The 57,671-nt window shown below is 53.5% G+C and carries 50 protein-coding genes (2 of these 50 cut by a window edge); 17 read left to right on the top strand and 33 right to left on the bottom strand.

Annotated elements, in window-relative coordinates; all coding sequences use genetic code 11:
• Nucleotides 1–341: the 3' portion of a class 1 fructose-bisphosphatase gene (locus Q8W24_RS06280; RefSeq protein WP_303432129.1), read on the top strand. Its footprint begins 628 nt before the window's first position; 341 of the gene's 969 nt are visible here — the last part of the coding sequence; its start codon lies off the left edge, out of view; it ends in the stop codon at nucleotides 339–341.
• Between the two features lie 29 nt (nucleotides 342–370).
• On the opposite strand, the gene Q8W24_RS06285 is transcribed toward Q8W24_RS06280, so the two are convergent.
• From Q8W24_RS06285 to Q8W24_RS06295, 3 genes are read right to left on the bottom strand one after another with little or no spacing between them, the layout of a single operon-like run.
• On the bottom strand, nucleotides 371–2,278 hold the full coding sequence (locus Q8W24_RS06285; RefSeq protein ID WP_305474761.1) for a response regulator: 1,908 nt from the start codon (nucleotides 2,276–2,278) through the stop codon (nucleotides 371–373).
• Complete coding sequence (locus Q8W24_RS06290; RefSeq protein ID WP_305474763.1) at nucleotides 2,275–3,177, bottom strand: hypothetical protein; 903 nt, start codon at nucleotides 3,175–3,177, stop codon at nucleotides 2,275–2,277. The genes Q8W24_RS06285 and Q8W24_RS06290 overlap by 4 nt, the downstream gene beginning before the upstream one ends.
• An 18-nt stretch (nucleotides 3,178–3,195) precedes the next feature.
• The gene (locus tag Q8W24_RS06295; RefSeq protein ID WP_303432134.1) at nucleotides 3,196–5,436 is read right to left on the bottom strand and encodes a TonB-dependent siderophore receptor; all 2,241 of its coding nucleotides are present in this window, start codon (nucleotides 5,434–5,436) and stop codon (nucleotides 3,196–3,198) included.
• Nucleotides 5,437–5,591: 155 nt separating this feature from the next.
• On the opposite strand from Q8W24_RS06295, the gene ppa reads away from it, so the two are divergent.
• Nucleotides 5,592–6,125, top strand: coding sequence for an inorganic diphosphatase (gene ppa / locus Q8W24_RS06300; protein WP_303432135.1), 534 nt, complete (start codon nucleotides 5,592–5,594; stop codon nucleotides 6,123–6,125).
• A gap of 86 nt (nucleotides 6,126–6,211) precedes the next feature.
• Here the strand turns inward: ppa and Q8W24_RS06305 are convergent, their stop codons facing one another.
• Nucleotides 6,212–6,676, bottom strand: a complete 465-nt coding sequence (locus Q8W24_RS06305; protein WP_303432137.1) for a PAS domain-containing protein — start codon at nucleotides 6,674–6,676, stop codon at nucleotides 6,212–6,214.
• A 223-nt stretch (nucleotides 6,677–6,899) separates the two neighbouring features.
• On the opposite strand from Q8W24_RS06305, the gene Q8W24_RS06310 reads away from it, so the two are divergent.
• The 3 genes from Q8W24_RS06310 to Q8W24_RS06320 are packed head-to-tail and all read left to right on the top strand — an operon-like array spanning nucleotide 6,900 to nucleotide 10,881.
• Nucleotides 6,900–7,823: a MerR family transcriptional regulator gene (locus Q8W24_RS06310; protein WP_303432138.1), complete on the top strand. Its 924-nt coding sequence runs from the start codon at nucleotides 6,900–6,902 to the stop codon at nucleotides 7,821–7,823.
• The gene (locus Q8W24_RS06315; RefSeq protein ID WP_305474765.1) at nucleotides 7,820–8,836 is read left to right on the top strand and encodes a class I SAM-dependent methyltransferase; all 1,017 of its coding nucleotides are present in this window, start codon (nucleotides 7,820–7,822) and stop codon (nucleotides 8,834–8,836) included. Before Q8W24_RS06310 ends, Q8W24_RS06315 begins: the two co-directional genes overlap by 4 nt.
• A 35-nt stretch (nucleotides 8,837–8,871) precedes the next feature.
• A complete protein-coding gene (locus tag Q8W24_RS06320) occupies nucleotides 8,872–10,881 on the top strand; it encodes a TonB-dependent siderophore receptor (RefSeq protein WP_305474767.1) in 2,010 nt (669 codons plus the stop codon).
• 113 nt (nucleotides 10,882–10,994) lie between these two features.
• On the opposite strand, the gene speD is transcribed toward Q8W24_RS06320, so the two are convergent.
• Both speD and Q8W24_RS06330 read right to left on the bottom strand, forming a co-directional pair.
• Complete coding sequence (speD, locus tag Q8W24_RS06325; RefSeq protein ID WP_303432143.1) at nucleotides 10,995–11,789, bottom strand: adenosylmethionine decarboxylase; 795 nt, start codon at nucleotides 11,787–11,789, stop codon at nucleotides 10,995–10,997.
• Between the two features lie 78 nt (nucleotides 11,790–11,867).
• Nucleotides 11,868–12,287 carry an OsmC family protein gene (locus Q8W24_RS06330; protein WP_303432145.1) on the bottom strand — a complete coding sequence of 140 codons (420 nt, stop codon included), beginning with the start codon at nucleotides 12,285–12,287 and terminating at the stop codon, nucleotides 11,868–11,870.
• A gap of 389 nt (nucleotides 12,288–12,676) precedes the next feature.
• On the opposite strand from Q8W24_RS06330, the gene crp reads away from it, so the two are divergent.
• Nucleotides 12,677–13,315, top strand: coding sequence for a cAMP-activated global transcriptional regulator CRP (crp, locus tag Q8W24_RS06335; RefSeq protein WP_303432147.1), 639 nt, complete (start codon nucleotides 12,677–12,679; stop codon nucleotides 13,313–13,315).
• A gap of 119 nt (nucleotides 13,316–13,434) precedes the next feature.
• Here crp and trpC read toward each other — a convergent pair whose 3' ends face one another.
• The 5 genes from trpC to Q8W24_RS06360 form a co-directional block, all read right to left on the bottom strand.
• On the bottom strand, nucleotides 13,435–14,241 hold the full coding sequence (gene trpC / locus Q8W24_RS06340) for an indole-3-glycerol phosphate synthase TrpC (RefSeq protein ID WP_303432149.1): 807 nt from the start codon (nucleotides 14,239–14,241) through the stop codon (nucleotides 13,435–13,437).
• A gap of 29 nt (nucleotides 14,242–14,270) precedes the next feature.
• Nucleotides 14,271–15,317, bottom strand: a complete 1,047-nt coding sequence (gene trpD, locus Q8W24_RS06345) for an anthranilate phosphoribosyltransferase (RefSeq protein ID WP_305414514.1) — start codon at nucleotides 15,315–15,317, stop codon at nucleotides 14,271–14,273.
• 13 nt (nucleotides 15,318–15,330) lie between these two features.
• Entirely contained in the window at nucleotides 15,331–15,918 is a 588-nt protein-coding gene (locus Q8W24_RS06350; RefSeq protein WP_305474769.1) for an aminodeoxychorismate/anthranilate synthase component II, read from the bottom strand.
• Nucleotides 15,919–15,990: 72 nt separating this feature from the next.
• Nucleotides 15,991–17,475 carry an anthranilate synthase component I gene (gene trpE / locus Q8W24_RS06355; protein ID WP_303432153.1) on the bottom strand — a complete coding sequence of 495 codons (1,485 nt, stop codon included), beginning with the start codon at nucleotides 17,473–17,475 and terminating at the stop codon, nucleotides 15,991–15,993.
• 214 nt (nucleotides 17,476–17,689) lie between these two features.
• Nucleotides 17,690–18,367 carry an HAD family phosphatase gene (locus Q8W24_RS06360; protein ID WP_303432155.1) on the bottom strand — a complete coding sequence of 226 codons (678 nt, stop codon included), beginning with the start codon at nucleotides 18,365–18,367 and terminating at the stop codon, nucleotides 17,690–17,692.
• 457 nt (nucleotides 18,368–18,824) lie between these two features.
• On the opposite strand from Q8W24_RS06360, the gene Q8W24_RS06365 reads away from it, so the two are divergent.
• Complete coding sequence (locus Q8W24_RS06365; protein ID WP_303432156.1) at nucleotides 18,825–19,187, top strand: HPF/RaiA family ribosome-associated protein; 363 nt, start codon at nucleotides 18,825–18,827, stop codon at nucleotides 19,185–19,187.
• 248 nt (nucleotides 19,188–19,435) lie between these two features.
• Here Q8W24_RS06365 and Q8W24_RS06370 read toward each other — a convergent pair whose 3' ends face one another.
• On the bottom strand, nucleotides 19,436–21,244 hold the full coding sequence (locus tag Q8W24_RS06370; RefSeq protein WP_305474771.1) for an acyl-CoA dehydrogenase C-terminal domain-containing protein: 1,809 nt from the start codon (nucleotides 21,242–21,244) through the stop codon (nucleotides 19,436–19,438).
• 452 nt (nucleotides 21,245–21,696) lie between these two features.
• Between Q8W24_RS06370 and Q8W24_RS06375 the strand changes: the two genes are divergently transcribed.
• From Q8W24_RS06375 to Q8W24_RS06385, 3 genes are all read left to right on the top strand, one after another.
• Complete coding sequence (locus tag Q8W24_RS06375) at nucleotides 21,697–22,515, top strand: ComF family protein (RefSeq protein ID WP_305414511.1); 819 nt, start codon at nucleotides 21,697–21,699, stop codon at nucleotides 22,513–22,515.
• Nucleotides 22,516–22,545: 30 nt separating this feature from the next.
• Nucleotides 22,546–23,529 (top strand): serine/threonine protein kinase, encoded by a 984-nt coding sequence (locus Q8W24_RS06380; RefSeq protein WP_305474772.1) that lies wholly within the window; start codon nucleotides 22,546–22,548, stop codon nucleotides 23,527–23,529.
• 105 nt (nucleotides 23,530–23,634) lie between these two features.
• Complete coding sequence (locus Q8W24_RS06385; RefSeq protein ID WP_303432164.1) at nucleotides 23,635–24,132, top strand: outer membrane beta-barrel protein; 498 nt, start codon at nucleotides 23,635–23,637, stop codon at nucleotides 24,130–24,132.
• A 134-nt stretch (nucleotides 24,133–24,266) separates the two neighbouring features.
• Here the strand turns inward: Q8W24_RS06385 and Q8W24_RS06390 are convergent, their stop codons facing one another.
• The 3 genes from Q8W24_RS06390 to Q8W24_RS06400 are packed head-to-tail and all read right to left on the bottom strand — an operon-like array spanning nucleotide 24,267 to nucleotide 30,311.
• Complete coding sequence (locus Q8W24_RS06390) at nucleotides 24,267–25,628, bottom strand: DUF1329 domain-containing protein (protein ID WP_305451701.1); 1,362 nt, start codon at nucleotides 25,626–25,628, stop codon at nucleotides 24,267–24,269.
• 33 nt (nucleotides 25,629–25,661) lie between these two features.
• Nucleotides 25,662–27,536 (bottom strand): DUF1302 domain-containing protein, encoded by a 1,875-nt coding sequence (locus Q8W24_RS06395; protein ID WP_303432168.1) that lies wholly within the window; start codon nucleotides 27,534–27,536, stop codon nucleotides 25,662–25,664.
• 51 nt (nucleotides 27,537–27,587) lie between these two features.
• Complete coding sequence (locus tag Q8W24_RS06400; protein ID WP_303432171.1) at nucleotides 27,588–30,311, bottom strand: hypothetical protein; 2,724 nt, start codon at nucleotides 30,309–30,311, stop codon at nucleotides 27,588–27,590.
• A 425-nt stretch (nucleotides 30,312–30,736) separates the two neighbouring features.
• On the opposite strand from Q8W24_RS06400, the gene ppnN reads away from it, so the two are divergent.
• Nucleotides 30,737–32,119 (top strand): nucleotide 5'-monophosphate nucleosidase PpnN, encoded by a 1,383-nt coding sequence (gene ppnN, locus Q8W24_RS06405; RefSeq protein ID WP_303432172.1) that lies wholly within the window; start codon nucleotides 30,737–30,739, stop codon nucleotides 32,117–32,119.
• A gap of 22 nt (nucleotides 32,120–32,141) precedes the next feature.
• On the opposite strand, the gene Q8W24_RS06410 is transcribed toward ppnN, so the two are convergent.
• The 4 genes from Q8W24_RS06410 to Q8W24_RS06425 all read right to left on the bottom strand — a co-directional run bounded on the left by Q8W24_RS06410 (nucleotide 32,142) and on the right by Q8W24_RS06425 (nucleotide 38,560).
• Nucleotides 32,142–33,731, bottom strand: coding sequence for a hypothetical protein (locus Q8W24_RS06410; protein WP_305451704.1), 1,590 nt, complete (start codon nucleotides 33,729–33,731; stop codon nucleotides 32,142–32,144).
• Nucleotides 33,732–33,901: 170 nt separating this feature from the next.
• The gene (locus tag Q8W24_RS06415; RefSeq protein ID WP_303432175.1) at nucleotides 33,902–35,764 is read right to left on the bottom strand and encodes an alkaline phosphatase PhoX; all 1,863 of its coding nucleotides are present in this window, start codon (nucleotides 35,762–35,764) and stop codon (nucleotides 33,902–33,904) included.
• Nucleotides 35,765–36,129: 365 nt separating this feature from the next.
• On the bottom strand, nucleotides 36,130–37,641 hold the full coding sequence (locus Q8W24_RS06420) for a fumarate hydratase (protein ID WP_303432177.1): 1,512 nt from the start codon (nucleotides 37,639–37,641) through the stop codon (nucleotides 36,130–36,132).
• A 163-nt stretch (nucleotides 37,642–37,804) separates the two neighbouring features.
• Nucleotides 37,805–38,560: a hypothetical protein gene (locus Q8W24_RS06425; RefSeq protein ID WP_305474774.1), complete on the bottom strand. Its 756-nt coding sequence runs from the start codon at nucleotides 38,558–38,560 to the stop codon at nucleotides 37,805–37,807.
• Nucleotides 38,561–38,950: 390 nt separating this feature from the next.
• On the opposite strand from Q8W24_RS06425, the gene sodB reads away from it, so the two are divergent.
• On the top strand, nucleotides 38,951–39,535 hold the full coding sequence (gene sodB, locus Q8W24_RS06430; protein ID WP_303432180.1) for a superoxide dismutase [Fe]: 585 nt from the start codon (nucleotides 38,951–38,953) through the stop codon (nucleotides 39,533–39,535).
• Between the two features lie 138 nt (nucleotides 39,536–39,673).
• A complete protein-coding gene (locus Q8W24_RS06435; RefSeq protein WP_305474776.1) occupies nucleotides 39,674–40,282 on the top strand; it encodes a nucleoside triphosphate pyrophosphatase in 609 nt (202 codons plus the stop codon).
• Nucleotides 40,283–40,415: 133 nt separating this feature from the next.
• On the opposite strand, the gene gspD is transcribed toward Q8W24_RS06435, so the two are convergent.
• From gspD to Q8W24_RS06455, 4 genes are all read right to left on the bottom strand, one after another.
• Nucleotides 40,416–42,299, bottom strand: coding sequence for a type II secretion system secretin GspD (gspD, locus tag Q8W24_RS06440; protein WP_305474778.1), 1,884 nt, complete (start codon nucleotides 42,297–42,299; stop codon nucleotides 40,416–40,418).
• Nucleotides 42,300–42,303: 4 nt separating this feature from the next.
• On the bottom strand, nucleotides 42,304–43,167 hold the full coding sequence (locus tag Q8W24_RS06445) for a type II secretion system protein N (RefSeq protein ID WP_303432185.1): 864 nt from the start codon (nucleotides 43,165–43,167) through the stop codon (nucleotides 42,304–42,306).
• Between the two features lie 27 nt (nucleotides 43,168–43,194).
• Nucleotides 43,195–43,956, bottom strand: a complete 762-nt coding sequence (gspN, locus tag Q8W24_RS06450; protein WP_303432186.1) for a type II secretion system protein N — start codon at nucleotides 43,954–43,956, stop codon at nucleotides 43,195–43,197.
• 141 nt (nucleotides 43,957–44,097) lie between these two features.
• Nucleotides 44,098–44,436 (bottom strand): GIY-YIG nuclease family protein, encoded by a 339-nt coding sequence (locus tag Q8W24_RS06455; protein WP_305451707.1) that lies wholly within the window; start codon nucleotides 44,434–44,436, stop codon nucleotides 44,098–44,100.
• Between the two features lie 67 nt (nucleotides 44,437–44,503).
• Here Q8W24_RS06455 and Q8W24_RS06460 point away from each other — a divergent pair, with 67 nt between their 5' ends.
• The 4 genes from Q8W24_RS06460 (at nucleotide 44,504) to fdxA (ending at nucleotide 49,125) form a co-directional block, all read left to right on the top strand.
• A complete protein-coding gene (locus tag Q8W24_RS06460; RefSeq protein ID WP_303432190.1) occupies nucleotides 44,504–45,211 on the top strand; it encodes a hemolysin III family protein in 708 nt (235 codons plus the stop codon).
• Nucleotides 45,212–45,287: 76 nt separating this feature from the next.
• On the top strand, nucleotides 45,288–45,728 hold the full coding sequence (gene arfB / locus Q8W24_RS06465) for an alternative ribosome rescue aminoacyl-tRNA hydrolase ArfB (protein WP_303432192.1): 441 nt from the start codon (nucleotides 45,288–45,290) through the stop codon (nucleotides 45,726–45,728).
• A 279-nt stretch (nucleotides 45,729–46,007) separates the two neighbouring features.
• Nucleotides 46,008–48,602, top strand: coding sequence for a DNA mismatch repair protein MutS (mutS, locus tag Q8W24_RS06470; protein WP_305474780.1), 2,595 nt, complete (start codon nucleotides 46,008–46,010; stop codon nucleotides 48,600–48,602).
• Between the two features lie 199 nt (nucleotides 48,603–48,801).
• The gene (fdxA, locus tag Q8W24_RS06475; protein WP_303432195.1) at nucleotides 48,802–49,125 is read left to right on the top strand and encodes a ferredoxin FdxA; all 324 of its coding nucleotides are present in this window, start codon (nucleotides 48,802–48,804) and stop codon (nucleotides 49,123–49,125) included.
• Between the two features lie 144 nt (nucleotides 49,126–49,269).
• Here the strand turns inward: fdxA and rpoS are convergent, their stop codons facing one another.
• The 10 genes from rpoS to eno all read right to left on the bottom strand — a co-directional run.
• Complete coding sequence (gene rpoS, locus Q8W24_RS06480) at nucleotides 49,270–50,193, bottom strand: RNA polymerase sigma factor RpoS (RefSeq protein ID WP_303432197.1); 924 nt, start codon at nucleotides 50,191–50,193, stop codon at nucleotides 49,270–49,272.
• Nucleotides 50,194–50,282: 89 nt separating this feature from the next.
• Entirely contained in the window at nucleotides 50,283–51,197 is a 915-nt protein-coding gene (locus Q8W24_RS06485) for a peptidoglycan DD-metalloendopeptidase family protein (protein WP_305474782.1), read from the bottom strand.
• 142 nt (nucleotides 51,198–51,339) lie between these two features.
• Nucleotides 51,340–52,245, bottom strand: coding sequence for a DUF368 domain-containing protein (locus Q8W24_RS06490; protein ID WP_305474784.1), 906 nt, complete (start codon nucleotides 52,243–52,245; stop codon nucleotides 51,340–51,342).
• A gap of 27 nt (nucleotides 52,246–52,272) precedes the next feature.
• The gene (locus Q8W24_RS06495; protein WP_370693309.1) at nucleotides 52,273–52,908 is read right to left on the bottom strand and encodes a protein-L-isoaspartate(D-aspartate) O-methyltransferase; all 636 of its coding nucleotides are present in this window, start codon (nucleotides 52,906–52,908) and stop codon (nucleotides 52,273–52,275) included.
• A 43-nt stretch (nucleotides 52,909–52,951) separates the two neighbouring features.
• Entirely contained in the window at nucleotides 52,952–53,692 is a 741-nt protein-coding gene (surE, locus tag Q8W24_RS06500; protein ID WP_303432203.1) for a 5'/3'-nucleotidase SurE, read from the bottom strand.
• Nucleotides 53,689–54,780, bottom strand: a complete 1,092-nt coding sequence (gene truD / locus Q8W24_RS06505) for a tRNA pseudouridine(13) synthase TruD (protein WP_305474786.1) — start codon at nucleotides 54,778–54,780, stop codon at nucleotides 53,689–53,691. The genes surE and truD overlap by 4 nt, the downstream gene beginning before the upstream one ends.
• A gap of 103 nt (nucleotides 54,781–54,883) precedes the next feature.
• Nucleotides 54,884–55,363 carry a 2-C-methyl-D-erythritol 2,4-cyclodiphosphate synthase gene (ispF, locus tag Q8W24_RS06510; protein ID WP_303432206.1) on the bottom strand — a complete coding sequence of 160 codons (480 nt, stop codon included), beginning with the start codon at nucleotides 55,361–55,363 and terminating at the stop codon, nucleotides 54,884–54,886.
• Nucleotides 55,360–56,091, bottom strand: coding sequence for a 2-C-methyl-D-erythritol 4-phosphate cytidylyltransferase (gene ispD / locus Q8W24_RS06515; RefSeq protein WP_303432207.1), 732 nt, complete (start codon nucleotides 56,089–56,091; stop codon nucleotides 55,360–55,362). Before ispD ends, ispF begins: the two co-directional genes overlap by 4 nt.
• Nucleotides 56,088–56,381 (bottom strand): septum formation initiator family protein, encoded by a 294-nt coding sequence (locus tag Q8W24_RS06520; RefSeq protein WP_303432208.1) that lies wholly within the window; start codon nucleotides 56,379–56,381, stop codon nucleotides 56,088–56,090. Before Q8W24_RS06520 ends, ispD begins: the two co-directional genes overlap by 4 nt.
• 69 nt (nucleotides 56,382–56,450) lie before the next feature.
• Nucleotides 56,451–57,671, bottom strand: the 3' portion of a protein-coding gene (gene eno / locus Q8W24_RS06525) for a phosphopyruvate hydratase (RefSeq protein ID WP_303432209.1). It continues 72 nt past the right edge of the window; only the last 1,221 of its 1,293 coding nucleotides appear in the window; the start codon falls outside the window, past its right edge — the gene reads right to left on this strand; its stop codon occupies nucleotides 56,451–56,453.

A 57,671-nucleotide genomic window follows, 5' to 3' on the forward strand; every position in this document is an offset into this window, starting at 1 on the left:
AGCAATATGTTGATGACCTGCTGAAAGGTGAAACCGGCCCACTGGGCAAGCGTTACAACATGCGTTGGGTGGCGGCCATGGTGGCGGAGATTCACCGTATCCTGACCCGCGGTGGTATTTTCATGTACCCGTTTGATAACCGCGATCCTGGCAAGCCTGGCAAGCTCCGTCTGATGTACGAAGCCAACCCCATGAGCATGCTGATGGAACAGGCTGGTGGCCGCTGCAGCACTGCCAGTGACGCCATTATGTCGATTCAACCCGAGGGTATTCATCAACGCGTCCCGGTGGTTATGGGTTCTGCCGCTGAAGTCACGATCGTCGAGCAGTATCACCAGTAACACTGCCCGGATCTGCGTTATACCAGAGGTCAACCATCGATTGTGTTGGCCTCTGCGTCGGTTTGCTGTTGTCCCCATTTCATCAGGATAGCTTTCATCGCAGCCAATGAAACCGGCTTGCTCAGATAGTCGTTCATTCCAACACGAATACAGCGGCGGAATACCACTTCCGAGCCATTTGCCGTACAGGCAACAATCGGTGTTGTCACTCCCCTGGCCCGTAAACAACGAGTGGTCTCAAAACCATCCAGAACCGGCATCTGGCAATCCATCAGAATCAGGTCAAAATCCTGTTCTTCCACGCGCTGCAGACATTTTTCCCCGTCTTCTGCCACCACGACTTCCGTCTCCGGGAAAGCCTTGATAATCATCTTTTTAGCCACCCGATAGTTGATGTCATTATCTTCAACAATCAGAACGCTGAGTGCAGTACTGATCGGGCCAGCATCCTCAGGCTCAGCAGAAGCCACCGGCTTGACGGGCAGATTGACCATCACCCTGGTGCCGCCTCCATCGTTATCCTGAATCTGGATACTGCCACCCAGTATCTGACAGATATGTTGGGAAATCGTCAGCCCCAGGCCAGCACCACTGTGCTGGCGACTGAACGATGAATTAATCTGGGAAAAGGCCTCCATCACCTGCTGACGCTGGTCAGGCGGAATACCAATACCAGTGTCATGCACCTGAATACATAACCAGTGTTTCAGCGCTTGATGATGTATCGAGAGGAGCGCCACCACATACCCTTGCTCGGTAAACTTGATGGCATTATCAACAAGATGTCGCACGATTTGCCGTACTAACGAAGGGTCTATCTGAATCTTGTTTTGTAACAGCTCGTCGTCATATTCGACGACAAACGACAAACGCTTTTCCAGCGCCTGCAGGCTGAACTCGTGCGTCAGGGCATCCAGTGTTGCAGGCAGGGAATGCTCGGCAAATGCCACTGGCAAATTGTTTTTATCTGTATCCACCACCACCAGAACATCTTCCAACAGCTGCGTCAGATTGGTCAGTGACTGCTCGGCCGTCGACTTGTACTCGGCAAATTCATCCGGGCTGTTGTTCCGGTCAATCAGCTGCAACATTCCCACAGCACCATTCAGTGGCGTGCGTAATTCATGGCTCATCATCGCCAGAAATTCATTTTTGGCCTGACTGGCTTGCTGGCTTTTGTGTTGTTCCTGGCGCAGCTGTGCAGTATAGCGACGGTGCGCCTGTTGAGCCTGTTCCAGTGACGCCGCCAACTGGTTGACACTCTTTTGCAGATTACCGATCTCGGCGCCACTATCGACCACCAGACGTTGTTTGACCTCCCCTCGGGCCAAATGACCAATAAAAGAAACCAACCGCTCCAGCGGCGGGATAATCGTTGTCGAGATCCCCCCCGCCACCAGTATCGAAATCAGGATAAAGCCCAGTCCGGTAAACAGCGACTGGTACATAATGGCCCGCTGGCGCTGGCTCATGATCGTATTGGCCACCTGCATACGCACCTGACCAATCCGCGCAGGATTCACTGCTCTCCGGGCATCCAGTTCAGCGAAGCCATCCAGAGCTGGCATCTCAGGCACAATATCCCGAACCAGAATACGGATATCATCCGCCGGAATGTCGCCATAACGCTCGGACTGCTGAAAATAGAGCGTCTGGCCATTCACATCCAGTATCTCGACCACGACGATAAATGGCTGTTTGAGTACCGCGGCGACCACAGGGTCCAGTAACTGATAGTTACCCGAAAAAATCGGATACTCGGCACCAACGGCCAAATGATCCAGCGCAATACTCGACAGGCTATCGGTTTCACGCTGCACTTCTTTCCAGCGTTGCACCATGTGATAGCTGGTAATCAGCATTGCTGCCAGCACCACAGGAATGGTTGCCACCAGCAGGATTCTGAGACGGATCGACCAGCGTCGAACCGAAATCATGGTTGTTCCCGGTCTCGGAGACGGCTTACCATCTCTTGTTCATCCGGCAGCACCAGGTTCAGCGAGCGAGCGACTTGCCCGTTGTAGCGTACATTGAAATACGGGTTATAACCCGGCTCAGGCCAGTGGCCGGAGCGCAACCCTTGCTGAATAATCTCCACCAGACGGCGCACGATGTCATCAATATCACTATAAGTGGTCGCCAATGCTCCGGCACGAATATAAGCACTGGATGGCCCAATCAGTGGCCGGTTCTGGCGGTAGGCGGTAATAAGGATATTCTTGATATTGGCCGCACTGAACAATTCCGGGTCATAGATACCCACCAGCGCCTGATTATCTTGTAACAGGTCGACCAGGGCGCGATTCATGCTGGGATAGTCATTGATAAAATACGCACTGACACCGTGCTCGCGGAGAGCTTGAGGAGAACAGCATAAGGTCTGTAACCGTTCAGGACTGCTTGCCAGTAATCCAAGCGGTACTTTGCGGCCCATAATCTCGTGTGCGAGTGCTACCTGACGCATCAGCGGTGGTTCCAGATACAGCGCACTGGAGAGATAATTGGCATTGATGCTGTCTTCACGTGTGATCAGTGCTGCCACCACCGGCATATCGCCTGGCAACGGCAACGATGCCACCTGCTGTATCGCCACAGGGCCAACCAGCACGACCACATCAGCGCTGGCAACCGCAGTATTGATAGCCGGGTCCGTTAACAACAACACTGTCGAACGGGCGTCCGAACCGGTCGCCGTTTTTTCTGCCAACTCACTGACCAACCCAACAATCTTGTGAGTAATAAACAGTAATTCCAATGCATTGGCAGTACCACTCAGCCCGATCAACAAGGGGAGAGCCAATAATCTAAGCCATTGCCTGAAAGACCATGCATCCATGCAAGCATCCACTCCTTGTCAGAAATTAAGACCAACCTGTACATTGTACAGATTAGTGGTCGAGTACTGCTGATTCACGTACACCAGACTGCCGTCATCCACCAAATGCTGCAAGTGGAAACCCAGCCAGGGGTTAAAGCGACCAACCCGGTCAAATACCTTCATACTGATCTCGTAACGCCGATAACGGTTTCCGTGACGGCTGTACTTGCTGTTGTAGGCGTCGTACCAGAAATGAGAAGCCGTCAGACTCCAGTTCTGCGCTTTATGATGCCAGCTGGCCACCACACTGTCCTGGGCGCTGAGTCTGGTATCCACACGCTGCTGACGCCGCTCGCCTTCTTCGCCCTTGAGTTCAACATTAATATAGGCCGACGACAACCAGATCCAGTCGGTTGGCCGGATGCGCCAGTTAACCTGCAGTTCAGCACCGTCGATATCAATCTGGCTATCCGAGCCGATAGCCAGGCTCCGCAGCTGGATGGAGTCAGCAATCAAATGTGTCATATGCTCCTGGAACAACTTCAGATCGACTTCAATATCAGGGCCTGAAAAACGGCCATAGTAGCCAAGTTCCGTACTGATAATTCGTTCATGATCGAGATCCCGGGACTCCGGCCATTGATGTATAAAAAACGTCCCTTCCGAAATGCCCAGATAATTATCATCCAGGCCACTGATGGTTACATTATAGTTGGGATTTTGCTCCAGCAAATCGGGTGAGCGCACCGCCTCGGAATGAATCAGGCGAATTCCTTGTTGTGGCGCCAACAACAGGTTCAGGCCCACTCGAGGAGAAAAGGCGTCCTTGTTGGCGTCTTCACGCTCGTAGGTCCCCCCCATATTCACAATCAGGCGATCGGATTGACGCCACTCCAGATTACCGAAAAACCGGTAGGTATCGTTATTTACCTTGCCGCCGAAGTAGGTCTCGGAAGTTACTTGGTCGCGGCGCATACTGACACCCAGGACGGTACGCAGTGACCGGTTCCAGCGGCGGGTATCCTGAAATTCAATATCAAACCGCTCGTCGGTTATATTGGAGTCGGTATAACCGTTTACCTGCTGTGACAGATTGGAGAGGTCGCCACCCGTGTTAGCCACTATCTCCTGTAAATAGGCCAGGTCAGACTCACTGACATCCAGCGCATAACCCGCTGATGCCGCCAACGCTTCCAGCTGCTCTGCCGACGCCCCGGATGCAACCGCACTGACCACCGGAACACTCACCCCCTGCGAGGCCAGTTGCGGATTATCACGATAAAGATCATAGAGAGCCGGATCCAGCAAGGCAGTCGGCACCCTCACAAAGGTTTCCTGCGTGCGTCGGTCATGCTGCCAGTAGGCCCGTAATGAGGCGGAGTGATTGGCATTAAAATCCCGCGACAATTTTGCCATCAGCATGCCCTGACGTGTGTCCTGATCCGGGGCGACCTGATCGTAATCACTTTTGCGAATATCTGTATGACCACTCTTGTAAGCAGCCTGGGTATGCAACTGCCAAGCGCCATCGAAGTTCCGCTGCTGATCAAAATTGATAAAGCCGTGGCGCTTGCTGTCTCGTAACTCATCTGCGCCGTTTTCAGCGCCTGCCCCGTCAAAGCCATCGGATGCATTGATCTGTACGGTCAGGCGGTTGGCACTGCGCCCCTGCTGCCAGGAATAACTGGCAAAACTGTCATCTTCACCCTGATTACCATTCCGGTAACGCAGGCGCACACCCAGCGTATCCCCAGGATGTTTGCTGATAATATTGATCACTCCCTGAAATGAGTTCGATCCATAGGTCGCCGAACTCGGACCTCGGGTGACTTCGATACGCTGGATATCTTCCAGCGCAATGGGAATATCATCCCAAACCACCGATGCAATACCCGCCCGGAAGACCGAACGGCCGTCCACCAGCACCTGCAAGCGCCGCATTACACTGGGGCTGGAAGAATGATAGGCAAGGGAGGCATTATTTTCGTCATCCCCATGACCAATAAACATGCCGGGAACAAAACGCATCAATTCCGGCAAGGTGGTGACGTTCCAGGCCTCAATCTGCTCAGCATCGATCACCGTTACACTGGCAGGCACTTCGGCACGGGGTTGGCGCAATCGGGTCGCAGTCAGAACAACCGGAAGATCCTCATCATCCAGACGATATGATTCCGCCAAGCCCGGAATCAGCTCTTCTTCAAGATTATTGGCCATCGCCTTGTCTGCGATACAGAACAAGGAGATAACCATCAGGGTCCAGACTAATACCGCCATAAGTTGTATTTCTTTTTCTCGTTGTTCAAGCTATCAAACCATCGTGCCTGCATCTTTGGTCGATGCCTGCCGTTTTATACTGATGTAGACCTGACAGAACAAGAGCTGCTTGGCTATAATCCGCTCAAATAACTCAACAATCCCAGGAAAATAAAATGAGCTACAACGCCATTTCCGCAGGTAAAGACCTGCCAAACGATGTTTATGTCGTTATTGAAATTCCAGCCAACCACGCCCCGATCAAATACGAAATCGACAAGGACATGGATTGTCTGATGGTCGATCGTTTCATGGCCACACCGATGTTCTACCCAGCCAACTATGGTTACATTTCAAATACACTGGCGGGTGACGGCGATCCTCTGGACGTGCTGGTCATCACACCGTATCCGGTACAACCTGGTTCCGTTATTCGCGCGCGTCCGGTTGCTGTACTCAACATGGAAGACGAAGGTGGCGAAGACGTCAAGTTGCTGGCCGTGCCTCACACAAAACTCAGCAAAATTTATGATGACGTACAGGACGTAAATGACGTTCCTGAACTGCTGCGCAACCAAATCGCCCATTTCTTTGAAAATTACAAGGATCTGGAAGCTGGCAAATGGGTCAAGGTGCGTGACTGGGGTAATGCCGATGAAGCACGTCGCCTGATCATGGAATCTGCCGAAGCCTACAACAACGCCAAATAATCGGCGTCCAAAGGCAGCGCTTTAATGTTCCCCAAAAAGCAGAGCGCTATCGCGTCTCTGCTTTTTTTATGTCGCCGGGTGATGATTCAAGCCGGCTTCTGGCGTAATTCGGCCAGCTCAGCTTCCGCTTTTTCGGCTCGCTGCAAAGCGTCTATCGTCGAGGTTACGTCCTTCTGCACACCGATGTAATACATCAGTTGTTCTTCGTCACTGAATACCGGCGACAAACTCAGTTCATTCCAGAACAGCGAACCATCCTTGCGATAATTCCTTAGCACCACGCGGGCAGAACGTCCTGCCGCCATCGCCTGGCGAATTTCCTCCAAAGCGGGCTGGTCTTTGTCGCCCAACTGCAGAAAACGGCAGTCCTGATAAAGGATTTCATCCGCCTGATAGCCCGTCATACGCTCAAACGCCCTGTTGACGTACACCAGAATATTATCGTCACCTTCCTGCTCGGCAATCACAATGCCATCGTTGGAGACATCAATCGCTTTTTTCAACAGCTCAAGGCTGATCGGCCCTTGAGGATCTGACGCATCAGCAAACATACCCACTCTCCAAGTTATCATTCCGGCAAGTTAAGCAGCCCCTCTGTCCTGGTCAAGTAATTGACAGACTTGGAAGGCGACTTTTACTTTGTAGCAATGTAAGAATAGAATCTGTACACCTTTGTATACCATTGGCAAGTGTGCGGATTTTCTCCACTGGCCCGGTAACCGTCCACCCGAGGTGACAGCCTGATTGTTACCAGATAACGCAAGAGCTCCTAACATGACAGGCAATGGTTCTGACTCCCATGCTGCGTATTATCCAATCCGGATAGTGTCTGCGGAAACAGGCGTGAATGCCATCACCTTGCGCGCCTGGGAACGGCGTTACGGGCTGATTGAACCGAAACGAACCGCCAAGGGCCATCGCCTCTACACCGAGCAAGACATACAACTGATCAAGCAAGTAACCACCTTATTGAATCGCGGTATCCCCATCTCCCAGGCACAGGCCATGCTGGCCAATGGCGACTCCAATAACGATAGCCCCCTGACGGCGACCAAACCCTCTCAATGGCAGCATTACCGGGAGCTGCTGCAACAAGCAACCCAACATTTTGACGACCGCTTGCTGGCCTCCACCTTTGATGAAGTCAGCCAGTTTTTTCCGGTTGAACTGGCCCTGAGATTTCTGTTTGTACCCTTTTATCGTCAACTTAAAGAGAGCAAATCCCAGCCTTTGGGCGACGCCAGATTGTGTTTTTTCAGTTCTTTCCTACAGGCTCGACTGGCCTGGCGACTGTCAGAAAGCGACACCACGGCCGTCACCACACAACCTCGAATCCTGCTGGCCAACTGCACCAGAGACAGCGAAATCAACTTGCTGTTGCTGGGGTTATTGATCCGTCAGCTGGGCCTTGGAGCCACCCGTCTGTCCGGCCTGATGGCGCTGGATCAGATTATTCTGTTACTGAACGAGTGCCGACACTGGCCCGTCGCAGTTCTACAAATAGAAGTAATTCCTTCGACAGAACGTATCCAGCAATTACACACCATTGCCGCAGAAACCGGCTGCCCGCTGTTTGTTACCGGGCAGGCCAGTGAATTTGATGGTCCGCTACGCCAACAAGGGCTGGTCCCGCTTGGTGACGATTACCAAATAGCAGCATTAAACGTACGAGACATAGTGCAAGGAATGACGGCATGAACCAGGCCCCCTATCAGTTATTGACCCGCCACCCGGATTTACTGACTGCCAACACACTGATTCTGACCAGTGAAAGTGAGACCGACCCGGCCTGGCTAGCCATGGTACGCAGCGCCGGATGCCGTGTGCAAACCTGGGACTGGCGCTGCTATCAGGTCATGCTGGCCGCCCTCGGAGAAGACAAGGTCACCTTCGCCATCCCCGAAGTTGAACTGCCAGACAATACCGAACGCGTCATTATCGTCTGGCCCAAAGCCAAACAGCTGGCCATCGCCCTGGTACAGATGCTGACCCGGATTCCGGCTCACCGACATCTGCCAGAAGTCTGGCTGGTTGGCTCCAACGACAGCGGCGGCAAAAGCATCAACAATGCGATCAAGCATCTGGCCGATACCATGAAACACGATAGTGCCCGTCGCTGCAGCTTGTGGTCAGCGTTGTTACGGCCCCAACAAGCGTCTTTCAACTGGCTCGCTCTCGCCAAGGCTACCCATTATGACGGCCGGGATTACCTCTCCTTGCCCGGAGTGTTCAGCCAGGGTTCCCTCGACAAGGGCAGCGAATTACTGCTGGCCCAGCTCAAGCCACTGCATGGCAACGTATTGGATCTGGGGTGCGGCTCTGGCCTGCTCGGAATCAGTCAGGCATTACGCAGCACCGACATCAATCTTACGCTGGCAGACACCGATGCCTTCGCCTTGCGCAGCAGTGCCCTGAACGCAGCCCGTATGGGCGTAAAAGCAGATATTGTGGCCAGTGACGGCCTGGGCCAGGTCAATGGCTACTTCGATACCATCATCAGCAACCCACCGTTCCACGCCGGCAAGGAAACCGATTATCAGTTTGCCGAACAGCTGTTTGCCAATGCGCGCAAGCAATTACGGGCAGGAGGCAAACTATGGATTGTGGCCAATCGTCATTTGCCTTACGAAGAGTGGGCCGCGCGCTGCTTCAGCCAGGTCGAGGAAGTCGCTACCGCCAATGGCTTCAAGATACTGCGCATCAGCCATTAATGTCAGACCAGAGCCAGATGCCAGGGAGATGTTTCATGTTCCGCACCGCACCAGTGGCCAAGATCAAGCAGCATCAGTATCTCCCTGGGTCTGGGGTTATTCAGCTGTTTATGGTGCTGCTATTCGGAGCAGCAACGACAGCCCAGGCCAATGACGCCACACTGTCCTACGACCCGGAAAATTATAATCGCTTCCTGCCTCTGACCGCCCTCGACCTGCTCGGTCAACTCCCGACAGCCGGTTTGGGCAAGAACCTTAATCTGGAAGATGACGTACTTCTCTACGGCATGAGCGGCAGCTATCAAAGCCTGTTGATCAATGGCCAGCCATTACTGGGCGACAGTAATGCTCAACGAGTAGCGCTGGAACGTATTCCCGCAGCCATGATCAAGCGTATCGACATCAGTGAAAACAGCCAGGCAGATCAGGACTGGGGAGGCGGTGCCGCCGGGGCCATCAATCTTATTCTCAAAGACCAGTTCAGCCCCGATACTTATCTGGCTGGTATCAGCGGCCCTTACCAGGGTTATCAGCTACTGGCAGATGCCTCACCATCCCCGAACCTGCGCGTCGGGCTCTCCCGCATCCGTCAGGTCAGCCACAGCCAGGGCTCGTTCACCACTGCTGACCTGAATCAGGATTGGTCACAACGGCGTCAGCAACAGGATGACACCTTCCGGCTGTCCCACCAAATGACCTGGTCCACCGCCACTCGCCTGAGCAGTGAACTGATTCTGATGAACAGCGACTATGACCGCCAACACGAGCCACTGCCGTTCACCCTGCGTTACGATGCCACTCACCCGGGTCTGAGTGATACGTCTTACCAGCATAACCGGACAAACCAGCACCTGCGCCTGAATGCCAGTCATCGCCGTGATAGCCTCATCAGCCAAGTGTCATTGGCGGGTGAACAGTTCAAGCAACAACAGCAGCGCGACACCACCAATAACGACGAGAATGCCAGCCGTTATCGACTCCACTGGACACTGGCAGAAACTCGCGACGAACATCGCTGGTCCCTGGGCCTTGGCTATCAGCAACGCAAACAAAACACTTTTTATTCTGGCACCGGCCAGCAACGGCTCAAGTTCAAGGAGAATCGGGCTTCTGCATTTGTGCAGGATGCCTGGCAGGTCACTCCCGGCACTCGGCTGACCCTGGGGTTACGCCTCGAGTCTTATGAGCTCAGCCAGGATAACGCCGGGAGCCAGAATCTGGACCAGCAATCTGAAATCGCCACCGCCAGTTACTGGTTACCCAGTGCAATTCTAAGCCGCCGCCTCGACTATCACCAACAGCTGCAAATCAGCCTTGGTCAAAGTATCCGCCCGGCCCGTGCCAGCGACCGCGTGCCCCATAACCTGGACGACGAAGAGCTGGTATGGATCGGCAATGCCGACCTGGTCGACGAACAAATGACGTCTTATGTGATCCGCTACCAACGCCAGTTCCAGACCGGCGTCCGGGCCGAAGAAGAAGGTGTGGTGCTGTCATTGTTTCAGCGCAGCATCTATCAGCCGATTCATTATCTTTACAGTGCCACCACCTCCGGGCAGTTTCAGGTCACTCCGGTCAACAGCGCCGTCCCGGCGGTATTACGTGGCGTCAGCCTGACCATGCGCAAGCCGTTACAACGGGGAGACAATCCGCTGATCATCGAGCTGGGAGTCAATCTGTATGACTCCGACATTCGCGGTAGCGAGGTGATTGAACAACGGCGACGACTGGACCAGACCCCGGATTCAGTGGTCAAAGCCAGTGTCGAGTACTGGTACCTGCGCCATGCCCGTATCGGTGCCTACTGGTGTTATCAGGGCCCGTCGACGCATCTGGCGATTGGCGACAGCAGTGATATCACCGTCCACAATACATCGACCCACAATGCTGGCGGCTATCTGGATTATTCATGGAAAGGAGGCTGGCGGATTGGTGTTTCCATCAATCAGCGCCAGGCCGGCGACTATGACAGTGACTCCCCGGCCTTCCACATGGAAAGCGACAACGAATGGCGCTGGCAATTACAGCTACGCAAAGAAAGCTGAATCACCCCAAAAGATCAAGAGACTGACACCAGAACGGGGCAGCCGAAACAGCCGCTGGCTGATACCGGGCAGCGCGCTGATCACAGCCACCCCCGGAGTACTGCAGAACTGCTTTAATCTGGCATATTACGGGAGTAGAAAATCTCCAGCATTTCCTTGCGCACCTTGTTCTCGATCACATCCCGTTCAGCGTCACTCAGGCTGAGCGCAGCTTCACCAAACAGATAGTTATCCAGTTCAAAATCCTTCAGCAGCATCTTGGTATGGAAGGTATTTTCCTGATACACATTCACATCGATGGTCTGATAGGCGTTACGGGTATCTTCGGTCAGGTAGTTCTGGATCGAGTTGATATCATGATCAATATAATGCTTGTTGCCATCGACATCGCGGGTAAAACCGCGCACCCGATAATCCACCGTCACAATATCGGAGTCCAGCGCATGAATCAGATAGTTCAAAGCCTTCAGGGGTGAAATCAGCCCACAGGTCGATACATCAATATCCGCCCGGAAAGTACTGATCCCGCCATCCGGATGGCTTTCCGGGTAGGTATGCACGGTCACATGGCTTTTATCGAGGTGTGCCACCACAGAATCTCTCAGCGGCCCCGGCTTCTCTTCCATCAGGTCATCGCTGGGCGGCACTTCATGCTCAGCAATCAGAATGGTTACACTTGCACCCTGGGGTTCATAATCCTGACGAGCCACGTTCAGAATATTGGCACCAATAATATCCACCACATCGCCCAGAATCTGGGTCAGGCGATCGGCGTTATAAAGCTCATCAATGTATTCAATATACTCCTGGCGCTCTTTCTCGGTCTGGGTATAACAAATATCGTAGATATTAAAACTCAAGGACTTGGTCAGGTTGTTGAAGCCGTGCAGGCGCAACTTGTCGTTCAATAGCGTATCCTCATCAACCCCGCCTGATGCGGTGGTGTGGATGTTAAGTAGGTTAACCTTCGGTCTGAATACCTGATATCAGGCTTCAATCACTTCATGACTGTGAGTAATTTCAACCCCAGCCTGTTCGAGCATAATCGATGCTGAACAATATTTTTCTGCCGACAAAGCCACAGCCCGCTCGACACTGCCCGCCTTCAGGTTCTTGCCAGATACCTTGAAGTGTACGTGTATGCGCGTAAAAACCGACGGCACCGTATCGGCCCGCTGCGCTTCAATGGCGGCCACACAATCGGTCACTTGCTGGCGCTGCTTGGTCAAGATACTCATGACATCAAAACTGGTACAACCGCCCAGCCCCAGCAGCAGCATTTCCATTGGCCGGACGCCCATGTTTCTGCCGCCGTGATCTTCTGGTCCATCCATGACAACTGTGTGACCACTGCCAGATTCACCCAGGAACATGGCCCCATCTACCCACTTGATTTCTGCTTTCATCTTATCAACCAGCACAGTTATTGGAGGAAGGCGCGGAGCGTATCATAACCAGCACGCCCGGTTAAATTGTCTCAGTCAGACGTGTCACCCTACTGCCGTATTTTGTCATTTTAACAATAAGATACAATTTAATTGCTCCTGCAGACGTCAGCAGTCCGGCAAAAAGTAGTATCCTCTGCCTTTTGAAAAAATCGATCTAACATATAAATCAACGGCTTACGCGATATTTACCCTATATGACCAATATTAATGATCTGGTTCACGGAACTGAAAACCATACGCTCTGTAATGGTAAAAGCACTAACGCACTGCGTCACAAACTGACATACTGTTTAACTTATTCTGTTCATGAGCAATAATTGCATCAGTACCGGATTGGAAGCCCAACTATGAGCCTGGTAAGACTGCCCCAAAAGGATCCCTACCTGGAAGACTTTTTGTCTCAATGTCACCGACGCCGTTATCCGGCGCGCAGCACTCTGATTTATGCTGGAGAAGAAAGTCATACCTTGTACTATCTGGTTAAAGGTTCCGTCAGCGTCATCATTGAAGACGAAGATGGCCGCGATATGATCATGGCCTACCTGAATCCGGGTGACTTTTTTGGTGAAATGGGCCTGTTTGATGAAGAACACAAAACCCGCACCGCCTGGGTAAAATCCAAAACCGAATGCGAAGTGGCCGAAATCAGCTACAGCAAATTTGAAGAACTGGTCAAACTGAACCCGTCATTACTGTTCCGCCTGTTCCGTCAAATGGCACATCGCCTTGGCCATACCACCCGCAAAGCAGGTGATCTGGTGTTTATGGATGTAACCGGTCGAGTGGCCCGCACCCTGTTGGAACTCAGCAAGGAGCCAGATGCCATGACGCACCCCGATGGTATGCAAATCAAGATTACCCGTCAGGAAATTGGCCGCATCGTTGGCTGTTCCCGTGAGATGGTTGGTCGTGTATTAAAAGACCTTGAAGATGGTGGCCTGGTATCAGTCAAAGGCAAAACCATGGTGGTCTACGGCACCCGCTAGCTGTACATACAATCATTGAGCAGGCTGTGCGCTACGCCAGCCAAAGCTGCGACCAAAAAAAGCATTGCCTGTGGCAATGCTTTTTTGTTTGTAATGCGTATCAGGATAACCAGTGATGGTCAGAAAAACAGCTGACTCAATGCCTCACCCGGATCTTGTGCCCGCATAAAGGCTTCGCCAACCAGAAAACCGTGCACGTTACGCTGACGCATGGCATCCACATCGGCACGCTGCAGAATCCCGCTTTCCGTCACCAGCAAGCGGTTATCGGGTATCGACGCCAATAATCCATAAGTGGTTTCCAGCGTTACTTCAAACGTATGCAGGTTGCGGTTATTGATTCCCAGCAACGGCGTGGTCAACGTCAAGGCTGATTCCAGCTCATCGTGGTCATGCACTTCCACCAGTACATCCATTCCCAGTTCATGAGCCAGGCCTTCCAGATCCTGTAGCTGCATTCTCGACAGCGCCGAGACGATCAGCAGAACACAATCGGCATTCAGCATGCGGGCTTCATAAATCTGATAGGGGTCGACCAGGAAATCCTTGCGGATCACCGGCAGCGAGCAGGCTTGACGCGCCTGCTGCAAAAAATCTTCATGGCCCTGGAAATACTCATGATCTGTCAGCACCGACAAACACGCTGCACCGCCTTGCTCGTAAGATTCGGCAATCGCACCCGGCACAAAATCTTCTCGTATCACGCCCTTGGAGGGTGATGCCTTTTTGATTTCAGCAATCACCGCGGGATCACCCGCATCAATACGGGTACGCATGGCCTGACAGAAGCCTCGCAACTGTTCCGGGTCCTGGTCCTGTGCCTGCGCTTTCAGCTCGACGACCGGCAGCTCACGCTGCCGTTGTCTGACTTCCACCACCTTGGTAGCGAGAATTTTTCGGAGTACGGTTGGTGTTTCGTTATTCACTGCGTTATTCGCCTTTGGTTTCGCCGCCGTCAGGCCGCACCATCTTCGGCCAGACAGACTGAAAAGCTGACCAGCTCTTTCATTTTTTCCAGTGCCAGACCCGAATAAATCGCGTCTTGCGCCATGCTGACACCATCTTTCAGATTCAACGCCAGACCGGCAACATAAATCGCAGCACCGGCATTCAGCGCCAGCATATCGGCGGCTTTTTGACCGGCTTCGGTTTTACGCTTGCCCAGTGCATCCTGAATCAGTGCCAGGCTTTCCTCGGCGCCATCGACCGTCAGACCACTCAGGCTGCGAGGTTCAATCTCAAGCTCTTCCGGACGAATGATACGTTCCCGCAACTCACCCATATACAGTTCACACGCAAAGGTTGGAGCCGCCAGACTGATCTCATCCAACCCATCGTCTGAATGTACCACCATGACATGGCCCGCGCCCAACCGCTGCATCACTTCTGCCAGCGGCCGTACCAGCTCTTTGCTGTACACACCGATCAACTGGTTCGGGACACTGGCCGGATTGGTCATTGGCCCGAGAATATTAAAAATTGTCCTCATACCCAGCGACTTGCGTACACCAATCGCATGTTTCATGGCACTGTGATGCTGAGGCGCAAACATAAAGCCCACGCCCAGCTCCTCTATGCAACGAGCCACCTGAGTGGCATCCAGAGTCAGCTTGACCCCTGCAGCTTCCAGTAAATCGGCGCTGCCGGATTTTGATGACACTCCGCGATTACCGTGCTTGGCCACTTTGCCGCCGGCCGCCGCTACCACAAAGGATGAAGCCGTCGAGACATTAAACAGGTTCGATCCATCACCACCGGTCCCCACAATATCCACCGCGTGTAACGGATGAATGGTGACGCCATGGGCCAGCTCTCGCATAACCCGGACGGCTCCGACGATTTCATCGATGCTTTCGCCTTTCATTCTCAAGGCAACCAGAAACGCACCGACCTGGGCATCGTCACACTGTCCGGCCATTATCTGTCCCATAACGTCGGTCATCTCGTCCGTCGTCAGGTCATTACGTTCGACAACCCGAGCGAGGGCAGCACGCATTTCCATATCAGTCTCCTGGTCAGTTCAGCCGTATGTGCAAAAAATTGTTGAGCAAGTCATGGCCGTGCTCAGTCAGAATGGATTCAGGATGGAACTGAACCCCTTCAATCGCCAGCTCGCGATGTCGAATCCCCATGATTTCTTCCTGGCTGCCATCGTCATTCTGGGTCCAGGCCGTCACTTCAAGGCAATCCGGCAAGGTGTCTTTATCAATCACCAAAGAATGATAACGGGTCGCCTGATAGGGATTGGTCAGGCCCTTGAACACACCGACATCGCCATGATGAATGGCCGATAATTTACCATGCATGACCTGTCCGGCTCGTACGATGGTGCCGCCAAATACCTGCCCAATCGATTGATGGCCCAAACAAATTCCCAAAATTGGCACCTTGCCGGCAAAGTGCCGGATAGCGGCCATCGACATTCCGGCTTCATTCGGCGTGCAAGGCCCCGGGGAAATAACCAGGTGATCAGGAGCCAGAGCCTCTATTTGCTCCAGCGTCACCTCGTCGTTACGAAACACCCGTACTTCTGCGCCCAACTCGGCGAAATATTGCACAATGTTGTACGTAAAAGAATCGTAGTTATCTATCATTACCAGCATGCTGTACTCCAACGGCGCCCGGCATCAGGCCCTTGTCATTCATTCGGTAGGTAGCGACCTGTCTGCAGGTCGTTATTGATCCAGCCCGGCTTCAGCCAGAGCAACGGCACGGAACATGGCGCGACCCTTGTTCAGGGTTTCCTGCCATTCCATTTCCGGCACCGAGTCGGCCACGATCCCGGCTCCCGCCTGAATATTCAGCATGCCGTCCTTGATGACCGCGGTACGAATGGCAATCGCCGTATCCATATTGCCATTCCAGCTCAGATAACCGACCGCACCGCCATACACACCACGCTTGGTGCTTTCCATCTCATCAATGATTTCCATTGCCCGGATTTTGGGCGCACCACTTAAAGTACCGGCCGGATGTACGGCTCTCAGTACATCCATGGCCGTGGTGCCTTCTTTCACTTGCCCGGTGACATTGGAAACGATATGCATCACATGACTGTAGTGCTCCACCACCATCCGGTCGGTCAGCTCTACCTTGCCCGTCTGGGCAACCCGGCCAACGTCATTACGCCCCAGATCGATCAACATCAGGTGCTCGGCGATTTCTTTCGGATCGGCCAGTAATTCCTGCTCCAGCGCCAGATCTTCAGCGGCGTTGTGACCACGCTTGCGTGTACCGGCAATCGGCCGCACCGTGACTTCACCATCTTCCAGCCGGGCCAGAATCTCTGGTGAAGAACCGACCACATGAAAGTCACCCAGATGCATGCAATACATATAGGGTGACGGGTTCAGCGTCCGCAGGGCACGGTAGATATTGACCGGATCACCGGCAAACGGAATCTGCATCCGCTGGGATATCACGCACTGCATGATATCGCCAGCGAAGATGTAATCCTTGATCGAAGCGACTGCCGCACGGAATTCATCGGCACCAAACATTGAACGAAAATCTTTTTCCTCGACCTCGCGCGGCTGCGCCAGCGGCTGGCCTATTTCCCCCTGATAGGGCTGACGCAACTGTTCGCGCAGTTGCTCGATACGCTGTTCAGCCACCGCCAGCGCGTTGGGCTGTTGCGGATCGGCCAGCACGATCAGATGCAAGGTGCCACTGAGATTGTCGAACACCACCACTTCTTCGGACACCATCAGCAGGATATCCGGGGTATTCAGCTCATCAGCGGGGCAGCCTTTTTCCAGCCGGGGTTCGATATAGCGCACGGTATCGTAACCAAAGTAGCCGACCAGCCCGCCCTGAAAACGCGGCAAGCCGGGCAAGTCCGGGACTTTGTAGCTTTGCTGTAACTCGCTGATGTATTGCAGCGGGTCACGCACTTCCAGCTCGCTGACCGTGTCACCGTTTTCTTGCCGGATAATCCGATGGCCCGTTACCTTGATAACATGGCGGGCGGGTAATCCGATCATTGAATAACGCCCCCATTTCTCCCCACCCTGTACCGATTCGAACAGGTAGGAATAAGGCCGGTCGGCCAATTTGAGGTAGGTACTGAGAGGGGTATCAATGTCGGCCAACACCTGGCGCGACACAGGGATACGGTTGTAGCCCTGGGCAACCAGAGTTTCAAATTCTTGCGGAGTCATAATAGGAACCTGAGTGTGAGTAAACGCAATAACGGATGCATCCTTTTGTGTGATGCAGGAAATCAGGCGTTTATCACCATCGACGGGCGAGTAGCTGGCCCTGTTGCTGAGGACGATCCAGAGGGTAGAACACCACGGGCTCCCTAGTCGTGATTTAATCGAGCATAGATCATACCAGAAGGCCCACCTCCGGCAAGCCTTACAATGGTTGATTTCAGTTTTTGAGTGGTCGCCAGTCCAGACAAGGCCAACTGCGCAAGGCCGCTGCATCACGTAAACGGGCGTTCGGATTCAACACCACTGGCTGGGCGACTTTTTCCAGCAAGGGTAAATCTGCATGACTGTCGGTATAAAAGGCGGCATCACTGAATTTCAGGCCACGCTCACGCAAAAATGCCCGGGCCAGACCAACCTTGCCACTGCCGTAACACAAGGGGCGCTGCAAGCCGACGATACGATCATTCACCACCTTGAGGCGATTACTGATCACATGAGTGATACCCAGCGCGTCGGCGTAAGCACGGGCAACATAATCATCAGCGCCAGTAATCATCACCAGTTCAACCCCCTGGCGCTGGTAGGCAAATAACAGCGAAGCCGCTTGCGGATAAATATGCAGATGCCCACGCTCGGCAAAAAATTGCGCCACCCGCTGCTGATATACAGACAAAGCCATCCCGCGAGCACGGGTCTTGTAATAGTTGGACAAGCGCCAGTGTGTTACCCGACCCTTTTTATAGGCACGATACAAGGAAGCCAGCGCCAGCGTCGCCTCGACCAAAGCCCAGCGCTCACGGCGTACTCGCCATTTGATCCAGAGACTGTTTGCGTCTTTGTTAATCAGTGAGTCGTCCAGATCAAAAAAAACGACCTTTACCTTGTATACCTGCATGACACTCCGCCCACGATGCTGTCGCTCAGACTAACACGCATTCAAACCCTGCCCAATGCGAATTCGTCGCGTCCATTCACTGTTGCATCCAAGGCAAAAAGTTCCGCAAAAAAAACATAAAAATGTTACATCCAGATGATTGACCTTGTGACAAGTTAATGTAGTCTGAAGACATAAGGAAATGACAGAGACGCGGCAACAAGAACTGGCAAAAGATGTTTTCCAGTTCGCCAGTGTTAATGGCAACTTATTGTTTTATAAAGGTTTTAAAGACTACCGTTACGTTGAAGGGAGGTAAATATACCGATCCAGGCGCACTCGGCAAGATCCAGAAACCGGTCTGTATACCAATACGGATCTGCCCTTTGGCACGTGCGTAAAGACAACAGCGCCAACGCGATGTTGTCCGCCGGATTTCCCGGCGTAGCCTCATGCTTATTTTAACCAAGGAGCGTTTATGAAAGGTCTGGCAATCAGTTTTCGTGACATCGAACATTCAGACGGTATAGAAGCATCTATCCGAGAGAAAGCCACCAAACTTATCTCCACCTTTGACGACATCACCGGGATTCGTGCGGTTGTCGCCATGCCACATAACCACAGCTATAAAGGCAAGTTGGCTCATGTGTCGCTGGAGGTTGGCTTGCCTGGAGAAACTGTCGCGATCACCCATGACAATCACGACAACTCTGACCACGAAGATATGTATGTTGCTGTCAGGGATGCGTTTGAAAAGGCCCAGCGTAAAATCCGCAAGATTCATGAAAAACGGGTTAATCGTAATCGTCGCACGGCCTCGATTGTTGCTCAGGCAACCTGAACCTTGTCGTTAGAGTAGTCTCCATTAAAACCCTGTTAATAGCTCTGAAAGCCGCTGATACCAGCGGCTTTTTTGTGGCTACCCAACACCCAACATCCAGCACTGGCCAAGTGCCATGCAAGCCGGTTTCATATCCACACGGTACAATCCAGCCGTACAACACAGCCGAACAACCCAGGCACATAATCCAGGCATAAAAAAGCCACTCCGAAGAGTGGCTGGTATCCATCAGCGCAATCGCGACCGGCTTACAGGAAAGAGAAATCCTCTTCGGCCATATCCATCAGACTGGCGGCTCCTGCTGTCATGGTGGCAGCATGCATCCGGGTACGGGGCAGGATGCGGCGGAAGTAAAAGTTTGCCGTGGTCAGTTTGGCCTTGTAGAAGGCCTCTTCACTGGTACCTGCAGCCAGCTTGTCCTGAGCTACCTTGGCCATACGCGCCCAGAAGTAACCCAGCACGATATAACCGGAGTACATCAGATAGTCGACAGCAGCGGCGCCTACTTCATCGCGATTTTTCATCGCCCCCATCCCCACTTTCATGGTCAGGTCGCCCCACTCCTTGTTCACTTCCATCAAGGGCTTGATCAGTTTGGACAAGGCTTTATTACCCGACTCCGCCTTGCAGAACTTGTGCACGATCTTGGTGAAGGTGCGCAGGCTCGCCCCTTGCGTCATCAATACTTTACGGCCGAGCAAATCCAGCGCCTGAATACCCGTGGTTCCTTCATAGATAGTCGCAATCCGGGTATCCCGCACCAGCTGCTCCATTCCCCATTCCGCAATATACCCATGGCCACCATACACCTGCATACCCAGGTTGGTTGCTTCACAACCGGCTTCGGTCAGGAAGGCCTTGGCAATCGGCGTCAGGAAACTGAGCAGCTCTTCAGCACTTTTACGTTCGGCTTCGGTCTCGGCTTTTTTGACAATGTCGTTTTGCTGCGAGGCAAAATACACCAGTGCCCGGCTCGCTTCGTTGAGGGCTTTCTGCGTCAACAACATACGACGGACATCCGGGTGCACAATAATCGGATCGGCGGCTTTTTCCGGCGCTTTTGCCCCGGTCAGTGAACGCATCGCCAAACGTTCTTTGGCATACGCCAGAGCACCTTGATAAGACGCTTCCATCGCTGAAGAACCTTGCAAGGCAGTACCGATACGGGCGGTGTTCATAAAGGTGAACATGCAGTTCAGGCCTTTGTTCTCCGGCCCAATCAACCAACCTTGGGCACCATCAAAGTTCATGACACAGGTAGAGTTGCCGTGAATGCCCATTTTGTGTTCCAGCGAGCCACATTCAACAGCGTTTTTATCTCCCAGCGTGCCGTCTTCATTCGGCAGTACCTTGGGCACAATAAACAGCGAGATACCCTTGGTACCAGCCGGAGCACCAGGCAAACGGGCCAGCACGATATGGATAATATTGTCTGCCATATCGTGATCACCGGCAGAAATAAAGATCTTGGTGCCGGTAATGGCATAGCTGCCATCCGGGTTTGGCTCTGCCTTGGCTTTCAGAATCCCCAGGTCAGAACCACAATGCGGCTCAGTCAGGCACATGGTGCCGGTCCACTCACCAGAGACCAGACGGGTCAGATAGGTGGCTTTATGGGCATCGGTACCGTGTTGTTCAATGGTGTTCATGGCACCGTGAGACAAACCGGGGTACATCCCCCAAGACCAGTTGGATGAACCAACCAGCTCGGAAATCACAATCCCCAGTGATTCAGGCAAACCCTGACCGCCAAATTCTTCGTCATGGGCCAGAGACGGCCAACCGCCTTCAACAAACTTGGCGTAGGCTTCTTTAAAGCCGGTCGGTGTGGTGACGGTGCCATCTTCGTGACGCTGACAGCCTTCGATATCACCGACACGGTTCAGCGGTGCCAGCTCTTGTTCACAAAAACGAGCGCCTTCAGCAAGGATGGCATCCACCATGTCCGGAGTCGCCACGTCGGCGTAAGCAGGAATATTGGCGTAATGGGACGGCATATCCAGCAGCTCGTCCATAACGAATTTAATTTCACGCAGGGGGGCTTTGTATTCTGGCATTAGGGATACCTCGTCGCCTGACTGGTTTGGGTCGCCTGATGGCGCTCTGTTTATTAGTAGTCGTACCGGCCATCAATCAATGAACCAGTACGCTGTTGCTATTTCGTTGTTCCGTTGTTGCTTGATCGCCCGGTGACCGCGTCATGCGCGTGTGTTGCCGTGGCGTATCACTTGATGTTTTAAAACAACTGTTTGAAACATACGTTTGCTTTATAGCTCTGTCAAGCAAAAACACACAACAATGACTTGTCATCCCGACACTGGTAGCAGGCAAAATCCCACGCCAATACAACAACGGCTATCAACCCAGCATAGGACACAAATTCCACCACCGAGAAGGCACAATACGGATTAGCAACCATTGACCCGATATCACCCTCCAAGCAGGATAGTGGCTGCGTTTTATCAACAATCAGTATTCAATCAATACCCAATCAGAGTCAGGGAAGACGATGGCAGGCAACCCACAGCAGCAACAACAAAAACAGCAGCAAAACCAGCTACCCAGACAGCGGTCTCTGTCCCGTCAATCAGCCGCCGGGCCGCTGTCGGACTTTCGTTGTGAATGGTGCCAGAGCTCGGTCAGCAAGAGCATCAGTGGGTTTTTGTGTCACCACTGTGAAGAAGTGCTGCGCACCCCCTATCCGGCGTGCAGCCAGTGTGGTGAGTTACTCAATAACAACGAACGCCGCTGCCAGCATTGCCAACAAACGCCACCGGCTTTCGATTACACTCACATTTTTTTACCTTACCAAACACCGGTTAGTCACTGGTTACGCCAGGCCAAAGACCGCCGTCGTTATGAGTGGCTGTTACGCCTGGGTCACTGGATGGCCCATCATCCACCCGCGGCGATTACCCAGGTCGATGCGCTGGTGTACGTGCCATCCGATTGGCGCAAGCGTCTCTGGCGCGGCTTTAACCCTGCCCGGATTATTTGTGAGCAACTGGCTTCCCGTCATCACAAACCGATATTACACCAGGCGCTACGCCGTCGAGGCAGTACCCCACAACGAGGCCAGCACCGCGCTTCCCGCTTGCAGCAAGCTCGGCAACAGTTCGACAGCGGCCAGCAATCCCTGCACGGCATGCACCTGCTGCTGATTGACGATGTACTCACCACCGGTGCCACGGCCGATGCGGTAGCGACCTTGCTGAAGCAGCAAGGGGCAGCCATTGTTGGCGTCTGGGCACTGGCGCGAACACCCCCCCCCGGAATGACCATGCCGTTAGCATTGCATGGATGTGGCTTGCCAGAGAGTCAGGCATAATCGCCCGTTGAATCCAGACGAGGGCCGATTATGTCTACCACACATCCTTACGCCAACCTGACCCCGGAGCGGGTGATGGATGCCATTGAGTCCGTAGGCTATCTCTGTGACGCCCGGGTATTCCCGCTGAATAGCTATGAAAACCGGGTATACCAGGTCGGCATCGAAGACAGCGAACCACTGATCGCCAAGTTCTATCGCCCCGATCGCTGGAGCCGTGCGGCGATTATGGAAGAACACGCTTTCATGTTTGATCTGGTCGAAGAAGAAATTCCGGTGGTTGCCCCGATTCAAATCGATGGCGAAAGCCTGTTCTACAGCGATCCGTTTCTGTTTGCCTTGTTTCCACGTCGTGGTGGTCATGCTCCGGAACTGTCCTCCAATGCCGACCTGGAGTTGCTCGGTCGCTGGCTGGCGCGCTTGCACCAGGTAGGCAGCTGGAAGAACTTTGATCATCGCCCACTGATTCTGGGAGCTGAGGATCTGGCCCAGGCCGCCGACACGGTACTGGCCTCAGGTCATATGCCTCTGGACTACCACGCTGTTTACCAAAGCATCTGGCCGCAACTGGTAGCAAACCTGGAGCAACAGATGTCTTCCAGGTCGTTCCGTACCATCCGGTTACATGGCGATTTACACCCCGGCAATCTGTTATTACGTAATGAACAACTGTGGATGGTCGATTTCGATGATTGTTTACAAGGCCCGGCCATGCAGGATATCTGGATGTTGTTGAGCGGCGCCCGTGACGAACAGGTGTCCCAGCTCAATGTGATTCGTAACGGCTACGAGATGTTCCGCCCCTTCCCTTATACGGAACTTTCACTGGTGGAGTGCCTTCGAACCATACGCGTAATGAAACACGCTGCCTGGTTGTGCCAGCGTTGGGATGACCCGGCCTTCCCTATCGCCTTTCCCTGGTTTGACAGCCACCGCTTCTGGTCTGAACACATCCTGACCTTGCGCGAACAGCAGGCCGCGCTGCAACAGGAGCCGTTAGTACTGTTTGCCTGAACTGTTTGCCTGAACTGTTTGCCTGAACCAGCGCCGGGCCAGCCGGGTCTGTTATGGCAGTGATACGCTCACTTATTGTTATCTAACACGTGTTAAGGAATTATTATGACTCGTTTAATGCTACCCACTCTCCTGCTGCCCACGCTGTTCTGCGCGGCAACGGCCGTTCAAGCCGATGGCATGGACACCAGCAAACTGTATCTCGGTGGCAGTCTCTCCTATAACACCATTGATTCTCCGTTCGGCGGTAGCAGTGCCGATGCCGGAGGCCTGCAGGGATTGGTCGGGTATGACATGGGGTCAATCGATGGAGGCATTCACACCAGCATGGAGCTGGGTATCAGCCAGACCGATGACTTTGACAACACCGATGAGAGCATCAGCGGCCTGTGGATTGCGGCGGTTGTGGAAAAAGACCTGCCGGAAATCAATCCGGAGTTATCCCTGATTGGTCGGGTTGGTATTGATGTCGGCGATGACGACGGCATTCTGACCGGCGTCGGAGTGGGTTATCGGCTGAACAGCCAACTGCAAGTACGCGGAGAGTTTGTAAACAAGGATGCTTCCAATCAATACCTGGCCAGCTTGGTGATTCATCTCTGACGTTCAGGTTTCCGCCAAAAAAAACAGCGCCGTGTGAGTACTCACACGGCGCTGTTAAGCAAACGTTATGGATCGTATTGCCAGCGATGACCACGGGGTCATCTGCAAGCGGTGGTTACCTTTGGCCTATACAATCAACGGCGACCAGAACGACGCAAGGCCGATGTTGAATAGTCCCGGGATGAGCGCTCGCCACCAAATACAAACGAACCCTCTTCCTCATTATCCAGTCCCAGTGCCAGATAACGGCCAGAAGTCAGGTCGTACAACACTTCCAGTCCGTACCATGGCACAGTGGCGTTGTAGTACATCACGCCATGTCCTTCTGCTACCCGCCATAACAGGCCACGACCGTCATAATGATCAATCACTGCCGCCTGCCAGGAATCCTCATCGATATAGAACACCCGCTTGGCATAGACATGGCGCATACCGTCTTTCAGCGTCGCTTCCACCTTCCAGACCCGGTGTAATTCGTAACGGGTGACATCCTGGTTGATATGACCGGGCTGAACGATATCGTCATATTTCAGCTGGCCAGACTTCAGCTTGTAGCTGTTATAGGGAATGTACATTTCCTGTTTACCCACCAGCTTCCACTCATAACGGTCAGGCGCACCGTTGTACAAATCGAAGTTGTCCGAGGTACGCATGCCGTCAGACGCGGTTCCGGGGCTGTCATAGGCAATGGCAGGAGCACGGCGCACCTTGCGCGATCCGGCGTTATAGATCCACGCTTTACGGGGTTCTTTAACCTGATCCAGAGTCTCATGCACCAGCAGCACATTGCCCGCCAAACGCGCCGGTGACAGTACATCCTGCTTGAAGTAGAACAGGACGTTGTCATCCTTGTCGGGATTATAGTCGGTCAGCTTGTCCCTGAAGGTAAACTCTTCCTGAAAGCGTACCAGTGTATAGGCACCGTTTTCCTGCGGTGTCACCTGACCAATGGTACGTTCAACACTGCCACCACGATAACGGACGATATGGTTCCAGATAACTTCCAGACCATTGGACGGTATCGGGAATGGTGTCCCCTGAACGTAATTTTCCAGGCCGTTACCGCCATCCACCAGCTTGGTGGCTGTGGCGTTACGGGCGGTTTCCTGATAAATGCTGTCGCTGTAGGCCGCAGTCCGGTGAGTCGGGTACACCGGCATGCGATAACTATCCGGATATTTCTCAAACATGGCTTGCTGGCCATCCGATATGTGATCGGCGTACTGTTTGTAGTTACTGCTGTCGATCACAAACAGCGGCTTTTCATCGGTAAAAGGATCGACCAGTTTGCCGCCTTTGGTGTACCCCGCAGGAGGCTGTAACAGCCCTCCTGTCCAGGCTGGAATATCGCCGGATGCGGCCTTGTTGGCTCCCACCGGTGTCAGTTCTTTACCCAGTTTGGCCGCTTCTGCTGCCGGGACGGCTGCTTCAACTGCCAACATCGGCAGTGACAGAATCAAGGCACTGCCCAGTACGCGAATCGTTGATTTGATCATGCTGTATTCCTCGCTTGTTCCGCTGGCTGCCAATTAAAATGAGTAGGCTGCAGACAGGCTGATATTGTCGCGGTCTTTCATGGTGTTGTAATCGCCACCAGAGTAGTTGCTGTAGCTCACGTCAACCGACGTGGTGTTCAGGTATACAAAGCGTAGCCCCAAACCTGTGGTCAGGCGGTTATCAATAAACTGGGCACCCGGCTCCGGGCCATACCCCTTGTCATACGCCAACGAGATAATCGGAGTGATATTCACCCCGGCCAAGGCATTGTTGTAGTCGAACGACATACGGAAGCGCACGCCCCCGGACAACTGGGTCACATAACCATCGTCAGTACAGTTGTCGGTGTTGGCATTCTGGCCGCTGTTGGCTTCGTCCGTCCCTGGAACGGTATCGGCCGTACAGAAGTTGGTATCTCCGGCGGCGCTGTAAACGCCATCGTTGTTACCGATGCCATAGGCACCGGAACGGCCATAACGTGCATCATCGGTATCGGGCAGATCAGGAATAAAGCTCACCCCCACTTCGGCCACCAGCGCCGCCCGATCAGCACCCAGTATCCGGTCCAGGAAGGTGATATAGGTTGCTTGGGCCTGCCACATATCAAACTCGTCGTAACCAATGGCAAACTCACCCGACAGATCCGTTGGATCACCACCGGCTTCCGCCAGTCGTTGTTGATACAAACGGCTATAAGGTGCGGCGTTACCCGCCAACAACAGCTCGAAGGCATTCCACTGCAAAGGCATATCCGGACGATAGCTGACCTCACCGGATATGGAAGCGCCGCCTTCCGTGGCCCTTGCAAAGCTTAACCCCATGACCTGAATGTCTTCCGGGTAGGCGATCTGGTAGAGCGGATAGTTACTCTCGTAGGTGGCATCAGCGTTGTAATAACTGCTGTCGGATTTATTCACCACCACACCATTAATAAACGGCAAGCGGCTGTGAATATTCATGTAGTAAGCACCAAATTCCGTGTCACCCAGCGCTTCGGAATACCAGCGAAAGGCCAGACCGTACTGGCCAGAGTCTTTGGGTTCACCATCTGGCAAGCGTTCGGCCACCGGCGCCACACGCTCAGACAACGGCTGGTTGTCGGCCACTTCCTGATCCCGTGCCGCCAGAATATCCAGCTCGCTGGACGTGCCCGACAAGATCACCGGGCCACAGCCATCAGCGACAAAGTCCGAGCTTGAGAAGAGCGTACCGCAAGGGTCAGTACGGGTTTTTTCCCACTGCAGCTGATAAAAAGCCTCTACCGACAGGTCTGGCGTCAAACCGACGGAGGTATACAGCATATTGACGGGCAGCAAGCCTTCTTTCAGCTCAGCGCCCGGTTTGCGGAAGGCCGAGGCATCCACCGGGTTAATGCTGTTGATACCACCCTGGATAAAGGTGCTCTCACCCCAACTTAATACCTGACGCCCCAGGCGCACCGATACCGGTGTTTCACCGAAATCAAAATCCCCCCAGACGTAGGCATCCAGCAGGTCGTAACCACTACCGGCAGCGTCTTTGGTTTCATCACTGAGGTCTTTGAAATCGGTTGAGTCATTCATGATGGCGTCATCGTAAAACGCCCGCAGCCGAAAGAAGCCACCATAGTTTTCGTAGCTCATTTCGAGGTCGGATGTCCACTTGATCACCCGGGTGTAGACATCACCTTTGCCATAATTCAGCGTACCGTCGTCATAGTTATACGATGAGCCAGATGCACTGTTGCCCGTAGCCGCGCCGTTACCCGGCATGATTTGCTCTGCCCCCGGCTCTTCCAGTCGCCAGGCAATCCCGGCGCTAATGGTGTTGTCCAGACGCATGTCGACCGCGCCCACCGAAAACTCGGTAGCCTGGGCTGAAGTGGCTGCAAGAGCCGAAATGGCCAGAGCCAATGGAAGCTTTTTCATAGCGTGCCCGCCTGTATTCTTATTATTCATAGTCGCCTCGGTTTCTCAGCCTTATTCTGTCACTGCTTCAACAATACCCGCGCCGTCATCGACCAGAGTCGGAGCAGCAGGATCGTCAAACAGGCTCACAATATGGTTGGCGATAACACCAAAGGTCGCCGCCGTTTCTGTCGATGCATCATTGCTATCCGGTACTGCCATGGAGCTATGACTGCTCAACTCATCGGCAAGACGGAAGGCAATCTGTACCGGACTGCTGGCCGACAAATCCGAGGAGGTATCCACCAATGTGGCACCCAGTACATCGATCAGTGGGTCGGTACCCGCCAACGGCGCAGCATCCACCGCATTGGGAATCACGTGATCACCGACGGCTTCGATCAGCGTATAAGGCGTTCCGGTCGCAGTCAGTTGCGCGGCATAGTTAACCGGATCAGACGCATCGACGGTAGCCTGGTACACGTACAACAAGGATTCATAATCTGACCCGCCCTGGGTGAGATTAAAGCTATCCGGGTCGGTTAGTCCTGCCACAATCGTCGGGCCATAAGCGTCTGAGCTTTCCAGCATCTTCGCCAATCCGCCTCCGGGCACCCCGAACACTGCCGCTTGAATCGGATTCAGCGCGCTGTTGCCTGCTGCGTTAGCCGTCAGGGTGTTGGCGTTATTAATCGCCACGTATTCCGTCCCCACAATGGCACCCAGTGAGATACCGGCAAAATAGATATGGCTGGCATCAAAATCCGGGGCACTGTTTAACACCCCATTGCCGTCGCCATCAATATCCATAAAGGGAATCGAGGCATTCAGGTTAAGCAAGTCCATCACTGCCTGACGGGTGTTATCCCGGGTGGTCTGGAAGCGGACAAAGTTGATATACAAGGAGCCGGAGCTGTTGGCCGAAGCATCGGTGGCGCTGACGGCTGTCGGCGCCACGCCATCTGCGGTCAAGCCAAAGTGGCGCTGACTGTAGGTTTGCGCTGTTACTATCTCGGTGACTTTTTCCAGCAATGCCGTCGTGCCGTCGGTTTGTGCCAGCGCGTACAGGCTGGAAGCGCTGTTGTCACTGTTCTCACTGCCTTCGACAATCGCCAGAGCCGGTACGGCGGCAAATTCAGCCCCTAACAGCGCAGACAAATCGACGGTGTCGGTCGGCATCACACCGTGCAAGGGCAGATCAATCGCGACGGTGGCATAGCAGTTCTGGGCGAACTGGTCGGCCAGCGGCAGAGTATCCAGTCGCTGGGAGTTCAGGCCGTGCTGGTAAATCACCACCGGCCAGCCAGTGGCCGGTTTTTCACAACTGGCGACAGGTTCAACCACCAGCACCGGGGCCGATACCGTGCCTTGGGCAGCAGCAAACGGAAACAGGTCGGTGACGTTTTCTGACGGTGCGGTATAAGCCGCAGCGGTAGCGGCATCAGCGCCCAGCGCCAGCTGGATATTACTGATCACTTCCGCATCCGACTGCCATTGGGACGTGATCACATTGGCGGCGCTCAGCTGTTGCGACAAACAGCTATCATCTGTATCGCTTGTCGGCGTACAGGCATAACCACTGGTTGGGTCTTCGCCACTGTAAGCACCGTCCGGCGCGCTGTGATAATAAGGTAATTCGATACGACCACTACGGAAAGTCGCCTGCAAGCCGTCGGCCAGCAACGCAGAAGGTACTGAAGCGCTGCTGCTGAAATCGGTTTTGCGGGGGGCCGGGGCCGGTAAGGTCGATAACAGCGCATTCCCCTGAATCAGGGCCGTCGCTGCTTCGGTGTCGCCACTGGTCATCATGGTGACGGTGGCCATTTGGGTTGTGGCATCATCGTCGGTGGTATTCAGGTAATGCTGCACCAACGCCGGAATATCCTTGTTACTCAAGGCGCTGTTGGCATTGCCCGGTGCGGCCATCGCGTTCATCACCGACGTTGAACCACCGGTAGTGAAGGTATAGGCCAGAGCGACATTCACGTCGTTACGTTGCAATACGCTACCGACAAAACCCTCTGCCAGCTGCTGCCAGCCTTCAATCGCGACTTTGGCGGAGGCCAGCTCATCAACGTAGGCATCCAGATCCGGGTCAGACAAATATTTGTATTGCGTCGAGGCATCAATCTGGTTGTCGTTGGCACCCAACAGGCTGTCGAGCACAACCACCAGATAACGGGTACTTTCGAGCAGCGGTTCTTCGGGGCTGATACGCAGCACGTTGTTATTCAGGCTGCCATCGGTATAACTCACCACCTCGGCACGAATGGCCGGGATATCCTGATACAAATACGGCGAACTACTGACCAGGCTGCCCAGTTTGGGGCCACCGTCGTAGTTCAGTGGCACCAGATAAACCGAACCGCTCGGTACCTCGGTCGATAATTCACCATCAAAAGCGATATCAAACGGAGCCGTTGCCGAGAATCCATCCAGATCGTTAATGGCATCATAGACCGGGTTGTAGTCTGGATTGATGCTGCCTGTCGCCGTCAGCGGCTCAATGTCTTTACCCGCTTCATAATACAGCGTGCCATCGGCATCGGTGGCATCAACAGCCGAACCATCATCATTGGTTGGGTAGGTCTGGAACAGAAAATCGATATTCAGCGGCAGTTCTGACGTCGCCGGATTAAACACCGGAGAAACAAAGGCATCCAGACTGTCACCGCTACCGGCCTGCACCGGTGTCTGATCAACGTCACTGTTACCATCCACACTGCTGATGTTGCAGCCAACCAAGCCTGCGGTTGCTGCCGCCATGGCCAGACTGAGAATCGTCTTGTTAACCATATTACTACCTGTCGTTTTATTGTTATTAGTACTGTGACCCAGCAAGGAAACATCCTCTGTCACAGCGATGTCACAACTGTAAGAGGAATATAATCTGCCCAAGCAACCACACTCATCCCTCCAAAGTATGATTCCGCTGAGAATGCCCATTCCTTTTGTAATTATATGTAACAAAAGTAATGCGATCTGACGACACAAATGATCATCAAGGATCATCAGCAGTATCTACAAGCGTAGACAAAGAACCTTGATTCGGGAAAAAATCTGCTGGATTTCGGCCGTCATCCGACGCTAAAACCGCACTCCGTAACCACCCCCCCCCCTGCAACACCACCGGCAACACCATGCACGTAACACAAATACGGCCGATTCCTCACAGGTGTCGTATAGTAATAATACGACCGACGGCAGGAAATAATCGCATTATGAGCAGCTACGAACTGATTCACCCGAAAACTCACCTGCGTGTTTTATCGCGCTACGAAATTCAGCAGCTACGCGATGTCAGCAGCCAGGAGCACGATCTGGTACGCCGTTGTTGCTACGCCGTCCTGAATGCTGGCAGCCAGAGTGACAGCTATATTGATATGGAAGCGGCCTATCAGCCGTTCGATATTCATTTTGAACAGGAAGATCGTGGGCTGGTATTACGACTGGTCAACCCGCCTCCCAGTGCCTTTGTCGACAACGACATTATCCGCGGTGTGCGGGAGCAACTGTTTTCGGTCTTGCGCGATGTCCTCTATGCGCAGGATTCCATTATCAAGCCCCAGCGCTTTGATCTGAACGACAGCGATGGCATCACCAATGCGATTTTTCACTTGCTACGGAATGCCGATGTACTCTGCGCCGACCGGCTGCCCAACCTGGTGGTGTGCTGGGGGGGACATTCCATTCCCCGCAATGAATACAAATACTGCAAGGAAGTTGGTTATCACCTCGGCCTGCGAGGCCTCGACATCGGTACCGGCTGTGGCCCGGGCGCCATGAAAGGCCCGATGAAGGGTGCCACCATCGGCCATGCCAAGCAGCACAATCGCGACGGTCGTTATATCGGCATTACCGAGCCTGGTATTATCGCCACCGAAGCGCCCAACCCCATTGTTAATGAACTGGTCATTTTGCCGGATATTGAAAAACGTCTAGAAGCTTTTGTGCGCATGGCGCACGGCATTGTTATTTTCCCTGGCGGGCCAGGCACAGCAGAAGAATTACTGTATTTGCTGGGCATTCTGACGCACCCGAAGAACATCACACTGCCCTTCCCCGTTATCATCACCGGGCCAGAAGAAAGCGGTGACTACCTGCGTGCCATTGACCGTTTTATCGGTACCACTTTGGGGGCACCGGCCCAGGCCCGTTACCAGTTGATCATTAATGACGCCCAGGCGGTTGCCCAGGCCATGAAGACAGGGATTCACAGTGTCCAGCTCTGGCGCCAGCAACAAAAGGATGCCTACTTTTTTAACTGGTCCTTGCACATCCCGGCCGAATTCCAACACCCGTTCGACCCCACTCATAAGGCCATGTCTGCTCTGAATCTGTCCTTCGATGCACCGGGGCACCAATTGGCTGCGGATTTACGCCGTGCCTTTTCTGGTATTGTCGCCGGCAATGTTAAGGCCGCTGGCATTCAACGGGTACAGGAGCATGGCCCGTATCAGTTACAGGGTGACCCGAAAATCATGGAAGAAATGAACGCCTTGCTGGCTCATATGGTCGCGAGTGGACGTATGAAGATGACCGGGGAATATACCCCGTGTTATGAAATTACAACCGCTGACGATGCTGTGCAGAACGACCGTTAGGCCATCCTGCACACACGCTCAGTCAATAGAGGTTCAATACTTCAGTGATACCAGTAGGGCCGTACAACTCCACTTCTTTATGTACCACATTCATAGGAGTGATTACCGCATCCCGTCCCAGCTTGTAGCTTTGCTCGTCGACAATGGCCTTATACGCCTTGTTCAACGTCAGGGCCCTGTCACGACTTGGCATCAGCAGATAGCTGACATCGGTTTTCAAACGCTCGAACGCTTCTGGTTTTTTGCTGCCATCCGAATGGAAGAACTTGTTGAGCACCTCGTCGTTGGTGCGGAATTCATTCCCCGTTGGATTGTGCTCCAGATAAAAAGCGTACTCTCCCTGACCGTCTTCACGGACATGATCCTTAACGCCTTCAAAGCCTTTTTCCATCCAATGGTACCAGCCATTCTGGAATGAATGCCCGGAATCCAGTTTGCGCGTAAAGGCGAAAGTTGAGTCATTGGTCGCCCCAATACCGGAGTGGCAGCCAACACAGAAGTAGTTTTCTTCGTAACTTTGTGGTCTTAGGTCACCGGCCTTGTCTTCAATAAATCCTTGATACACCCAGCCCAGAGGAACAATCAGGCCTTCTTCCATATTACCAATAACCGTTTTGGTACGTTCCGGGAAGTCGTAGCGTTCTTTCTCTTCTTTTTCCACATAGCGCTGCAAATTAAAATAAGTGCGCCAGCTGGCTTTACGGCCATATCGAAGCTCTTTCATCCGTGGAGCAATACTGGTTTTACCCTGATCATCCACATCGATATAACGCACGGTATGTACAAACTCTGTTCCTTCTGGATATAAACGTGCCGCCAAATGCACCTGTTTATTTTCCAGCTGTTTTTTGGCCTGACCCACATAGCTCATATAGATTTTGTCAAGTGGGGCCCATTCATAACGAATTAGATGGCTTTTACCAAGCTTTCCATCTTTATTCAGATCAACGCCATAGCGATTTTCATCCACTTCAGGAATAACCACATCCTGCTGCTTCATCAGGCTTTCCACAATGGCCAGGTTGATTATGTAGGTTTCCTGATCATATTCCCCCGGCTTGAGTTCACGAAACGCCTCAGGCAAACGAATCAACACGTCGTCCGTTGAACCGTTGGTTGGCATAAAGGTACCCAGAAACGGATAGTAAGCAAATACACGCCAGCCTGTCGGGTTGCCAGAAGGGTCATGATCAAATCCCTGATTATCGAAATCGAACCAGACATCCGGGATATAGCCATCCCATTGACCGTTTTTGTTGCGATCCCATTCTGCAGGGACATTCTTCAATTTCTCTGCCAGATAAATCTCACCATGACGACTGGCGTAGTTATCCTCTCGTACATAGCTCAGGATATCTTCATCACTGATATTTTGAATAGCTTGGGTACGATCTTTAAAGACATTCATCCAAGGGTTATTAACCCCGGGTTCGGGCATGTTATAGGCCACCTGAACATCAATATCACTAAAATAATTAGGTTCTTTGCTCTCGGTATGACAGGCATAACAAGGGTTATAAGATCCACTGTCATCTACCGGGTCGGTATAACACTGAGGTAGTAAATAAGGAGTCTTGTTATCAAGGCGATCCGCGGTCAGGTAATCACTCACCTGCTTTTTTACAAGACTGCTATTTGACGAGGTTTCAGCAACGACATCAAACGCTAGTAATCCAGCAACCATAGAACCGGACGTTAACAACAAATGGAAAATTCTCACAACAACCTCACAAACGGAAAAAGGGCGGGTCTCCCCGCCCTTATAAACTCATACTGATATTATTACTCAGCGATACCAGGGAAAGGACCAACATAACCGGTATAAGCCATGTCTTCACCAGCACCTGTGTCCATATCGCGATCAGACTCACCATATGGATGCTGAATAACCGACATCAGATAAGCCCAGCCATTGATGTTCGGGTACCAGTAAGGAGACGTGGTTTCTGCACCGTAAGGCGTAGTCTGGATACGAGTCAGTGATTCATCATCAAACTCATAAGACCAGATCACATCATTCTGGTGACCAGAACCCGTGTCTTCACCGATAATCAGCTTGTCGTAGCCAGACATGTACGTCACGTTGTCCGGGTTGGCGATGCCATCAATATGACAAGAGTTGTTATCTGCGAAACCAGTCACTTGCTCTGACTCAGAAACAGGAACACCTTCTACCAGTGAGTACATAGAGTTGGCAACGTAGTCAGAGCCGATGTCTGTATCTGCTGCTACATCCAGCTGATAGACGATGCCACAATCATTGCTTTCAGCCAGCTGAATGTCACCGCTGCTATCGCTCATGCCACTACCAACACTGGACATGCCAACGTACAACTTGCTACGAGTTGGATCGAACGTAACGCCTTCTTCTTTCTTGAATTCGATGGAAGCACCTTTTATCGCAGCATAACGACGGGTTTCCATACGAGAGGCCTGAGTTTCCATACCTTCGATCACTTTCAAACACTCAGCACCACCGCTAGCAGTATCCACGTAAGTGAAGCCGTCAGTTGCGCAAGCACCATCCGTGACATCTTCGCTGTCAAACAGGTCAGTGAAGGTCAGCTGTTCTTGTGTATCAGTACCAACAACATAAGGTTTCACATCATCATCAGATGCGTGGCCCAAGTCGATCCAGCTGATGTCTGCCGTTCCGCCATTATCAGCAGAAGTCTGTGTCCACTTGGCGGCGTACAAAGTACCAGCGGTCAGATCACCAGCGGTATCCGCAACAAACATATAGAAGCCAACGTTGGTGCCGTCATCTGTCATATAAGTTGTTTTGGAATCTGGCATTACATAAGCCAGCTCAAATGCCAGACGACCCATGGCGTAATGCTTGGTCAGATCGGTAGATGCATCTTCAGAGACTTCGATTTCGATATTCCAGCCGTAAAAGTACGGGTTCCAGGAAGCTTCGTCCTCGTAGTAGGACAGCATGCTACGTTGGCCGCTATCCGGGTTACGGGCATTCGGTTCATATTCTTCAGAGGCCAGGTGAGTGGTCCATGGAGTAACAGAAGCTGCACAATGTACCCAACCACCGTTCACACCAGACTGATCAATCTGCTTCATACTTTTAACAGACAGAGCGCCAGTATCGTCATCCTGATTCAGTTCCATCAGGAACATGGCTCCAGGAGTAGATTCCATTTGAGAAACAGAGAACAACTTGTCACCGATAGGCAACAGTGACGTGTGTTCGTTGCTGTTGGTGACGTTGATGCTACCGTCAGTGCTTTGCAGCACAGTGCCGGATTCATTAATCAGCTGTCCAAAAGTCACACCATTATAATCGGTACCGGAGCGTGCCAGAGTGTTAAAAGAGCCACCAAAGGTGCCTTCTCCAACAGTGGCTGTAGCAGCGAAAATAGCGCGCTTGTCAGCATCGGTTGCAGGTGCATCAACACCTTCAAACGTCAGCTCAGTGCCGTAGGTTGCGGTAGTATGATCGGCTACGGTCAGATCGGTGCCATCAACACCATCGGTACCGTCAACACCGTCAACACCGTCGGTACCGTCAACACCATTGGTACCGTCAACACCATCAGTGCCGTCATCACCATCTGAACCGCAAGCAGACAAGCCAGTAGCCAAAACGGCCATCAGCAATGCTTGTAGCAGTGCATTTTTCTTTAGTTCCATAACGCTCTCTCTCATCTTTTATATGGATGTTTAGTGCGGCACAGGCTAGCTTCGAAAAATGACAAATTAAGTGAGATTTCATGTCAAAAAAAAGACATTATTGTGACGGTCGTTAGCAGGTACCTGCTGACGAAAGTGGATGGACTCATGTGGCAGTGGACGCGGAACAGGCAAATGCCCCCGGATCTGATTTACCTCTCAGAGCAACACAGTGGCGAGAGGACTTGATCGGATCAACGATACTGTAGAAGCCAGAGAAGAGTAAAGAAATAAACAACGGGTGTCAGTTTTGTCAATATATGTCAAACACAAAAAAACCGGCGTTGCGAACACGCAAAGCCGGTTATTCGGTCACATAAACGTGATTAATCCACTTCTTTCGCCGCAATACGGGCTGCCCACTCAATCGGGCCAGTCATGTGAACAGATTCACCTTTGGTATCCACGGCAACTGTCACCGGCATATCCACCACGTCGAACTCATAGATGGCTTCCATACCCAGGTCATCAAATGCCAGTACCTTGGCCGCACGAATCGCCTGGGATACCAGATAAGCAGCACCACCTACGGCCATGAGGTACACCGCTTCGTTGTCCTTGATGGCCTCAATCGCCAGAGGGCCACGCTCGGATTTACCAATCATGCCCAGCAGTCCGGTTTCTTCAAGAATGGTGCGGGTAAACTTGTCCATACGGGTTGCGGTAGTCGGGCCAGCCGGGCCAACCACTTCTTCACGTACCGGGTCGACCGGACCCACGTAATAAATAAAGCGGCCTTTCAGATCCACTGGCAGCTCTTCACCACGGGCCAGCATTTCCACCATACGTTTGTGGGCCGCGTCACGGCCAGTCAGCATCTTGCCGGACAAGAGTACGGTTTCGCCGGTTTTCCAGTCTTTTACGTCTTCTGGTGTCACTGTGTTCAGATCCACACGACGTACGCTGTCACCCACTTCCCAGCTGATTTCTGGCCAGTCTTCCAGCTTCGGTACCGGCAGTACTGCCGGGCCAGAGCCATCCAGCTCAAAATGCGTGTGACGCGTTGCTGCGCAGTTGGGAATAATGGCAACCGGCTTGTTGGCTGCGTGTGTCGGATAATCCGCCACTTTCACATCCAGAACCGTGGTCAGACCACCCAGCCCCTGGGCACCAATCCCCAGCTTGTTGACCTTTTCGTACAATTCCAGACGTAGTTCTTCGGCACGATTGCTGGCACCACGCGCTTGCAGCTCCTGGATATTGACCGGCTCCAGCAGCGATTCCTTGGCGATTTCCATGGCTTTTTCTGCTGTGCCACCAATACCAATTCCCAACATGCCTGGCGGACACCAGCCAGCGCCCATGGTCGGGATTTGCTTCAGTACCCACTCCACCACATCGTCAGACGGGTTCAGCATGGCAAACTTGGACTTGGCCTCAGAACCACCGCCTTTGGCTGCCACGTGCACGTCAACGGTATTACCGGGTACCAGCTTCATGTGAATCACGGCAGGCGTATTGTCTTTGGTGTTGGTCCGCTTGCCGTCCGGGTCCGCCAGCACGGAAGCGCGCAGGACGTTGTCCGGGTTCAGGTAAGCACGGCGTACACCTTCGTTACACATGTCTTCTACCGACATGTCGCTTTCAAATCTGACGTCCATACCAATGGTCAGGAAAACGGTGACGATACCAGTGTCCTGACAGATCGGGCGCTTGCCCATGGCACACATACGAGAGTTGATCAGAATCTGGGCCATGGCGTCTTTGGCGGCCTTGGACTCTTCACGCTCGTACGCGGCGTGAACCGCATCGATAAAGTCTTTTGGGTGGTAGTAGGAAATGTACTGCAACGCATCAGCGACGCTTTGGATCAGGTCTTCTTGCTTGATCACTGTCATGGTGGGTTCTCTCTCTGTGCTCTCTCACGGGTGCCCTGGCTCCGTCTTGCGACAAAACGCTCAGCAGTGCAATGCGCCAGACCGATGCTGGCGCGAACGGTGGCCGATTGTACCCGAAGGAACAAGCGGCTCAAATGCGCTAGACAACGCCTTTAGTCACATATCACTTCGTGGCGGCGGGCGCATGTAGCGTGGTGATACGTAACTCGACCTGACGTAATTGCTTACGCAGGCTGTCGATTTCCTGCTGACGACTGGCCAGCGATGTTTTCAGACTGGCGACATTCCGGCTCGCCATTTGTACGGCCTCGCTGTTCTGGGCGATACGCAGCTCGGATTCCGGCAAGGATAGCAGCCCCGCTTCGTTGGCCGAGACTCGCTCAGACAAGGCACTGCTCGCCAGTTGCTGCTGTTCCAGCAGCGTTTGTTGTTCTGTCAGGCTGGTCTCTATCCTTGACTGGAGCGCCTTCAGCGACGCAATGCTTGCAGCAATGGCCTTTTCATTACTGGCAATCAGGCCCTTGTTGCGCTTGTTGGCCACATCCCACAATTTGCGAATTTCGGAATCGTGCTCTTTTAACAACACCTTCAGCGCATCCAGCGACAAACTGGCGTTTTCACCAGTAGCAGATAATCGCTCGTTCAGCAGCTTCAGATTGCTCGACTGCTCCTCGATAATCTGTCGGGCTTCCAGCAGTTCAGATTGCTGTGCCTGCAGCATTTTGAAAAGGTAGGCACCACCCCCAAGGGCAGCCAGCGCCAGCAACACAGCGACCACCGCCAAGCCGGAGGAGCCACTGGGTTTACTGTCAGCTTTGGCCGGTGATGTACGGCGCGGTTTGGTTTGCCGCTGACGCATTTCGATATCGTCTTGCGATGGTTTGATATCAGGAATAAGCGGTTCTTTAACGTTGTCCATAAGGATTTCCGCAATTGGAGATCAAAAAATAAATGGCCCGCAGTATACAAACATTAGCGCTGAAATACTGATGGGACTGGAATTTTTCCTCCGCGTTGCCGCCCGGGCGGCCAGCTCACCACCACGCCAGCAGCCACGACCACAGCCGGAGCAACAGACCCCAAGCAACAGCACGAAGGACGGCGACAGGCGGTACGACAACATAAACTCACCATCATTCATGGCAACCATGCTCGATAGATATTCACTATCAGTAACACATAGCCCCTCTGCCCGCGCCGGTGTTATCATGCTGCGACTTCGGAAGGCGGGATGGAGCCGTTGAATTATTTTTATAAAGCCCCATCTACCCCTGAATGCAACCACCCAGCCTGATAATGGAGAACGCTCATGGCTTTCGAACTGCCTGCTCTGCCATACGAAAAAACTGCTCTGGAACCTCACATTTCCGCAGAAACCCTCGAGTTCCACCACGGTAAACACCACAACACCTACGTCACCAAACTGAACGGCCTGATTGGTGGTACCGAATTTGAAGGTAAAACCCTGGAAGAGATCATCAAGTCTTCCTCCGGTGGCGTATTCAACAACGCCGCTCAAATCTGGAACCACACCTTCTACTGGAACAGCCTGGCACCTAATGCCGGTGGTGCTCCAACAGGTGCAATTGCAGATGCAATCAACGCTGCCTTTGGTTCTTTCGAAGAGTTTCAAGCCAAGTTCAACGACATGGCTGTCAACAACTTCGGCTCCAGCTGGACCTGGCTGGTGAAAAAAGCAGACGGCACTCTGGACATCGTCAACACTTCCAACGCCGCTACACCAATCACAGAAGAAGGCCTGACGCCTCTGCTGACGGTTGATCTGTGGGAACACGCCTACTACATCGACTATCGCAACGTACGCCCGGATTACCTGAAAGGTTTCTGGGCACTGGTGAACTGGGAATTTGCGAACGCTAACTTCGCTGCCTGATCACCACGCCAATAAAAAAAGGAGCTTCGGCTCCTTTTTTTATGTCAACACGTTACTGACGCAGGCATACCATCAGCGACCAGCCACTACGCTGACGTCCTGGCGTTGTTTGTTTTCTATCACGCTGCCGGAGTTTCCATGCAACTGTTACTCGCCTCTTCATCCCCCTACCGACGCCAACAGCTGGCCCAGCTGGGCCTGCCGTTTGACTGGGCCAGTCCAGATATTGACGAAACCCCATACCCTGATGAAAGCGTTGATGCCTGTGTGCAGCGGCTCTCCGAACAAAAAGCACGGGCACTGGCAGCACAATACCCGCAACACTGGATCATCGGCAGCGACCAGGCCTGTTCTCTCAATGGCGAAGTGGTCAGCAAACCGGGGAATCATGAGCAAGCCCGGCAACAACTGTTGGCCAGTTCAGGCCAGCGTATTTGTTTTTCGACCGGTGTGGCCTTGTGGCATGCCGGTGAAATCACCAGCGCAGTCGAGCATGTTGAGGTGCAGTTCCGGCCATTGTCTGCGGAAGAGATTGAGGATTATCTGATGCTTGAACAGCCGTACGATTGTGCTGGCAGTTTCAAGGTTGAAGGCTTGGGTATCCATTTGTTTGATGCCTTGCACGGGCGCGATATCAACAGCCTGATCGGACTGCCGTTGATTCGCTTGTGTGACCTGATGCGTGCGGCCGGGCTGAATCCTCTGGGTCTGGCTGCCCATTACCGCAAGACGACTCGTTTGGCATAACAGCAAGCGACATCAACAAACAGCATCAGCGGCAACAACAAACAGCAGCAACAAGAATAACGACAAGCCGTTCCCCGGCACGGGGAACGCTCTATCAACAATTATCGACTAATGGTTGTTTGGCTAACGGTCGTTAAGGACGTCCATCAAACAAACGTTCAAGCGAGGCATCAATATCATCACTACCCAGTTGATCGGATAGCTCAAACTCCCAGATACCATTGTACTTCTCACGGGTCACGTCACGGGATGTCTCGGCACTGTTCACAATGGTCGGACGCAGGAACACCATCAAGTTACTTTTGACATGCTCACTGCTGGATGAACGGAACAGCCAGCCCAGTACCGGAATATCCCCGAGCAGCGGCACCTTGCTGGTGCTTTCGACGATATCATCACGAATCAGTCCCCCCAGTACGATTGTTTCTTCGTTACCGGTCAGAATCATGGTTTTGATCGAACGCTTGTTGGTAATCAAATCAGCGCTGCCCGAAACGGTCGTGGTTGATACCGACTCTGCGGTGGCTTCCACTTCCAGACGAATGGCAGTGCCATCATGAATATGTGGTTTTACCTTCAGCGTCACACCAATATCTTCGCGGGTGATAGTGGTAAAAGGGTTGGAATTACTGCTGGATGATGTCGAGCCGGTAATAAAGGGCACGTTCTGGCCAACAATGATTTCCGCTTCCTGATTGTCCATGGTCATGATGCTCGGCGTCGACAGCAGATTGGTATTGCTGTCGCTTTGCAGCGCCTGCAGAATCAGGCCAAAGTCCAGCAAGCCATTGTCCTCGCTGTAAGCCCCCAGGGTCAGACCACTGCTGACGGCGCTGGTGTAGGTCTCCGACGCAATGCTGGTGGCAATGGTACTGAGCGACGGCCCGGCATTGCTGAAGTTGGTCATCGCGACCGGGTTATCCAAATCGCCGGATATCCATTGCACCCCCATTGCATCACTGACGTCACCAGTGACTTCCACGATTGCAGACTCAATCAGCACCTGGGCACGGCGCACATCCAGCGATGCCACCAGCTCCTGGATTTCTTTCATCAATGATGGCTCTGCACGTACGACCAGCGCGTTCAGCTCTTCATCCGCATGGATACCCACCGTACCTTTCACCTGTTCGGTGTCTTTATCGCTACTGGTGGCTTCGCTCATCAGGTTTTTCAACAAATCAGCCAACTTGGTGGCATCTGCATATTGCAGGCGAATCACCTGGGCCGTACCACTGAAATACGACGGCTGGTCGAGCTGTTCAATTAATACCCGAATACGGTCACGGGCGGTTTTTTCGCCTTTGATAATCAACCGGTTACTGCGCTCATCGGCCACAACACGGATGGTGCCTGCGGTGTTATCGCTTTCTCCGTTACCTTGCACCACCTTGGATGGGTCCAGGCTTTGCAACATGGTAACAACATTCCCCACCCAGGCTTCTTTCAGCTGCACCACTTCCAGCTCATCGTTGCCGGATTTATCAAGCCGGTCGATGATCTGCTCGATACGACGAATATTCATGGCATGGTCGGAAATAATCAGCGCATTGGCAGACTTTACCCCGGCGAGATGGCCGTATTTGGCCACCAGCGGACGCAAGATAGGCACCAGATCCAGAGCCGGGGTATTCTTGATCATGATCACCTTGGTGAGCATTTCCTGGCTGTCGTTGGTTGATTGCGTATTCAGGTCACGGCCAACCTGCTTGACCTCGTTTTGCTGCACAATCAGCACCACGTCTCCTGCCGGAACCGCGGCATAACCGTGTACCTGCAGCACGGAAAGAAACAGTTCATACACCCCGGTAGAATCCAGTGCTTCACTGGTCAGGACGTTGACCTTGCCTTTGACACGCGGGTCAACCACAAAGCTTTTGCCGGAAATGTCCGCCACCTGGCTGATAAAAGCACCGATATCGGCTTCTTTCAGATTGATCTGCCAGCTTTCCTGGGCACTGACCGTAAAGCTCAGCGAGACCAGGACAGCCACTACCCAATGTTTAAACACACCCATATCTTTAATTCAGCCTGTGGTTAACGGTAAAACGATCATTGCCGCGTTGTACTTCGATACGCACACTTTCAGTATTCTGCAAGTCAGCCAACAGGCTCTGGTCACTGGCCGGATCGCCCAGTGACTGGCCATTAATGGACAACAGCAAATCTCCGGGTCGGAGTTTGAACTGCATCAGGGGCGAGCCGGGTTGTACCCGATACCCCTGACCGCTCCCTTGTGCTGCCAGCCCCATACGACCCAGTGCTTCCAGCGGATCATCCTCCAGCTCGGACGTTGCCAGGTCGACCAGTTCGGTGGCATTACGGACCTTGCTGAAGCGTTCTTTCAACGAGCTGGCGCCGGACCTTGATTTGGCCTCCGGCACCGCCCGCACATCGGACCCCCGACTGGTGTGCTCTTCAAATTTGAGCGTTTCGAGCTTGCCAGCGGTGTCCAGAATGACCTTGTCGGGGTACACCCCGGCCAGGCGGGTGCGGCCCTGTACCGTATCACCCATACGATAAAATTCGCCGGAACGACCGGCAGCCGAGATAATCGCACTGGATAACTCTTCCCGAGAGGACTGATTGATCCCCATCAAGGTTAACTTCAAGCGGGTATCCGGTGCTTCCACCGCTTTTTGTACGACTCGGGGGGCAACTGCCGTTGCCTCGCCAAACAGATGGTAAGCCGCCGTTCCGCGCACCTGCCCATCGTCACTGTCAGTACTTGCCTGAGCCGGCGCTTTCAACACTAACGGCGTCGGGGCGATAACCATCCAGGCCAACTGTGCACTCTGCCAGCTCAATAAAACCGTCAGCACCAGCTTGCCTGTCAGTAATGTCCACTTTTGCCATAACAGCGGCTCTACCACATTCTTTTCCAAATCGACTGCTCCGAATCGGCGCCAAGGTTATAGAATCTTTCGCGACACTTCAAAAATCACGGTGTCTACTTCGGCTTTGTCCGGCCAGGTTTGCCCCAATACATCAATCATCCGGCGTCGTACTGCCACCCCTGCCCAGCCATCGGGTTGCACAAACCCTTGTACCAGCGGCTGGCCTTCAACGGTTGTCACATCCAGCACCGCCTGTTCCTGTGTCATGCCCAGTTGTCCGACCAGCATCGGCACGTCGGCAGAGATACGCTTGCGTTGTACCGGAAATACTGCGCTACCGCCACCAAACACCAGGCGACCATCCAGAGCGCTGATTACCCGGGTATCCAGATGAATCACCGCCGACAGGTCGCTGGCTTCGATATTGCCAGACAATTCCACCCGGGACGGTCTCAGCAGCGGCCGTAACAGCTCGGTATCCAGAAAACCATCCAGGCCACGGATATGCAGCGCTTGATCAGCCCCCAGACGAGCCAGACCCTGCAATCGCACGAAAGGTGATGTCAGTGTCAAATCCACTTCGGGTGCCGCCACCAGAAGCGAAGCAGGCGATAAACGCCACTCGGCATCCAACAAACCCAAATCCCGTTGCTCAGCCTGTACTTGCCCGTGCCAGATCGTTCCAGACACAGACCTGACATCAACCGGCAAATTCTTTAGCTCGGGTTCCAACATGCGCCAGACAAAATGTAATGGCGCATTGACGACCAGAAAGATCAAGAAGGCAAACAAACCAAGCAGCAGATACCAGCGAGCTGCCCAAATAGCTGAAAACATGATGATTATTGTGTCCGTATCGCTACAAATTGCATGCCATTCTACTGACAGGACGCCGGAGTCTAAAGCGAAGTTATGACATCCATGTAACAATTACACAATGTGACGGTAACAAACATTCTGCTCCCGTTCGTCTCGTTTCTATAAACCTGCCAACAAACGCCGCTGCATCGCTGCATCGCCAGCAATCAACCGTTCCTTTTGCGTACGGCTCAATTGCTTGGCCCGATACTCGACTTTCAAGGCGACAGACTTGTTTGGCAGTTCCCAACTGAAATCCAGCTGCAAGGGGGCCTTGCCCCGTAACGCCCGCGCCGCCCGCACGCCTCCGGCACTGTGCTCACGGAAACGCCGGATCACATGCGTACTGACGCCACAATACAAGGTATCGTGGCGAGTACGGATAAAATACAGAAACCAGCGCGTGTCGGCAGCACTGGCACCGGCCGCAACATTGGCGTCATACTGTAACTCTGCCATCGATATACTCTCTGCTTTGATCATGACAATGCCGGTGCTATCAGCCCTGCACGTCAAGGAATGCTCCATGACCCGGATACTCGCGCACTCATCTGCCAGCCCCCAAGCCCTTTTTCGTGAGCCAGTCAGCGGCTTTAGCCATCTTGCCGGCGCTCTTCTTTCGCTGGTAGCACTTTATATTCTGTATAGCCGGGCAGCGCAGTACGGCAACCTCTGGCACATTGTATCTTTCAGTCTTTTTGGCATCACCATGCTGCTGATGTTTGCCAGCAGTGCCCTGTACCACCTGGTACAAGGCTCCGGGCAAACAATCACCCGGCTCAAGCGGCTGGATCATATCGCGATTTTTTTACTGATCGCCGGAACCTACACCCCGTTTTGCCTGATTCCACTCCATGGCCCGATGGGCTGGTGGTTGTTTGCAATCGTATGGACGCTGGCGGGATTTGGCGTGGTACTGAAACTGGTCTGGATTACCGCACCACGCTGGCTATCAACTCTGGTGTATGTTGCCATGGGCTGGCTGGTGGTTGTCGCAGCGCAACCCGCCATGGAACGTATCCCGGTTGACGCCCTGTTATGGCTGGCCGCTGGCGGCGGCTTCTACACCGTTGGTGCAATGATTTACGCTTTCAAGTGGCCCAACCCGTGGCCAGATCATCTGGGGTTCCATGAAATCTGGCATTTATTTGTACTGGCCGGCGTATTCTGTCATTTTTGGGCGATTGCCTTTGGCCTCGCGGATTTACCCGTTCCTCCATCGTCGCCTGCATGAGAAAGCGACCATGACCAATGCGAACAGCAACTCTGCCATCACCACGGGCTGACCCATTCTCAACCAACAGAACGCCATGACTGATTCCGAAACCGAACTGGAAATTTCCAGCCGCCTCTCCATTCCACTGTATCAGATTGACCTGCAAGCCATCCGTGCCCAGGGTGCCGGTGGCCAGAACGTCAACAAGGTATCCAGTGCCATCCATTTGCGCTTTGATATCGGTGCATCGTCCCTGCCTGGTTATATCAAGGAACGCCTTGCCAACATCTCGGACAGCCGGATCAGCAAGGACGGCATCATAGTGATCAAGGCCCAACAACACCGCACCCAGGAAAAAAACCGCCAGGATGCACTGGATCGTCTGGCAGAGCTGATCCGCAAAGCCACGGTGGTCTTGCCACCCCGGGTTGCTACTCGCCCGACGCGTTCATCACAGCGTAAACGGGTCGACCAGAAAACCCGCCGCGGCCAGATCAAGAACATGAGAGGCAAGGTGAACAAATACGATGGCTAACCAATGAGCCAACGATAAAAACGTTGCATCCTTGCCAGAATCCACCACGTCAAACAACCCGAATTCCCTCTCGGCCCCATTGCTAGCTGCTCATGCCCCCGGATGCCGCTGGCACGATCCAGCAAGCCGCCGGTCTTCATTCAACAACAGCCGGCCACCCTGGTGGTATGGCCTGAACACTGGCAGGTGTTCTAGTGGGGGCTGGTTTGGTAATCTTAGCGGCTCGATTTCCAGCTATCGCTGGCACAGCCTCTAAACCCCTTATTGTCCTCGGTGCGTATGCAAGCCACAGCAAAAAAAGACTCAAAACCCGCTCAAACCCCGATGATGACGCAATACTTGCGAATCAAATCCGAGTTCCCGGACACCATGCTGTTTTATCGCATGGGAGACTTCTACGAACTGTTTTTTGATGACGCAAAAAAAGCAGCGCAACTGCTGGATATCACCCTCACCGCCCGTGGCCAGAGCGGCGGCAAGCCGATACCGATGGCCGGTGTGCCTTACCATGCCGCCGATAACTACATCGCCCGACTGGTCAAACAAGGTGTCTCGATTGCCATTGCTGAACAGATTGGCGATCCGGCCGCCAGCAAGGGCCCGGTCGAACGCAAAGTTGTGCGGGTAATCACTCCTGGCACCCTCACCGACGAAGCCTATCTCGATGAGCGCAGTGACAACCTGATCGTCGCCGTCTGCGCCCAGCACACAACCTATGGTCTCTCGGTACTGGAAATCTCCAGCGGACGTTTTTCGGTACTGGAAGTCACCACCGAGGCTGAGCTACTGGCCGAAATCGAACGCCTGCGCCCGGCCGAACTGCTCTATGCCGAAGACCAGCAGCTACCCGCTGAACTGCCAGCACGCGCTGGCGCACGGAGCCAGTCGCCCTGGCATTTTGATGCCGACAGCGCCTTCCGCTTGTTAACCCAGCAATTAAAAACCAGGGATTTACGGGGCTTTGGCTGTGAAGACATGACCCTGGCGGTACGTGCCGCCGGTGCGCTGCTGAATTACGCCCGGGAAACCCAGCGTAATGACCTGCCCCACGTCCGCTCATTGCAGGTTGAACTGTGTGACGATGCCATTGTGATTGATCCGGCCAGTCGCCGAAACCTTGAAATAGACATCAACCAGCAAGGCGGCAACAGCCATACCCTGGTCTGGGTAATGGATAAAACCGCCACCGCCATGGGCAGTCGCTTGCTGAAACGCTGGCTCAACCGGCCAATCCGCAACCTCACGCTACTGGAGCAGCGCCAGACACTCATCAAACAGTTGTTAGAGACCGGCAGCTGGCAAGACCAGCAACCCTTGTTACGCCAGATTGGTGATATTGAACGGATTCTGTCCCGCGTTGCTCTGGGGTCGGCCCGCCCTCGCGATCTCGCTCGCCTGCGCGATGCCCTGACCGTCTTGCCAGCCGTTCGCAGTTTGCTTGAGCCTGTCGACAGCCTGCTGGCCCAACAACTGTGGAGCGAGATTCAGGAGTTCCCACAATGGGTTGAACGCCTGCAAGCCGCCATTATCGACAACCCGCCGGTCGTTATTCGAGACGGCGGAGTGATTGCTCCGGGTTATGATGACGAGCTGGATGAGTTACGCGGCCTGAGTGAAAACGCCGGTGATTTTCTGCTGCAACTGGAAACCCGCGAACGGGAACGCACCGGCATCAGCACCTTGAAAGTCGGTTACAACCGGGTGCACGGCTATTACATCGAGATCAGCAAAGCCCAATCCGCTGATGCACCAACTGAATATATTCGCCGCCAGACACTCAAAAACGCCGAGCGCTTTATTACCCCGGAATTAAAAACCTTCGAAGACAAGGCATTAAGCGCCAAAAGTCGTTCCCTGAGTCGGGAAAAACACCTCTATGATCAGCTGGTCATCGACCTGGGTCTAGCACTGCCGGGGTTACAAACCTGTGCCGCGGCACTGTCGCAGCTGGATGTGCTGGTCAACCTCAGTGAACGGGCCGACACCCTGCAGCTGACCTGCCCGACCTTGACCAGTGACGCGGTGATTGATATTCGCCAGGGTCGCCATCCGGTGGTCGAAGCCCTGCTCGACGATCCGTTTGTGGCCAACAACACCCACCTGGATAACCGCCGCAAGATGCAGATTATCACTGGCCCCAATATGGGCGGTAAATCGACCTATATGCGTCAGGTGGCCTTGATTGTCTTGCTCGCCCATATCGGCAGCTATGTCCCCGCCGAACACTGTACCCTGACCACGGTTGACCGTATTTTTACCCGCATGGGTTCGGCCGATGATGTTGCCGGTGGCCGCTCGACCTTTATGGTAGAGATGACCGAAACCGCCAATATTCTCCACAACGCCACCGCCAACAGCCTGGTATTGATGGATGAAGTCGGACGCGGCACCAGCACCTTTGATGGCCTCTCGCTGGCCTGGGCCAGTGCTGCCTATCTGGCCGAAAAAACCGCCGCCTATACTCTGTTTGCTACCCACTATTTTGAAATGACGGCACTGCCGGAGTCTCACCCCCAGGTGGCGAACGTACACCTCAAGGCAACAGAACACGAAGACCGGATTATCTTCCTCCATTCGGTAGAAGACGGCCCGGCCAGTCAAAGTTACGGCTTGCAGGTCGCACAACTGGCCGGCGTGCCCGCTGTAGTGATCAACAATGCACGGCAGCAATTGCAGAAACTGGAACAAGGCAGCTTGCCCCCAACCAGCAGCCCGGCATCGGTGACACCCGGTATTGCCGAGCCACCTCTCCAATCGGATATGTTCGCCAGTGTCCCTTCCGCAGCCGAAACCCGCCTGGCAGAACTGGACCCAGACAACCTGACGCCCCGTGCCGCCCTGGAGTTACTGTATGAACTCAAGCGGCTGGTCTGAGCTGACAGACAGGTTGAAAAACAGAGTGTTGCCACCACCGCGCAAGCCAACAACCACACCAACCCCTTGTTTGGCTTGCGACCTGACAGACGGATACCTAGAATGAACGCTTATTCCAAGCCTGAGCAAAGAACTCAGGTATCCAACCGATTAGCCTGCGCCAACTCACTGTCTCTGGCGCACCATGAGGAGATATTCCATGCCTTTTGTTGTCACCGACAACTGCATCAAATGCAAATACACCGACTGTGTTGAAGTCTGCCCGGTCGATTGCTTTTACGAAGGCCCTAACTTTCTGGTGATTCACCCGGATGAATGTATTGATTGCGCATTATGCGAACCAGAATGCCCCGCAGAAGCGATTTATTCCGAAGACGAAATCCCGACAGGTCAGGAACAGTTTATTGAATTGAATGCCGAGCTGGCAGAAATATGGCCGAACATCGCCGAGCGCAAAGAGCCGCTGAAAGATGCCGAAGAGTGGGATGGTAAAGAAAACAAAATTGCCATGCTGGAGCGCTAGGGCGCAAGAATCCAGCGGATTATTCGGCCGTATGTCCAGCGGCCACTGCATTCAGTCTGGCCATTGCCAGGCTGAATGGCTTGAACTGCCCCTGTCATTCGCTCACCGCAGGCGGTACGACGAACGAGTGTCAGGGGCAGCGTGTCAGGCTTCGCCGAACAGGGTCTCGGCATTCAATCCCTGACCTTCCATGATATCGCGCAGGCGTTTTAACCCTTCAACCTGAATCTGGCGTACTCGTTCACGGGTCAGATCGATCTCATGACCGACCTTTTCCAGCGTGCTGATATCATGACCTCGCAGCCCGAAACGACGGGATAACACTTCCCGTTGTTTTTCTGGCAGCTCATCAATCCAGTGTTCCAGATTGTTCTGGATATCGTTTTTCTGCAGCTCTTCACCAGGATCAGCACTACGCTCATCGGCAATGGTATCCAGCAAGGACTTGTCGGGTGAACCAGCCAATGGCGTATCCACCGAAGTAACTCGCTCATTCAGCTTCAGCATCCGTTTTACATCGGCTACCGGCTTGTCCATCAGCAAGGCGATCTCTTCAGCGCTTGGCTCATGATCCAGCTTTTGGGTCAGTTCACGGGCGGCGCGCAAATACACATTCAGCTCTTTCACCACATGAATTGGCAAGCGAATCGTCCGCGTCTGGTTCATGATGGCACGCTCAATGGTCTGACGAATCCACCAGGTAGCGTAGGTTGAAAAACGGAAACCACGCTCAGGATCGAACTTTTCGACCGCCCGGATCAGCCCCAGATTGCCTTCTTCAATCAGATCCAGCAAAGCCAGTCCCCGGTTGAGATAACGGCGAGAGATTTTTACCACCAGACGCAAATTGCTTTCAATCATGCGACGGCGTCCCATCTCGTCACCCTTGATCGCCAGGCGAGCGTAATGCACTTCTTCTTCTGCAGATAACAGCGGAGAGAAGCCAATTTCATTCAGATACAACTGGGTTGCATCCATTGACTTGTAAGTGCTGTCGTCGGTAATTCGTTTTCCGTCCTGGTGACTGTCCGAACCTTCTCGTTCGTCACGCTGCTGTTGTACCGCCATAATCCTTCCCGCCTGTTTAATTCTTTTATTGTACAAAGAGTTAAACATGATCCATGCCAGAACAACTGTTCACAGAATAATTGGTGCGGTTAGCGCGCTGGCAAGTACAGCAAGGGATCCACCGGCTTACCGTTTTTACGGACTTCAAAATGCAGTTTCACGCTGTCTGTGCCGGTAGAGCCAACCTCAGCAATCACCTCCCCGGCCTTGACCTGATCTTTTTCCTTAACCAGTATGCGGCTGGCGTGGGCATAGGCGCTGAGATAGGTTTCATCGTGCTTGATAATCACCAGGTTGCCGTACCCACGCAGTCCCTGACCGGCATACACCACGGTGCCTCCAGCGGCGGCAGACACCGATTCTCCCTGCACTCCTGCCAGATCAATCCCTTTATTGACGGGTTTTGAGGTCGAAAATTGAGCCAGTATCTTGCCAGGCACAGGCCAGCGCCACGCAGCGCTGCTAACCGGTTCGGTGGTTACCGGTGTGACGACAATCGGTACCGGAGCAGTGGCAACAGGAGTGGTAGCAACAGGGCCGGAGACCACCGGTGTTGAGGGTGTTGAAACAACAGGTGTCGACGTAACAGTGGTTGAAACGGCCGCTGCCGGAGCCGTCGGTGCAGAAATAACGGGGGCTGGTGCTGCAGGTGCCGGTTTACTGACGCTGGTAGAAGCAGACGGTGGATTACTCACGGCAACGGTCGATGACTTCGCTCGAACGTCAATTTTCTGACCCGGAAATATCGTATAGGGACTGGAAATACCATTGGCTCTGGCCAGACCTTGATAATCCAGACCGTAACGCCAAGCAATGGAGTAGAGCGTGTCGCCTTTTCTAACGACATGATAGCCTGACGAATTATTGACGCTCTCGGTCGGCTGATAGATCGAGCCTTCAGAGCCGCCGAATTTTTCTTCGGTGGAAATAAAGCCGCTGCCTGAAGAGCAGCCAGCCAGTGTGCCAATAATCACGGCGACAATAATCACAGTCAGGCGTTTCATGGTGTTTCCTGATTGGTTGGTTCTTGACACCTTGGAGTGACAGATTTTCATTAGCAGGCGCACGTTGAACCAGTCTAACGACACAATGTAATAATAGACCCTTAACCCCTGACGGCCGGTTCCGGCCATCAGCAAAGATGAGTCAGTCGGCATCACCTTGACGTTTGGCGACCCATTCAAGCAACAGCACCGTCGCCAGCCCGGCCACCATCAACAACAGCGCCAGCAGTAAATCGGTACCGATATCTGGCAGAATATTCTGCTGATACACCGGCACTGTCTCTCCCTTGCTGTTCAGGCGGGTGGTCAGCGTTTCTTTCCAGGGCCAGACCTTGACCAGCGAGCCGATCATAAACCCCGTCAAAATCGCAAAGGTTGCCTCTCGCCAACCGGCCAGCAACCAGCTGAGAAAGCGGGAAAAACTCAACAGTCCGATCACGGCTCCAGCACCAAACAGAGCCATAATGCCCAGATCAAAACTTTTTAATGCCCCCAGAATCGGTTCGTACAACCCCATCAACAATAAAATAAAGCTGCCGGATATACCCGGCAAAATCATGGCACAGATAGCGATACTCCCCGCCAGAAAAACCACCAGCGGTGTGGCTTCAATCGAGGTTGGAGCGGCCATGCTGATCCAGCCTGCCACCACGGCTCCTGCCGCCAGTAATAACAGAGTGGGCGCATTCCATTGACGAAGCTCACGGCCAACATGCACCACCGACGCGATAATCAAACCAAAAAAGAAAGCCCACAGCCAGACCGGGTAATGCACCAGCAAATAATGAATGCCTTTGGCCAGGCTCAGAAGTGCAGTCAGCACCCCGGCTCCCAGAATAACCAGAAAGGTGCCATTGATATGCTGCCAGGCGGCTTTCGGGCCTTGCTTGAACAACAACCTCACCGCCTCGGCATCGACCTTGCGGATAGAACCCAGCAACTGATCATAAATACCGGTGACAAATGCGATCGTACCGCCAGAGACGCCAGGAACCACATCGGCCGATCCCATCGCGATACCTTTCAGAAACAGCCAGAAGTGGTGCATGTAAAATCCTTGTTAACAAAGGGAAAACTAACGCTGAATCCCGGACAGAAAAGGGACAAACAACACATCTTCCAGAATCTCAGTGACAAAGGTGTCACCATCACGGGTAATCAGAGTCAGTTTTTGCTGCTCACCCCCTACTGGAATCACCATCCGGCCGCCATCGACCAGTTGTTCCTGTAGCGCACTGGGCACCTGTTCCGGGGCCGCGGCAACGATAATACCGTCAAACGGGCCTTTTTCTGGCAGTCCCCAACTTCCATCCGATAATGAGCAATGGATATTACGGTATTCCAGTTCAGAAAGACGGTTTCTGGCACGAGAAAACAGTGGTTCTATGCGCTCAACACTGAAGAGACGATCCACCAGCGGTGACAAGACCGCCGCCTGATAACCACAGCCGGTTCCAACTTCCAGTACCCGCCCAAGACGTTGCTGATTACCCAGCAGGATTTCCGTCATCCGGGCCACGGTATAGGGCTGACTGATGGTCTGACCATAACCAATAGGCAAGGCAGTGTCTTCATAGGCCCGATGTGCCAGGGCTTCATCGATAAATACATGCCGTGGCGTTGACGCTATCACGCTGAGCACCTGCTCATTACTTACACCCGCTTCCCGTAAGCGCTGCACCAGCCGATTCCGGGTGCGCTGGGATGTCATTCCTATTCCACTCAGTTGTTGCGTATCCAACCACCTATCTCCATTAACCAAGCACTGATTGCATATGCTCCAGCACCGCATGCCGAGTCATGTCCATTTGAATCGGGGTAATCGAAACATACCCCGCTTCTATTGCAAAAAAATCGGTTTCCGGCCCGGCATCCGCGACAGCACCAGCAGCAGAAATCCAGTAACACTCTTTACCCCGCGGATTGGTCGCCAACACCGGGTTATCCGAACGGTAGCGATGACCCAACCGGGTTATCCGATGACCTTTCAGTTCAGCGTATGGTCGATCCGGCACATTGATATTGATCACCGAGTGCGGAGGCAGCTGCAGCTGTTCCAGTTGGGGGAACAATGCCACCAGAACACGGGCAGCAGTATCAAAATGCTGTTTGCCCACCAGGGAAATCGCAATCGGTGTCTTATCCAGAAAACGACCTTCCATCGCCGCTGCCACGGTGCCGGAATACAATACGTCATCACCCAGGTTGGCCCCGGCATTGATGCCTGAAACCACCCGTTCACACTGATCGCGAAACAGGGCGTTGGTGCCCAGATGCACACAATCCGTCGGTGTACCGTTGACGCAATAAAAGCCGTTTTCAAGTAATACCGGGTGTAACGGGCCATCCAGTGTCAGGGAATTACTGGCACCGCTGCGATCACGATCCGGGGCAATCACCGATAACTCATGGCCGGCCTGTTGCAGATATTCCGCCAGAGTCCGCAACCCCGGTGCATGGGCACCATCGTCATTGGAAAGCATCAACCGGCTCATGGGATTTCTCCTGCTGCTGTGGTGTCGATAACAGCCGCCGCCATGCGGTCCGGCTCACGGACTGTCAGTACTTCTTGTAATAGTGACGTCGCATAATACCCGGCTCCCAGCGAAAAACAGACTCGCAATTGCAATGTCTCGTCATCACATTGCTGCCATTGCCAACTCATGCGCTCCGGTTTCACCACCAGCGCTCGCCGCTCCTGGCTCAAGCCGCTGTGTTCCAGAGCATCCAGTACGTCGCTATAAGGGGCCAGGACTTTTGCTTCAAACGCCAGCGCCTCCTCCGTGGCCAGCGAACGGCCCCGCCCCCACATCGGTGCGGTCGTCTCACCGGCTGGAGTCAGGGGTTCGCCCAACATGGGCGTTGTCCAGTCACCGGCAACGATTCGTGCTGCCACCACCTGATTAAACATCCAGGATCGAACAGCCGATAGATAAAGGCCTTTTTTATTGGCATTCCGTACCCGGATTTCACGGCGCAACATGGCCACCCCCTGAGGCACATTCGCACCGCCATGACCAAAACGCTGGGCACCAAAATAGTTGGGGTAGCCCCGGTCACGAATAGCAGTCAGGTTGGCGTCAATCGCTGCCTGGGAGCCTTCGACCTCACGGAGCAATAATTCAAAACGGTTGCCCAGCAAATCACCCCGGCGTATTTTTTTCGAGTGGCGTTGCTGCTGCATCACACGGAATTCATCGTGCTGCAGGGCCAGAAAGTCCGGCGTCTCTCCCTTGGGAAAATACACACTGAACCACTGGCGGGTGATCGCATAACGGTCCTTGAGGCCGGCAAAACCGACATCCATATCGCGCACACCTGCGTAACGCGCCAGCTCCGACGCCACCCATGCGGTATTGGCTCCACGCTTTTCGACCCACAGCCAGATATGTTCACCTTCTCCCTGAGGCAAGGCCAGCGGCAGCTCATCAACAATAAAGTCCTCCGGCACCTGCTTGAGTATGCCGTGGGCAGCGGTGTCCGGTAAGGATGCAGGCCAACCAATGGGCCAGTGATGGTTCGCCGTGGTGACGTCAGGTTCTGCGGCTGGAGCAGCAGCAGTGCTATCGATGGAATCAGTCAAAGAATCAGTTACTCAGTTATCAGTTCTGGTAGCCACCGGGGCCAAACCAAAGAAGTTAAAACAGACGGTCGATTATATACTTGCCAACAGCCATAGCCGGAGATTATCCGGGCAGCGCAAGAATCAGTGCCACAGCATGCACCGCAATGCCTTCCTTGCGGCCCACATACCCCAGCTTCTCGGTGGTTGTGGCTTTGACGTTGACATCATCCAGCCGCACATTCAGGTCTGCGGCAATCAATTGACGCATCCGGGCAATATGAGGCGCCATTTTCGGGGCCTGGGCAATAATCGTAATATCCACATTGCCAATCCCATAACCTCGGTCAGCCAACAGACTCACCACGTGTTGCAACAGCAAACGGCTGTCGGCACCGGCCCACTGTGCATCGGTATCCGGAAAGTGCTGGCCAATATCCCCCAGGGCAGCAGCGCCCAGCAGTGCATCGGCTAACGCATGTAAGGCTACATCCCCATCCGAGTGCGCCTTGAGGCCCTGATGATAAGGAATCGTAACGCCTCCCAGGGTAATACAGTCACCGTCCTCAAACGCATGAACATCAAAACCGTGGCCAATTCTCACAACGCACCTCGTTTATTGATTGCCTGGTCAGACTCTGAGGTCTGCTGTAAATAAAAAGCCACCAATGCCAGATCGGCAGGACGAGTGACCTTGATGTTATCTGCCCGGCCTTCGACCAGCCTGGGCGCATACCCCAAGTGTTCAACGGCAGAGGCTTCATCGGTCACCGCCAGACCTTCAGCCCGGCAGTACTCCAGTGCCTGGATCAATAACCCCAGCGGAAACACCTGTGGTGTCAGCGCATGCCAGAGCTGTTCCCGCTCCACCGTGGCGACAATATCAGCCTGCCCCTGAGCGTTGATCCGGCCACGCTTCATGGTATCGCGGGTCGGGCTGGCCAGAATGGCACCGGGAAAACATAACGCTTCCAGTAAGGCGTCCAGATCACTGTGCTGCAGGCATGGACGGGCCACGTCATGCACCATCACCCAGTCATCTTCTGCTGCCAGTGTCTGCAAGGCGCGCAAGCCGTTTAATACCGAGTCACACCGCTCCGCTCCACCACAGGCACGCAGAATCCGCGCATCATCAGCAAATTCACTATCAGACCAGTAAGGATCGTATTCAGACAGCACCAGCACCAGGCGTGTTATGCCCGGATAGGTCAGCAAGGTATCAAGGGTATAGTCCATCAGCAGGCGCTGATTCAGACGTAAATATTGTTTCGGGCGATCGGCCTGCATACGGCGGCCAACCCCTGCGGCAACAACTAATGGCCAGATCGTCATGGTTGTGGCTCAACAAACAGGATCAGGGTTTCGCCATCTTGTACCAGACCAAGATCTTCACGGGCCTTTTCTTCGAGAATGGCACTGCCATGGCGTAAATCGTCGACTTCCAGTGTTAACTGATCGTTACGGCCTTCCAGTACATCGATATCTTCGGCGATACGGTCAATCAGATGCGCCAGCGTCCGGCTGGCCAATATACCACTGTCATCCCACCAAATGCGGTACTGGAGCACCAGTACCAACAGGGTACCGGTGAATAACATGACTCGCTGGGTCGTAGTGCTCATGGTATTTCCGGAAGTCAGGCGAACAAAAACCGGGCAATCGCCCGGCTTTGTTATTTGATCAGGTGTCGATTACTGACCCTTGATCTCTTTCAGGCCATTATAAGGGGCCTTGGCACCCAGCTGCTCTTCGATTCGCAACAGGCGGTTGTACTTGGATACACGGTCAGAGCGACACAGCGAACCGGTCTTGATCTGGCCAGCACAGGTACCCACGGCCAGATCGGCAATGGTGGTATCTTCCGTTTCACCAGAGCGATGCGAGATCACTGCAGTGTAACCGGCGTCCTTGGCCATTTTAATGGCTTCCAGTGTTTCGGTCAGAGAACCGATCTGGTTGAACTTGATCAGGATGGAGTTGGCAATGTGCTTGTCAATACCTTCTTGCAGGATCTTGGTATTGGTAACAAACAGGTCGTCGCCAACCAGTTGCACCTTGGCACCAAGTTTTTCAGTCTGGTATTTCCAGCCATCCCAGTCGGACTCATCCTGGCCGTCTTCAATAGAGACAATCGGATACTGTTCGCACAGGTCGTACAGGTAATCCGAGAACGCCTCTGCAGTGAAGACTTTACCTTCGCCTTTCAGATCGTACTTGCCATCTTTGTAGAACTCAGAAGAAGCACAGTCGAGTGCCAGAGTGATGTCTTTACCCAGTTCGTAACCGGCTCCGGCAACCGCTTCCTGAATGGCGGCCAAGGCATCGGCGTTGGAGGCCAGATCCGGAGCAAAACCACCTTCGTCACCAACAGAAGTGCTCAGGCCTTTGTTGCCCAGCACTTTTTTCAGGCTGTGGAAGATTTCAGCACCGGCACGTAACGCTTCAGCAAAGCTTGCAGCGCCAACAGGCTGAACCATGAATTCCTGAATATCGACGTTGTTGTCGGCGTGCTCACCACCATTGATGATGTTCATCATGGGTACTGGCATGGAGTACTGGCCAGCGGTACCGTTCAGATCAGCAATGTGTTCGTACAGTTCAACACCCTTGGACACAGCCGCCGCTTTGGCAGCTGCCAGAGACACGGCCAGAATGGCGTTAGCACCCAATTTGGCTTTGTTATCGGTACCGTCCAGCTCGAGCATTTTTTCATCCAGGGCACGTTGCCCGGTTGCGTCCATGCCAATCAGAGCGGGCTTGATAATGTCATTGACGTTAGCAACGGCCGTCAGTACGCCTTTGCCCAGGTAACGGCTTTTATCACCATCACGCAGTTCAAGTGCTTCACGAGTTCCTGTTGATGCGCCAGAAGGAGCACAAGCGGTACCAAAAAAACCGCCTTCGAGGGTAAC

Origin of the sequence: Oceanobacter sp. 4_MG-2023, from assembly GCF_030689165.1 — a bacterium.
Taxonomy (GTDB): domain Bacteria; phylum Pseudomonadota; class Gammaproteobacteria; order Pseudomonadales; family Oceanobacteraceae; genus Oceanobacter.

Bases quoted from the DNA above. Each gene is read 5' to 3' on its own strand.
- Q8W24_RS06285 (WP_305474761.1), bottom strand. From the start codon at position 2,278: ATGATTTCGGTTCGACGCTGGTCGATCCGTCTCAGAATCCTGCTGGTG.
- Q8W24_RS06290 (WP_305474763.1), bottom strand. From the start codon at position 3,177: ATGGATGCATGGTCTTTCAGGCAATGGCTTAGATTATTGGCTCTCCCC.
- Q8W24_RS06295 (WP_303432134.1), bottom strand. From the start codon at position 5,436: ATGGCGGTATTAGTCTGGACCCTGATGGTTATCTCCTTGTTCTGTATC.
- ppa (WP_303432135.1), top strand. From the start codon at position 5,592: ATGAGCTACAACGCCATTTCCGCAGGTAAAGACCTGCCAAACGATGTT.
- Q8W24_RS06305 (WP_303432137.1), bottom strand. From the start codon at position 6,676: ATGTTTGCTGATGCGTCAGATCCTCAAGGGCCGATCAGCCTTGAGCTG.
- Q8W24_RS06310 (WP_303432138.1), top strand. From the start codon at position 6,900: ATGACAGGCAATGGTTCTGACTCCCATGCTGCGTATTATCCAATCCGG.
- Q8W24_RS06315 (WP_305474765.1), top strand. From the start codon at position 7,820: ATGAACCAGGCCCCCTATCAGTTATTGACCCGCCACCCGGATTTACTG.
- Q8W24_RS06320 (WP_305474767.1), top strand. From the start codon at position 8,872: ATGTTCCGCACCGCACCAGTGGCCAAGATCAAGCAGCATCAGTATCTC.
- Q8W24_RS06330 (WP_303432145.1), bottom strand. From the start codon at position 12,287: ATGAAAGCAGAAATCAAGTGGGTAGATGGGGCCATGTTCCTGGGTGAA.
- crp (WP_303432147.1), top strand. From the start codon at position 12,677: ATGAGCCTGGTAAGACTGCCCCAAAAGGATCCCTACCTGGAAGACTTT.
- trpD (WP_305414514.1), bottom strand. From the start codon at position 15,317: ATGGAAATGCGTGCTGCCCTCGCTCGGGTTGTCGAACGTAATGACCTG.
- Q8W24_RS06350 (WP_305474769.1), bottom strand. From the start codon at position 15,918: ATGCTGGTAATGATAGATAACTACGATTCTTTTACGTACAACATTGTG.
- trpE (WP_303432153.1), bottom strand. From the start codon at position 17,475: ATGACTCCGCAAGAATTTGAAACTCTGGTTGCCCAGGGCTACAACCGT.
- Q8W24_RS06360 (WP_303432155.1), bottom strand. From the start codon at position 18,367: ATGCAGGTATACAAGGTAAAGGTCGTTTTTTTTGATCTGGACGACTCA.
- Q8W24_RS06365 (WP_303432156.1), top strand. From the start codon at position 18,825: ATGAAAGGTCTGGCAATCAGTTTTCGTGACATCGAACATTCAGACGGT.
- Q8W24_RS06370 (WP_305474771.1), bottom strand. From the start codon at position 21,244: ATGCCAGAATACAAAGCCCCCCTGCGTGAAATTAAATTCGTTATGGAC.
- Q8W24_RS06375 (WP_305414511.1), top strand. From the start codon at position 21,697: ATGGCAGGCAACCCACAGCAGCAACAACAAAAACAGCAGCAAAACCAG.
- Q8W24_RS06380 (WP_305474772.1), top strand. From the start codon at position 22,546: ATGTCTACCACACATCCTTACGCCAACCTGACCCCGGAGCGGGTGATG.
- Q8W24_RS06385 (WP_303432164.1), top strand. From the start codon at position 23,635: ATGACTCGTTTAATGCTACCCACTCTCCTGCTGCCCACGCTGTTCTGC.
- Q8W24_RS06390 (WP_305451701.1), bottom strand. From the start codon at position 25,628: ATGATCAAATCAACGATTCGCGTACTGGGCAGTGCCTTGATTCTGTCA.
- Q8W24_RS06395 (WP_303432168.1), bottom strand. From the start codon at position 27,536: ATGAAAAAGCTTCCATTGGCTCTGGCCATTTCGGCTCTTGCAGCCACT.
- Q8W24_RS06400 (WP_303432171.1), bottom strand. From the start codon at position 30,311: ATGGTTAACAAGACGATTCTCAGTCTGGCCATGGCGGCAGCAACCGCA.
- ppnN (WP_303432172.1), top strand. From the start codon at position 30,737: ATGAGCAGCTACGAACTGATTCACCCGAAAACTCACCTGCGTGTTTTA.
- Q8W24_RS06415 (WP_303432175.1), bottom strand. From the start codon at position 35,764: ATGGAACTAAAGAAAAATGCACTGCTACAAGCATTGCTGATGGCCGTT.
- Q8W24_RS06420 (WP_303432177.1), bottom strand. From the start codon at position 37,641: ATGACAGTGATCAAGCAAGAAGACCTGATCCAAAGCGTCGCTGATGCG.
- Q8W24_RS06425 (WP_305474774.1), bottom strand. From the start codon at position 38,560: ATGGACAACGTTAAAGAACCGCTTATTCCTGATATCAAACCATCGCAA.
- sodB (WP_303432180.1), top strand. From the start codon at position 38,951: ATGGCTTTCGAACTGCCTGCTCTGCCATACGAAAAAACTGCTCTGGAA.
- Q8W24_RS06435 (WP_305474776.1), top strand. From the start codon at position 39,674: ATGCAACTGTTACTCGCCTCTTCATCCCCCTACCGACGCCAACAGCTG.
- gspD (WP_305474778.1), bottom strand. From the start codon at position 42,299: ATGGGTGTGTTTAAACATTGGGTAGTGGCTGTCCTGGTCTCGCTGAGC.
- gspN (WP_303432186.1), bottom strand. From the start codon at position 43,956: ATGTTTTCAGCTATTTGGGCAGCTCGCTGGTATCTGCTGCTTGGTTTG.
- Q8W24_RS06455 (WP_305451707.1), bottom strand. From the start codon at position 44,436: ATGGCAGAGTTACAGTATGACGCCAATGTTGCGGCCGGTGCCAGTGCT.
- Q8W24_RS06460 (WP_303432190.1), top strand. From the start codon at position 44,504: ATGACCCGGATACTCGCGCACTCATCTGCCAGCCCCCAAGCCCTTTTT.
- arfB (WP_303432192.1), top strand. From the start codon at position 45,288: ATGACTGATTCCGAAACCGAACTGGAAATTTCCAGCCGCCTCTCCATT.
- mutS (WP_305474780.1), top strand. From the start codon at position 46,008: ATGCAAGCCACAGCAAAAAAAGACTCAAAACCCGCTCAAACCCCGATG.
- fdxA (WP_303432195.1), top strand. From the start codon at position 48,802: ATGCCTTTTGTTGTCACCGACAACTGCATCAAATGCAAATACACCGAC.
- rpoS (WP_303432197.1), bottom strand. From the start codon at position 50,193: ATGGCGGTACAACAGCAGCGTGACGAACGAGAAGGTTCGGACAGTCAC.
- Q8W24_RS06485 (WP_305474782.1), bottom strand. From the start codon at position 51,197: ATGAAACGCCTGACTGTGATTATTGTCGCCGTGATTATTGGCACACTG.
- Q8W24_RS06490 (WP_305474784.1), bottom strand. From the start codon at position 52,245: ATGCACCACTTCTGGCTGTTTCTGAAAGGTATCGCGATGGGATCGGCC.
- Q8W24_RS06495 (WP_370693309.1), bottom strand. From the start codon at position 52,908: ATGACATCCCAGCGCACCCGGAATCGGCTGGTGCAGCGCTTACGGGAA.
- surE (WP_303432203.1), bottom strand. From the start codon at position 53,692: ATGAGCCGGTTGATGCTTTCCAATGACGATGGTGCCCATGCACCGGGG.
- ispD (WP_303432207.1), bottom strand. From the start codon at position 56,091: ATGACGATCTGGCCATTAGTTGTTGCCGCAGGGGTTGGCCGCCGTATG.
- Q8W24_RS06520 (WP_303432208.1), bottom strand. From the start codon at position 56,381: ATGAGCACTACGACCCAGCGAGTCATGTTATTCACCGGTACCCTGTTG.